Origin of the sequence: Geminisphaera colitermitum TAV2, from assembly GCF_000171235.2 — a bacterium.
Taxonomy (GTDB): Bacteria; Verrucomicrobiota; Verrucomicrobiia; order Opitutales; family Opitutaceae; genus Geminisphaera; species Geminisphaera colitermitum.
In genome coordinates this window covers 1-55,236 of sequence record NZ_ABEA03000174.1, presented here as the reverse complement: position 1 = coordinate 55,236, position 55,236 = coordinate 1, and the positions used below count along the sequence as shown (strand labels likewise).

At 60.3% G+C, this 55,236-nt stretch carries 61 protein-coding genes and 1 tRNA gene (1 of these 62 only partly in view); 44 read left to right on the top strand and 18 right to left on the bottom strand.

Features of this window, described 5'->3' with window-relative positions; genetic code table 11:
- Positions 1-2,795 carry the 3' portion of an autotransporter-associated beta strand repeat-containing protein gene (locus OBACDRAFT_RS30910; protein ID WP_043588586.1) on the top strand. The gene continues 1,825 nt to the left of window position 1, outside the view, so 2,795 of the gene's 4,620 nt are visible here — the last part of the coding sequence; its start codon lies beyond the left edge, outside the window; the stop codon is at positions 2,793-2,795.
- 237 nt (positions 2,796-3,032) lie between these two features.
- On the opposite strand, the gene OBACDRAFT_RS19735 is transcribed toward OBACDRAFT_RS30910, so the two are convergent.
- Positions 3,033-4,322, bottom strand: a complete 1,290-nt coding sequence (locus OBACDRAFT_RS19735; RefSeq protein WP_043588585.1) for a glucose-1-phosphate adenylyltransferase — start codon at positions 4,320-4,322, stop codon at positions 3,033-3,035.
- 138 nt (positions 4,323-4,460) lie between these two features.
- On the opposite strand from OBACDRAFT_RS19735, the gene glmS reads away from it, so the two are divergent.
- Positions 4,461-6,353: a glutamine--fructose-6-phosphate transaminase (isomerizing) gene (gene glmS / locus OBACDRAFT_RS19730; RefSeq protein ID WP_043588583.1), complete on the top strand. Its 1,893-nt coding sequence runs from the start codon at positions 4,461-4,463 to the stop codon at positions 6,351-6,353.
- Between the two features lie 16 nt (positions 6,354-6,369).
- Positions 6,370-6,855: a tetratricopeptide repeat protein gene (locus tag OBACDRAFT_RS19725; protein ID WP_043588582.1), complete on the top strand. Its 486-nt coding sequence runs from the start codon at positions 6,370-6,372 to the stop codon at positions 6,853-6,855.
- 90 nt (positions 6,856-6,945) lie between these two features.
- Here OBACDRAFT_RS19725 and OBACDRAFT_RS19720 read toward each other — a convergent pair whose 3' ends face one another.
- A complete protein-coding gene (locus tag OBACDRAFT_RS19720; RefSeq protein ID WP_052362293.1) occupies positions 6,946-7,701 on the bottom strand; it encodes a sulfite exporter TauE/SafE family protein in 756 nt (251 codons plus the stop codon).
- Between the two features lie 371 nt (positions 7,702-8,072).
- On the opposite strand from OBACDRAFT_RS19720, the gene cimA reads away from it, so the two are divergent.
- On the top strand, positions 8,073-9,815 hold the full coding sequence (cimA, locus tag OBACDRAFT_RS19715; RefSeq protein ID WP_425601742.1) for a citramalate synthase: 1,743 nt from the start codon (positions 8,073-8,075) through the stop codon (positions 9,813-9,815).
- 176 nt (positions 9,816-9,991) lie between these two features.
- Here cimA and OBACDRAFT_RS19710 read toward each other — a convergent pair whose 3' ends face one another.
- The gene (locus tag OBACDRAFT_RS19710) at positions 9,992-11,305 is read right to left on the bottom strand and encodes a DUF1343 domain-containing protein (RefSeq protein ID WP_043588655.1); all 1,314 of its coding nucleotides are present in this window, start codon (positions 11,303-11,305) and stop codon (positions 9,992-9,994) included.
- 167 nt (positions 11,306-11,472) lie between these two features.
- On the opposite strand from OBACDRAFT_RS19710, the gene OBACDRAFT_RS19705 reads away from it, so the two are divergent.
- The 11 genes from OBACDRAFT_RS19705 (at position 11,473) to OBACDRAFT_RS19655 (ending at position 19,860) form a co-directional block, all read left to right on the top strand.
- Complete coding sequence (locus OBACDRAFT_RS19705) at positions 11,473-12,300, top strand: MBL fold metallo-hydrolase (protein ID WP_043588578.1); 828 nt, start codon at positions 11,473-11,475, stop codon at positions 12,298-12,300.
- Positions 12,301-12,356: 56 nt separating this feature from the next.
- Positions 12,357-13,120, top strand: a protein-coding gene (locus OBACDRAFT_RS26985; RefSeq protein ID WP_088179265.1) for an IS5 family transposase whose coding sequence is annotated in 2 segments (ribosomal slippage) — positions 12,357-12,729 and positions 12,729-13,120 — 765 coding nt in all. Because the reading frame shifts where the segments join, the coding sequence is not laid out codon by codon here.
- A gap of 139 nt (positions 13,121-13,259) precedes the next feature.
- Positions 13,260-13,333, top strand: a tRNA-Cys gene (locus tag OBACDRAFT_RS19690).
- A gap of 127 nt (positions 13,334-13,460) precedes the next feature.
- Positions 13,461-13,745 carry a hypothetical protein gene (locus OBACDRAFT_RS28615; protein WP_157837214.1) on the top strand — a complete coding sequence of 95 codons (285 nt, stop codon included), beginning with the start codon at positions 13,461-13,463 and terminating at the stop codon, positions 13,743-13,745.
- 235 nt (positions 13,746-13,980) lie between these two features.
- A complete protein-coding gene (locus OBACDRAFT_RS19680; RefSeq protein ID WP_157837213.1) occupies positions 13,981-16,428 on the top strand; it encodes a hypothetical protein in 2,448 nt (815 codons plus the stop codon).
- Positions 16,425-16,841: a hypothetical protein gene (locus OBACDRAFT_RS28610; RefSeq protein ID WP_157837212.1), complete on the top strand. Its 417-nt coding sequence runs from the start codon at positions 16,425-16,427 to the stop codon at positions 16,839-16,841. Before OBACDRAFT_RS19680 ends, OBACDRAFT_RS28610 begins: the two co-directional genes overlap by 4 nt.
- Positions 16,842-16,849: 8 nt before the next feature.
- Positions 16,850-17,545: a hypothetical protein gene (locus OBACDRAFT_RS25840; RefSeq protein WP_157837211.1), complete on the top strand. Its 696-nt coding sequence runs from the start codon at positions 16,850-16,852 to the stop codon at positions 17,543-17,545.
- Positions 17,535-18,347 carry a deazapurine DNA modification protein DpdA family protein gene (locus OBACDRAFT_RS19665; RefSeq protein WP_052362281.1) on the top strand — a complete coding sequence of 271 codons (813 nt, stop codon included), beginning with the start codon at positions 17,535-17,537 and terminating at the stop codon, positions 18,345-18,347. Before OBACDRAFT_RS25840 ends, OBACDRAFT_RS19665 begins: the two co-directional genes overlap by 11 nt.
- Positions 18,348-18,785: 438 nt before the next feature.
- A complete protein-coding gene (locus OBACDRAFT_RS28605; protein ID WP_064499813.1) occupies positions 18,786-19,088 on the top strand; it encodes a hypothetical protein in 303 nt (100 codons plus the stop codon).
- The gene (locus OBACDRAFT_RS29050) at positions 19,042-19,569 is read left to right on the top strand and encodes a hypothetical protein (protein ID WP_198529954.1); all 528 of its coding nucleotides are present in this window, start codon (positions 19,042-19,044) and stop codon (positions 19,567-19,569) included. The genes OBACDRAFT_RS28605 and OBACDRAFT_RS29050 overlap by 47 nt, the downstream gene beginning before the upstream one ends.
- Positions 19,570-19,596: 27 nt before the next feature.
- Entirely contained in the window at positions 19,597-19,860 is a 264-nt protein-coding gene (locus tag OBACDRAFT_RS19655; protein ID WP_125069562.1) for a hypothetical protein, read from the top strand.
- Here OBACDRAFT_RS19655 and OBACDRAFT_RS28595 read toward each other — a convergent pair.
- A complete protein-coding gene (locus tag OBACDRAFT_RS28595; RefSeq protein WP_157837210.1) occupies positions 19,797-20,351 on the bottom strand; it encodes a hypothetical protein in 555 nt (184 codons plus the stop codon). The two genes, OBACDRAFT_RS19655 and OBACDRAFT_RS28595, sit on opposite strands and share 64 nt — an antisense overlap.
- A gap of 227 nt (positions 20,352-20,578) precedes the next feature.
- Between OBACDRAFT_RS28595 and OBACDRAFT_RS26975 the strand changes: the two genes are divergently transcribed.
- The 21 genes from OBACDRAFT_RS26975 (at position 20,579) to OBACDRAFT_RS19555 (ending at position 32,013) form a co-directional block, all read left to right on the top strand.
- Complete coding sequence (locus OBACDRAFT_RS26975; RefSeq protein WP_081722214.1) at positions 20,579-21,346, top strand: DNA cytosine methyltransferase; 768 nt, start codon at positions 20,579-20,581, stop codon at positions 21,344-21,346.
- 208 nt (positions 21,347-21,554) lie between these two features.
- Entirely contained in the window at positions 21,555-21,680 is a 126-nt protein-coding gene (locus OBACDRAFT_RS30905) for a hypothetical protein (RefSeq protein ID WP_269799086.1), read from the top strand.
- A gap of 48 nt (positions 21,681-21,728) precedes the next feature.
- Entirely contained in the window at positions 21,729-22,685 is a 957-nt protein-coding gene (locus OBACDRAFT_RS19640; protein ID WP_157837209.1) for a hypothetical protein, read from the top strand.
- A 107-nt stretch (positions 22,686-22,792) separates the two neighbouring features.
- The gene (locus OBACDRAFT_RS19635) at positions 22,793-23,086 is read left to right on the top strand and encodes a hypothetical protein (protein WP_043588563.1); all 294 of its coding nucleotides are present in this window, start codon (positions 22,793-22,795) and stop codon (positions 23,084-23,086) included.
- 21 nt (positions 23,087-23,107) lie between these two features.
- Positions 23,108-23,440 (top strand): hypothetical protein, encoded by a 333-nt coding sequence (locus OBACDRAFT_RS19630; protein WP_157837208.1) that lies wholly within the window; start codon positions 23,108-23,110, stop codon positions 23,438-23,440.
- Positions 23,437-24,531 carry a hypothetical protein gene (locus tag OBACDRAFT_RS19625; protein WP_157837207.1) on the top strand — a complete coding sequence of 365 codons (1,095 nt, stop codon included), beginning with the start codon at positions 23,437-23,439 and terminating at the stop codon, positions 24,529-24,531. Before OBACDRAFT_RS19630 ends, OBACDRAFT_RS19625 begins: the two co-directional genes overlap by 4 nt.
- A gap of 15 nt (positions 24,532-24,546) precedes the next feature.
- Positions 24,547-25,116 carry a hypothetical protein gene (locus tag OBACDRAFT_RS19620; RefSeq protein ID WP_043588557.1) on the top strand — a complete coding sequence of 190 codons (570 nt, stop codon included), beginning with the start codon at positions 24,547-24,549 and terminating at the stop codon, positions 25,114-25,116.
- Positions 25,117-25,130: 14 nt separating this feature from the next.
- Positions 25,131-25,502: a hypothetical protein gene (locus OBACDRAFT_RS19615; protein ID WP_043588556.1), complete on the top strand. Its 372-nt coding sequence runs from the start codon at positions 25,131-25,133 to the stop codon at positions 25,500-25,502.
- On the top strand, positions 25,499-26,314 hold the full coding sequence (locus tag OBACDRAFT_RS25835) for a hypothetical protein (protein WP_052362280.1): 816 nt from the start codon (positions 25,499-25,501) through the stop codon (positions 26,312-26,314). Before OBACDRAFT_RS19615 ends, OBACDRAFT_RS25835 begins: the two co-directional genes overlap by 4 nt.
- A gap of 48 nt (positions 26,315-26,362) precedes the next feature.
- Entirely contained in the window at positions 26,363-27,055 is a 693-nt protein-coding gene (locus tag OBACDRAFT_RS19605) for a hypothetical protein (RefSeq protein WP_043588554.1), read from the top strand.
- 40 nt (positions 27,056-27,095) lie between these two features.
- On the top strand, positions 27,096-27,566 hold the full coding sequence (locus tag OBACDRAFT_RS19600; RefSeq protein ID WP_043588553.1) for a hypothetical protein: 471 nt from the start codon (positions 27,096-27,098) through the stop codon (positions 27,564-27,566).
- A complete protein-coding gene (locus tag OBACDRAFT_RS19595; RefSeq protein WP_052362279.1) occupies positions 27,563-28,051 on the top strand; it encodes a DUF1353 domain-containing protein in 489 nt (162 codons plus the stop codon). Before OBACDRAFT_RS19600 ends, OBACDRAFT_RS19595 begins: the two co-directional genes overlap by 4 nt.
- Before the next feature lie 7 nt (positions 28,052-28,058).
- The gene (locus tag OBACDRAFT_RS19590; protein WP_043588552.1) at positions 28,059-28,418 is read left to right on the top strand and encodes a hypothetical protein; all 360 of its coding nucleotides are present in this window, start codon (positions 28,059-28,061) and stop codon (positions 28,416-28,418) included.
- 4 nt (positions 28,419-28,422) lie between these two features.
- Positions 28,423-29,076: a hypothetical protein gene (locus tag OBACDRAFT_RS19585; RefSeq protein ID WP_043588551.1), complete on the top strand. Its 654-nt coding sequence runs from the start codon at positions 28,423-28,425 to the stop codon at positions 29,074-29,076.
- Positions 29,063-30,184 (top strand): uL14 family ribosomal protein, encoded by a 1,122-nt coding sequence (locus OBACDRAFT_RS19580; RefSeq protein ID WP_043588549.1) that lies wholly within the window; start codon positions 29,063-29,065, stop codon positions 30,182-30,184. The genes OBACDRAFT_RS19585 and OBACDRAFT_RS19580 overlap by 14 nt, the downstream gene beginning before the upstream one ends.
- Before the next feature lie 25 nt (positions 30,185-30,209).
- The gene (locus tag OBACDRAFT_RS19575; protein ID WP_157837206.1) at positions 30,210-30,629 is read left to right on the top strand and encodes a hypothetical protein; all 420 of its coding nucleotides are present in this window, start codon (positions 30,210-30,212) and stop codon (positions 30,627-30,629) included.
- 2 nt (positions 30,630-30,631) lie between these two features.
- Positions 30,632-30,877 carry a hypothetical protein gene (locus OBACDRAFT_RS19570; RefSeq protein ID WP_043588546.1) on the top strand — a complete coding sequence of 82 codons (246 nt, stop codon included), beginning with the start codon at positions 30,632-30,634 and terminating at the stop codon, positions 30,875-30,877.
- On the top strand, positions 30,825-31,013 hold the full coding sequence (locus tag OBACDRAFT_RS19565; RefSeq protein ID WP_043588544.1) for a hypothetical protein: 189 nt from the start codon (positions 30,825-30,827) through the stop codon (positions 31,011-31,013). Before OBACDRAFT_RS19570 ends, OBACDRAFT_RS19565 begins: the two co-directional genes overlap by 53 nt.
- A gap of 31 nt (positions 31,014-31,044) precedes the next feature.
- Positions 31,045-31,353, top strand: a complete 309-nt coding sequence (locus OBACDRAFT_RS19560; RefSeq protein ID WP_043588542.1) for a hypothetical protein — start codon at positions 31,045-31,047, stop codon at positions 31,351-31,353.
- Positions 31,350-31,607, top strand: coding sequence for a hypothetical protein (locus OBACDRAFT_RS29045; RefSeq protein WP_198529953.1), 258 nt, complete (start codon positions 31,350-31,352; stop codon positions 31,605-31,607). The genes OBACDRAFT_RS19560 and OBACDRAFT_RS29045 overlap by 4 nt, the downstream gene beginning before the upstream one ends.
- Positions 31,588-32,013, top strand: a complete 426-nt coding sequence (locus tag OBACDRAFT_RS19555) for a type II toxin-antitoxin system VapC family toxin (RefSeq protein ID WP_081722213.1) — start codon at positions 31,588-31,590, stop codon at positions 32,011-32,013. Before OBACDRAFT_RS29045 ends, OBACDRAFT_RS19555 begins: the two co-directional genes overlap by 20 nt.
- A gap of 325 nt (positions 32,014-32,338) precedes the next feature.
- Here the strand turns inward: OBACDRAFT_RS19555 and OBACDRAFT_RS19550 are convergent, their stop codons facing one another.
- From OBACDRAFT_RS19550 to OBACDRAFT_RS29040, 3 genes are all read right to left on the bottom strand, one after another.
- A complete protein-coding gene (locus tag OBACDRAFT_RS19550) occupies positions 32,339-32,701 on the bottom strand; it encodes a hypothetical protein (protein ID WP_043588539.1) in 363 nt (120 codons plus the stop codon).
- Positions 32,698-33,018 (bottom strand): hypothetical protein, encoded by a 321-nt coding sequence (locus OBACDRAFT_RS28590; protein ID WP_157837205.1) that lies wholly within the window; start codon positions 33,016-33,018, stop codon positions 32,698-32,700. Before OBACDRAFT_RS28590 ends, OBACDRAFT_RS19550 begins: the two co-directional genes overlap by 4 nt.
- 182 nt (positions 33,019-33,200) lie before the next feature.
- Entirely contained in the window at positions 33,201-33,497 is a 297-nt protein-coding gene (locus OBACDRAFT_RS29040; RefSeq protein WP_198529952.1) for a hypothetical protein, read from the bottom strand.
- A gap of 492 nt (positions 33,498-33,989) precedes the next feature.
- Between OBACDRAFT_RS29040 and OBACDRAFT_RS19540 the strand changes: the two genes are divergently transcribed.
- Positions 33,990-34,280, top strand: coding sequence for a hypothetical protein (locus OBACDRAFT_RS19540; RefSeq protein WP_043588535.1), 291 nt, complete (start codon positions 33,990-33,992; stop codon positions 34,278-34,280).
- Entirely contained in the window at positions 34,277-34,804 is a 528-nt protein-coding gene (locus OBACDRAFT_RS19535) for a hypothetical protein (protein WP_043588533.1), read from the top strand. Before OBACDRAFT_RS19540 ends, OBACDRAFT_RS19535 begins: the two co-directional genes overlap by 4 nt.
- A 175-nt stretch (positions 34,805-34,979) precedes the next feature.
- Here the strand turns inward: OBACDRAFT_RS19535 and OBACDRAFT_RS19530 are convergent, their stop codons facing one another.
- Together OBACDRAFT_RS19530 and OBACDRAFT_RS25830 are read right to left on the bottom strand one after the other, a co-directional pair.
- Positions 34,980-36,080 (bottom strand): tyrosine-type recombinase/integrase, encoded by a 1,101-nt coding sequence (locus OBACDRAFT_RS19530; RefSeq protein ID WP_043588531.1) that lies wholly within the window; start codon positions 36,078-36,080, stop codon positions 34,980-34,982.
- A 197-nt stretch (positions 36,081-36,277) separates the two neighbouring features.
- Positions 36,278-37,111: a helix-turn-helix transcriptional regulator gene (locus tag OBACDRAFT_RS25830; RefSeq protein WP_052362278.1), complete on the bottom strand. Its 834-nt coding sequence runs from the start codon at positions 37,109-37,111 to the stop codon at positions 36,278-36,280.
- A 60-nt stretch (positions 37,112-37,171) separates the two neighbouring features.
- On the opposite strand from OBACDRAFT_RS25830, the gene OBACDRAFT_RS19520 reads away from it, so the two are divergent.
- Both OBACDRAFT_RS19520 and OBACDRAFT_RS25825 read left to right on the top strand, forming a co-directional pair.
- Complete coding sequence (locus OBACDRAFT_RS19520; RefSeq protein ID WP_198529951.1) at positions 37,172-39,181, top strand: glycoside hydrolase family 2 protein; 2,010 nt, start codon at positions 37,172-37,174, stop codon at positions 39,179-39,181.
- 29 nt (positions 39,182-39,210) lie between these two features.
- Positions 39,211-40,485, top strand: a complete 1,275-nt coding sequence (locus tag OBACDRAFT_RS25825) for an AraC family transcriptional regulator (RefSeq protein WP_052362277.1) — start codon at positions 39,211-39,213, stop codon at positions 40,483-40,485.
- Positions 40,486-40,679: 194 nt separating this feature from the next.
- On the opposite strand, the gene OBACDRAFT_RS19510 is transcribed toward OBACDRAFT_RS25825, so the two are convergent.
- The 9 genes from OBACDRAFT_RS19510 to OBACDRAFT_RS19470 form a co-directional block, all read right to left on the bottom strand.
- A complete protein-coding gene (locus tag OBACDRAFT_RS19510; protein ID WP_043588530.1) occupies positions 40,680-41,399 on the bottom strand; it encodes a hypothetical protein in 720 nt (239 codons plus the stop codon).
- Positions 41,396-42,214, bottom strand: coding sequence for a hypothetical protein (locus tag OBACDRAFT_RS19505; RefSeq protein ID WP_157837203.1), 819 nt, complete (start codon positions 42,212-42,214; stop codon positions 41,396-41,398). The genes OBACDRAFT_RS19510 and OBACDRAFT_RS19505 overlap by 4 nt, the downstream gene beginning before the upstream one ends.
- A 179-nt stretch (positions 42,215-42,393) precedes the next feature.
- On the bottom strand, positions 42,394-46,275 hold the full coding sequence (locus OBACDRAFT_RS19500; RefSeq protein ID WP_043588526.1) for a hypothetical protein: 3,882 nt from the start codon (positions 46,273-46,275) through the stop codon (positions 42,394-42,396).
- Positions 46,276-46,280: 5 nt separating this feature from the next.
- Positions 46,281-47,207 carry a nucleoside hydrolase gene (locus tag OBACDRAFT_RS19495; RefSeq protein ID WP_043588525.1) on the bottom strand — a complete coding sequence of 309 codons (927 nt, stop codon included), beginning with the start codon at positions 47,205-47,207 and terminating at the stop codon, positions 46,281-46,283.
- A gap of 13 nt (positions 47,208-47,220) precedes the next feature.
- Positions 47,221-47,970, bottom strand: a complete 750-nt coding sequence (locus tag OBACDRAFT_RS25820) for a prepilin-type N-terminal cleavage/methylation domain-containing protein (protein ID WP_052362276.1) — start codon at positions 47,968-47,970, stop codon at positions 47,221-47,223.
- A 54-nt stretch (positions 47,971-48,024) separates the two neighbouring features.
- The gene (locus OBACDRAFT_RS19485; RefSeq protein WP_043588523.1) at positions 48,025-48,804 is read right to left on the bottom strand and encodes a hypothetical protein; all 780 of its coding nucleotides are present in this window, start codon (positions 48,802-48,804) and stop codon (positions 48,025-48,027) included.
- A 157-nt stretch (positions 48,805-48,961) separates the two neighbouring features.
- Entirely contained in the window at positions 48,962-50,020 is a 1,059-nt protein-coding gene (locus OBACDRAFT_RS19480) for a hypothetical protein (protein ID WP_052362275.1), read from the bottom strand.
- Positions 50,021-50,254: 234 nt separating this feature from the next.
- The gene (locus tag OBACDRAFT_RS19475) at positions 50,255-50,713 is read right to left on the bottom strand and encodes an META domain-containing protein (protein WP_043588640.1); all 459 of its coding nucleotides are present in this window, start codon (positions 50,711-50,713) and stop codon (positions 50,255-50,257) included.
- 117 nt (positions 50,714-50,830) lie between these two features.
- Positions 50,831-51,274, bottom strand: a complete 444-nt coding sequence (locus tag OBACDRAFT_RS19470; protein ID WP_043588519.1) for a (deoxy)nucleoside triphosphate pyrophosphohydrolase — start codon at positions 51,272-51,274, stop codon at positions 50,831-50,833.
- A 96-nt stretch (positions 51,275-51,370) separates the two neighbouring features.
- On the opposite strand from OBACDRAFT_RS19470, the gene OBACDRAFT_RS19465 reads away from it, so the two are divergent.
- The 4 genes from OBACDRAFT_RS19465 to OBACDRAFT_RS19450 form a co-directional block, all read left to right on the top strand.
- On the top strand, positions 51,371-51,922 hold the full coding sequence (locus OBACDRAFT_RS19465) for a bifunctional nuclease family protein (RefSeq protein WP_043588637.1): 552 nt from the start codon (positions 51,371-51,373) through the stop codon (positions 51,920-51,922).
- Positions 51,923-52,083: 161 nt separating this feature from the next.
- Positions 52,084-53,166, top strand: a complete 1,083-nt coding sequence (locus tag OBACDRAFT_RS19460; RefSeq protein WP_043588517.1) for a tRNA dihydrouridine synthase — start codon at positions 52,084-52,086, stop codon at positions 53,164-53,166.
- Positions 53,167-53,278: 112 nt separating this feature from the next.
- Entirely contained in the window at positions 53,279-53,869 is a 591-nt protein-coding gene (locus OBACDRAFT_RS19455; RefSeq protein ID WP_043588516.1) for a LemA family protein, read from the top strand.
- 402 nt (positions 53,870-54,271) lie between these two features.
- Positions 54,272-55,236: M48 family metallopeptidase (locus OBACDRAFT_RS19450; protein ID WP_043588514.1), on the top strand; the 965-nt coding region annotated here is incomplete at its 3' end.

Here is a 55,236-nt window from a genome sequence, read left to right as displayed (position 1 = left end):
ACAGCACCAGTCTCCAAGGCGACATCGCCAACAACACCGCCGTCACCTTCAACCAGACATCCGACGGCATCTACTCGGGCATCATGACCGGCACCGGTTCCCTCACCAAGGAAGGCGCGAGCGTCCTCGTCGTCTCTGGTGTCAACACCTACACCGGCGCGACCACCATCACCGCCGGCACCCTGCAAATCAGCGGTGCGGGCGGCCTCAACGGCAGCAGCGGCATCACCCTCAACGGCGCCACCGCGAAACTCCTCCAGACCAGCACGCTGGCGGGCACTCCTGCGATCACGCTCACCCAAGGCACCCTCGACGGCACCGGCTCGGTCGGCAACGTCACCGTGGGCAACGGCACCGGCGGCATCGTGACCAACGGCAACGGCACCACCGCCTCGCTCACCGTCGCCTCGCTCACCTTTGACGGCGCGGGCACGATCATCCTCAACAAAGCCAACAACACCGGCGCGGTTGCGCTCGCCATCACCGGCGCGCTCACCACCACGCCCGCCAACGGCCAGGTTTCCCTTGACCTGCTCACTGTCCCCACCTGGACCAGCGGCACCTACAATCTGATCAGCTACGGCAGCTTCAACGGACTCGACACCGACTTCACGCTCGCCCCCCTCACCGGCCTCGGCACCCGCCTGACTGCCACGCTCGGCAACACCGGCGCCAACGCCGGCTTCATCACGCTGGCCATCGTCGGCGACACCCCCGTCTGGACCGGCCTGGCCAGCGGCGACGCAACCACCACAGCCGTCGGCGGCCTGCAAAACTGGGCTCTCATCAACGCCGGCACCGGCACCGAATTCCTCACCGGCGATGTCGCCCTCTTCGATGACACCGCCACCGGCACCACCACCGTCGCCATCAACGACAACACCTTCAGCCCGACGAGCACCACGTTCACCAACTCCACGCTGGACTACACACTCACCGGCTCCAACGGCATCAACACCGGCACCCTCGTCAAGAACGGCACCGGCACCCTTACCATCGAGACCCCCAACACCTACACCGGCGGCACCACGATCAACGGCGGCACCGTCGCCCTCTCCGGAGCCGGCACCCTCGGTGCCTCCACCAGCCCGCTCGCCATCAACGGCGGCACCCTCGCCCTCGGCGGCACCAACCAGACGGTTGGCGCAGTCACCCTGGCCGATGGCACCATCGACAACGGCACCCTCACCGGCGACTCCTACACCTCGACCGGCGGCACCGTGAACGCCATCCTCGCCGGCACCGGCACCTTCACCAACACCTCGGGCACCACCACCCTCACCGGTGCCAACACCTACACCGGCGACACCCTGGTCAACGGCGGCACCCTCGTCCTCGACGACGGCTCCGTCAGCGCCACCACCGTCGCCTCCGGCGCGTTTCTCCGCGGCGAAGGCACCATCAACGGTGACCTGTTCAACAGCGGCACCGTCAGCCCCGGCTTCTCCCCCGGCACCCTTATCGTGACCGGCAACTTCACGCAGACCACCGGCGGCATCCTCGTCATCGAGATCGCCTCGGCCGTCTCGTTTGACCAGATCATCGTCAGCGGCTCGGCCTCCCTCGCCGGCACCCTGCAACTCGACCTGCTCGACGGCTACAACCCCGTCGGCCAGTCATTCGAAATCCTTACCGCCGCCGGCGGAGTCACCGGCACCTTCAGCCCCGTCACCGGCAGCGCCGCCATCGACGCCACCGTGACCTACAACGCCAACGACGTCACCGTTTCCTTCATCCAGCTGCCCTTCGCCAGCTTCGGCGAAACGCCCAACCAGATTGCCGTCGCCAACGCCGCCCAACTCGACCCCGCGCTCACCGCCGCCCTCAACGGCGTCCCGACCGCCGCCGAGTTGCCCGCCGCCCTCAACGCCCTCTCCCCGCAAGGCTACCAGATCTGGTCCGACATCGCCTTCGCCCGCTCCCTTTCGCTCAGCGAACGCCTTGCCCGCGATCCCGGTGTCATCTCCGGCCACGACAACTTCTACTTCCAAGTCGGCCAGAGCCGCAACCGCGCCACGGGCGACAGCGACGTCGGCACCGCCTCATTCAAAAGCGACACCGGCCTCGTCGGCGGCGACTACGCCATCGGTGAAAACCTCGTTCTCGGCGGCTTCTTCGACTACACCGAGACCGACGCCGGCCTCGGCTCCTCCGGCAGCAGCACCAAAGTGAAGAGCAAAATGCCCGGCATCCGCGCCGCCTGGAGAAAAGACGCCTGGTTCGCCAACGCCGCGATTGCCTACAGCTTCGACGACTACGAATCCACCCGCTCCATCGCGTTCACCGGCACCTCCGCCACCGCCAAATCCGACACCAACGGACGCCAGTGGCTCATGGACATCTCCGGCGGACGCCGTTTCATTGCCGGCCCCATGACCCTGTCGCCCTTCGTCGGACTGCTGGCCAACGCATGGAAGGCCGATGGCTTCACCGAAACCGGCGCAGGCGCCTTCAACAACAGGGTTGGCGACCAGTCCGCCCACTCGCTGCGCTCGCAACTCGGACTCGAGGCCTCGTTCGACTTCATCATCGGCACCGTCGTCCTGAGACCGCACGTCCGCGGCGCCTGGATTCACGAGTTCGAAAACGACTCACGCTCCATCAACGCCGCGTTCGGCGCCGTCAACTACACCATCGTCACTCGCAAGCCCGAACGCGACAGTGCCCGCCTCAGCGCCGGCCTCGATGCCAGGCTTAGCGAACGCCTCAGCCTCTACGCCGACTACGGCATTCAGACCGGCGACACCACCCGCGTGACCGGCGAATGGAGCGCCGGCCTCTCCTTCCGCTTCTGATTCGTATCCAAAGTCAGGTGACAAAGCCTCCGGGATTTCCCCGGAGGCTTTTTTGCGCCCGCGCACCGGACGCCTCTCACGCAGGACGACACCCCTATCGCCGACAGCGCCCTCCCTCCCCCCCCCCCCCCCTGCGGTCATGACACGCCCCTGATCGCGTCGCGGATTGATCACAACGCGAGAAACGCCAGTTTTCCGCAGGATGGAGGTGGTTTTTGTTACGACCTGCGCGCCCGCTCAGATCACCGTGCCGCCCGGCACCGTCATGCCCTTGGGCACTACGAGCACTCCGTCGCGGATCACCACGCCGTGGGCGTAAGTGCCGTCGGCCTTGCCCTCGGGATTGAGTGTAACGTTGTCACCAATACGCGCATTCTTGTCGATGATCGCGTGACGAATCTTGCACCCGTAGCCGACACCCAGATTGGGCAGATTCTTGGTCTGGTTGACGCGAATGTCGTCCTCACCCTCGTAGGAATCCGCGCCCATCATGACCACGTCCTCCAGCACGCAACCGCCGCGCACGAAGGAGCGAATGCCGATCACGCAACGCCGCAACGTCGCGTCTTCCACGATCGAGCCGTCGCCAAACACCACGTAGTCGAACGTGCAACGGTTGACCTTGCTCGGCGGCAGATAGCGATCCTGCGTGTAAATCGGCGCGCCCGGATCGAAAAAGTTGAACGGCGGCAACGGCTGCGCGAGCGCCAGATTGGCGTCGAAAAACGCCTTCACCGTGCCGATGTCCTCCCAATACCCCTCGAACACGTGCGCGTAGAGACGCTTCTTGCCGAGCAGTCCGGGAATAATCTCCTTGCCGAAATCGGTCATGTCATTGGCCAACGCCTCGGCGAGCACGCGGCGGTTGAAAACATAAATGCCCATCGAGGCCAGGCAGTGTTTCTCCTTGCTCGTGCGCGCCTGCAAACGGCTCTCCAACGCAGCGCTCATGGTGAGACTGTTGATGACCGCCGGATCCTTCGGCTTCTCGGCAAACTGCTGGATCGCCAGATCGTCGCCCACGCCCATCAGACCCAAACCCTCGACCTTCGACACCGGGAACGGGATCGCCGCAATCGTCACCTCGGCGGCGGTGGCGATGTGCTGCTGGATGATCTTGCGAAAATCCATCCGGTAAAGCTGGTCGCCCGACAAAATCAGCACGAACTCGTGCGAGAACGAGCGGAAGTGTTGCAAATTGCGCCGCACCGCGTCCGCCGTGCCCTGATACCAGTCGTTGGTTTTCTCCGTTTGCTCCGCCGAAAGGATGTCCACAAAACCGCCGCCAAACGGATCGAAGTGATACGTGTTCTGGATGTGCCGGTGCAATGAAGCCGTGTGAAACTGCGTGAGCAGGAACACGCGGTTGATGTCCGAGTTGATGCAGTTGCTGATCGGAATATCGACCAGACGGTATTTGCCGGCAAGCGGAACGGCCGGCTTGCAACGCTCCATGGTGAGCGGATAGAGGCGGGTGCCTCGACCGCCGCCCATTACAACTGCGAGAACATTCTTTTGGGTGGTCATGATGAGAAGATGCGAAAGAAAATTGGTTTTGTTAAATTACCGGGTTTTTGAAGAACGCTGACTGAACAGGGCGGGAAACAGACCTTGCGAAGACTCTTCGCCACTGCGTAATTTGCCAGCCAAAATCCATTAAATTTCATGTGTGGCATCGTCGGTTACGTAGGCAAACAACGCGCAGCATCCATCCTTCTCGAAGGGCTCAAACGGCTCGAATACCGAGGCTATGACTCCGCCGGCCTTGCCGTGCTCCAGTCCGGCGGCCTTGCGCTCGTCAAGAAAACCGGACGCGTTGCCAACCTCACCCGCCACGCCGCGCAACAAAAACTCACCGGCACCACCGGCATCAGCCACACCCGCTGGGCCACGCACGGCGGCGTCACCGACGACAACGCCCACCCCCACGTCAGCAGCGACGGCAAAATCGTCATCGTCCACAACGGCGTCATCGAAAACTACGTCTCCATCAAAAAATTCCTCCTCACCAAAGGCTACACCTTCACCTCCGAGACCGACACCGAAGTCCTCTGCAACCTCATCGCCTACCACTACGCCAAGGAACCCGAACCCACCCCCGCACCCGAAGGCACGCCCGACGGCAGCCGCCTCCTTGAAAGCGTACGCAAAACCCTCCTCCACGTCGAAGGCACCTATGGCATTGCCGTCCTCTGCGTGGACACGCCCGCCGAGATGGTCGCCGCGCGCAAAGGCTCCCCCCTCATCCTCGGCGTGGGCGACGGCGAACTCATCCTCGCCAGCGACGTCTCCGCGCTCGTCAGCCGCACGCAAAACGTCGTTTACCTCAAGGACGGCGAACTCGCCCACATCCGCCCCGACCCCGACAACGCCCACAAACCCGGCTTCACCATCACCACCCTCGAACTCGCCGACGTCTCTCCTGTCATCGACATCGTCACCTGGTCCGTGGACGAAGCCGAACTCGGCGACTACGCGCACTTCATGGAGAAGGAAATCTTCGAGCAACCCCAGGCTCTCGAAAACGCCATGCGCGGACGCTTCTCGGCCGACGGCAGCACGGCCAACTTTGGCGGCCTCAACCTCACCGCCGCCGACTTCCGTGCCATTGACCGCTTCATGTTCTGCGCCTGCGGCACCGCCCTCCATGCCTGCATGGTCACCGAACACCTCATCGAACGCTTCGCCCGCGTCCCCGTCGAATGCGACTACGCCTCCGAATTTCGCTACCGCAACATCCCCCTCACGCCCGACACCCTCTTCTTTGTCATGAGCCAGTCCGGCGAGACGATCGACACCCTTGCCGCCCTCCGCGAAGCCAAGCGCAAAGGCTACAAAGTTCTCGCCATTAACAACGTCGTCGGCTCCACCATCGCCCGCGAAGCCGACGGCGGCATTTACCAACACGCCGGCCCCGAGATCGGCGTTGCCTCCACCAAAGCCTTCACCTCGCAAATCCTCATCGGAGCCATGCTCGCGCTCTACATTGCCCGCCTGCGCGACATGAGCTTCAGCGACGGCGTCACCTACGTGAACGCCCTCAAGTCCGCCCCCGACCTCGTGCGCCGCGCCCTCGAACAAGCCCCGCACATCGAAGCCATCGCCAAACGCCATGCCAACGCCACCGACATGCTCTTCCTCGGACGCCTCGCCCTCTACCCCATCGCCCTCGAAGGCTCCCTCAAACTCAAGGAAATCTCCTACATCCACGCCGAAGGCTACCCCGCCGCCGAGATGAAGCACGGCCCCATTGCCCTCATCAGCGCCAAATGCCCCGCCGTCTTCTTCGCCCCCGGCGGCGAACTATTTAACAAATACGTCTCCTCCATGCAGGAGATCAAAGCCCGCGGCGGCCCCCTCATCGTCATCACGACCGACGACGTCGATTTCCCCGAAAACCTCGCCGACGAACTCATCCGCATCCCCGCCTGCCACGAGGCCGTCCTGCCCATTGTAGCGACAATCCCGGTACAACTCCTCAGCTACTACATCGCCCGCGAACGCGGCTGCGACGTGGACAAACCGCGCAACCTCGCCAAGTCCGTCACCGTCGAGTGACCCCCTCCGCCCGGCCATGTCCGACTGGAAACCCATTCTCGACGCCATCATCGGCTCCCGCCACGGCGGGCAGACCGACACCCTTGTCCCGCGTCTCCGCGACCTGGATACACGCCACCCGCGCGTGGCCGAAATCCAGTATCAACTCGCCTGGACCCTCGACACCCTCGACCGCCCCGCCGACGCCCTCCCCCACTACGAACAAGCCCTCGCCCTCGGCCTCTCCGATCCCGGCGAGCACATCGGCGCCCTCATTGGCCTCGCCAACTGCCAGCGACTCACCGGCGCGCCCGCCCGCGCCGTCTCCACGCTCGAAACCGCGCGCCTCCAGTTCCCCGACAACCCCGAATTGCTCCCCTGGCTCGCCCTCGCCCTGCACGACGCCGCCCGTCCCGCGGACGCCCTCCGCGAACTCCTCGAATTACTCCTCGACACCACCGAGGCCCCCGAACTCATGGCCCAGCAGCGCGCCCTCCGCCACCACGCCGCCCGTTTGAAATAACGGAGGGCGGGTCTCCCGACCCGCCGACGGCACGAAGTGCCGCCCATCCGAAAAGCCGCATGTCGCGCGTAACATCAGCTACGCCAGACCTCACCCCTTGCAACAACTCACCCCTCTGGACGCCGGAGGTTCATGCCCCATTTCATGCCCATGCCCCCCCACCACCCCCGCGCTGCGCAGCAACATGAGCACGCCAAAAACCACCAAAACCACCCCGGCCAGCCGCGTCAGCCAGCGCCGTGAATCCGCGCTCACCCGGTGCCCTGCCAGCGTGACCAACAACAACCCCGGCAACGTTGCGAAACCGAAAACATACGCCCCCGTCACCACGCCCAGCACCGACCCCTGCCCCACCAGATAAAGCAACGCCGCCAGCGACAATCCGCACGGCAAAAACCCGTTGAGCCAGCCAATCAACACGCTCTTCCACACCGACGTTGATTGCCACAACGCCCGCATCACCCCGCAGGCCCCCCCCCCCAGCCGCTCCGCTGCCGCCGTGAACAACGCCGGCCTCCACTCCAGCGCATAACCCAACCCCAGCCCCACCATCACCAGACCGGCGACCCAAGCCACCACGCCCTGCACCGACGCCGGCGACATCGAAGACGTTGCACTTCCCGCCAACTCTCCCGCCGCGAGCAGGAGCAACCCTAAAAACACGTAGGACGTCGCCTTGCCAAACTGATACGCCACATGCCGCGCCACCGCCGCCCGCCGCCGCGCCCCTCCCCTCCCCCCCCCCCCTACGCCAACCGCCAGTGCAAACGGAGCGCACATGCCGATGCAATGCCCGCTGCCCAGCAGCCCCATAATCAACACCGCTCCATAGTCTGCAAAAGTCATGGTCATTGGCAGGCGTCTCCCCCCCCCCGGGCAAGGGGAAAAAAGGGAAAAGGAAGCCCCTCAATCAAGCGCCCAACGGAAGCGCAAAATCCGACGAAAGCAACCCCCTGGCCCCCCAAGAAACAGGATGTTGCGGAGGGCGGGTCTCCCCGACCCGCCAGACGGTGCGAAGCACCGCCCATCCGGAAAAACGCGGCTGCGCCGCGTTCCAGCGGGGATTGCCCCCCCCCCCCCCTCCTTCCAGCGACAAGCCCTCACTATGCGCTCGACAGCCCGCCCTGCATTCCCTTCTCATCCACGCCCTGTTGATATGACCGACCGCCGAATTACCGCCGCCATCATTATTATTACCGCCCACCAGCCCGGGCGGCATGATGCGGCGTAAACGCACTTACTTTTTTCCATCTACGCCGATTTTCATCATCGCCCCGGGCCCGACGCCCGGGGTTTTTTGTTCTTATTTTCCATTCCCGACTCCGATCCCACCCTCTCCACTCACCGATCCTTTTCCAATGACCACGACGACCCAGACACCCACCGCCCAACCCGTAAAAATCTACGACACCACCCTCCGCGACGGCACGCAGGGGGAAGGCATCAGCTTCTCCGTGACCGACAAACTCCTCATCGCGGAAAAACTCGACCAATTTGGCGTGGACTACATCGAAGGCGGCTTCCCCGGCTCCAACCCCCGCGACATCACCTTCTTTGCCGAAGCGCAAAACCTCCGCCTCAAGCACGCCCGCCTCGCCGCCTTCGGCTCCACCCGCCGCGCCGGCATCAAAGCCTCCGAAGACCCCCAACTCCGCACCCTCCTCGACAGCGGCATGCCCGTCATGACCCTTGTCGGCAAAACCTGGAAACTCCACGTCACCGAAATCCTCCGCACCACCCTCGAAGAAAACCTCGCCATGATCGCCGACTCCGTCGCATGGCTTGCTGCCCAAGGGCGCGAAGTCGTGTACGACGCCGAACACTTCTTCGACGGCTACAAGGCCGACCCCGACTACGCCCTGCGCACCCTCTCCGCCGCCCTTCACGGCGGCGCCCGCTGCCTCACCCTCTGCGACACCAATGGCGGCACTCTCGTGGACGACTTCAAAACCATCGTCGCGCGCGTCGCCTCCGAATTTGGCGGCGACAAAGTCGGCGTGCATTGCCACAACGACAGCGGCCTCGGCGTCGCCCTCACCCTCGCCGGCGTCTCTGCCGGCGCCACGCTCGTGCAAGGCACTGTCAACGGCTACGGCGAACGCACCGGCAACGCCAACCTCGTCACCGTGCTCCCCAGCCTCATCCTCAAAATGGGCCGCTCCGCCCACTGCGCCCCCAACCTCAAGAAACTCCGCGAACTCTCCCTCTACTTTGACGAACTCGCCAACCTCAAACCCGACACCAAAGCCCCCTACACCGGTCTCTCCGCCTTTGCCCACAAAGGCGGCCTCCACGCCAACGCCGCGCAAAAAGTAAAATCCTCCTACGAGCACATCGACCCCGCCCTCGTCGGCAACCGCACCCGCGTCCTTGTATCCGACATGGCAGGACGCTCCAGCATCGCCATGAAGGCCCGCGAACTCGGCTTCGACCTCGACGAAAAAGCCCCGCAGATGAAGACCCTCATCGAACAACTCAAGGACCTCGAATTTCGCGGCTACGAATTCGAAGCCGCCGACGCCTCGCTCAAACTCCTCCTTGCCCGCACCCTTGACCGCGCCCGCACCTTTTTTGAAGTCCAGAGCTACCGAGTGATCGTCGAGCGCGAAGGCGACCGTCTTGTGGCCGAGGCCACCGTCAAGCTCACCATCGACGGCCGCTCCTGCCACACCGTGGCCGAGTGCAGCGGCCCCGTCGGCGCGCTCGACAAAGCCCTCCGCCTCGCCTTGGAGGAAGCGTATCCACAGATCAAGGACGTCGTGTTGCGCGACTTCAAGGTCCGCATCCTCGACGGACGCAACGGCGCCAACAGCCGCACCCGCGTCATCGTCGAATCCAGCGACCGCCAGGACACCTGGGGCACCGTCGGCGTGAGCGACAACGTCATCGACGCCTCCTGGGAGGCGCTGATCGACGCCGTCAACTACAAGCTGTTCACCACTGGAGGGCGGGTCTCCTGACCTATACGCGCTAACATCTTTTCAATCGCCACGCATTTCTTGAGATTATTTCAGCAGAAAACAGCGATTTTTAGATTTAAAAGGCTGGTTTGAATCAAAAAATGAAGAAAAAACGAAACATGTTAGCGCGTATAGGTCTCCTGACCTGCCCGCCCCTGCCCTCCCGCCTTCACGCGCTACGGCTGATACAGCCAATACCGCCGCGTATTCTGCTGATACACCGCATTGAGGCGCGCCCACTCGGAACGAAAACCTTCGAGATTCACCTTCGCACCATCGCGCTTCAGCGCGTTCCACCACGCCATCGAACCGACATGGATATTGAAACTGCGCGTCTCTTGCGCGTTGAGCGCCGCGAAGGGATTGGGCGGATTGTAGCGGCACGCGAGCCGCATCAGTTCAAAGCTCAATTGCGTCGGCTCCCACGCGTCCCAATTCGTGATCTCGACGTAAAGCGCGCTCGCCGGTTTGCCATCGAGGGCCGTGCCGTTGATCTTGCGAAACCCGACGCCGTTGATCTTGAGCGCAGTGAGATCGGCGGCCAGTTGCTCAGGTTTCTTGCCCTTGAAGCTCAACCCGCGAAACGGATGTTCCTTGCCCACGCCGTGTTTGAAACCGCTGTATTCGCAGCCGAGCCCGGTCATGGCATAGCCGATCACCGCGCTGAAATCGCGCACCATGGGCGAAGTCGGCACGAAGGTTAATCCCGTCTCCGGCCAGCGCATCGAGCGCCGCCAGCCGCGCATGGGCACGATGGTCAGGCGTCCCTTGACGCGCACGGATTCGGGAACGTCGAGCACGCCGGGCATCATCGCCGCGATGCGCGCCAGTTCCCCGATCGTGAGTCCGTGGACATACGGCACGCGAAACGCACCCACCCCGCTCATCAATTCCTTGTCCAGCGAGGGACCGTCCACCTTGAGTCCGCCGAGAGGATTGGGACGGTCGAGCACGATCACCTCCACGCCCGCCGCAAAGCACGCGTCCATCGTATAACGCATGGCCACGGTAAACGTATAGGAGCGCACGCCGATGTCCTGCAAATCGATGACCACCGCATCGAGTCCCTTCAACTGGGCGGGCGTGGGTTTGCGGTTTTTGCCGTGCAACGAATACACCGGCAAACCCGTCGGCGTGTGGATTTCGTCGCCAAAATTCACCGACGCCTTCACCTGTCCCGACAGGCTGTGTTCGGGTGCGAAGAGAGCCACGAGTTTTGTCTGCGGAGCGCGACGCAACACGTTGATCGTGCTCTCGCCCCGGCGGTTGACGCCCGCCTGATGCGTGAGCAGTCCGATCTTTTTCCCTGCCACGGCCCGAAATCCCGTTTCCTCCAGCACATCAATGCCCAGCATCACCGGATATACGACGGGCGGAGCGGACGGAAAACTCACCGTCGGCGCAGGCGCCACGGGAGCGGCAGCCACCGGGGCGGCTGTCGGTGCGGGAGTAGCGGGAGCAACGGGTTTCTTGCGTGCGCTGCAAGCCATGAGAGCCAGAAGGGGGAACACAACAACGGCGAAAAATCGGAGGAGTGAGGAACGCGGGAAAACAGGCATGCGGAAGAAAAACGATCACTGTGTTTTCCTCCGCCGACACGTCGAGCGCCAATCTTTAGCCTTTCGGCCCCGGCGCATTCCCGCCTCACTTGGCGGTCATGCGGATTCCACTCGAAGACAATTTCACCGACGTCATTGGCAAAGCCCAGCGCGGCCTCCACCTCACCGACGAAAACCTCGCCAGCCGCGCCGGCGTCTCGCTCGAAGACCTGCAAGCCGTCAAAGGCGGCAAAGTCCAGGTGGCCGTCATTCGCCGCATCGCCCGCCATCTCCGCCTCTCGCCTGATGCGCTCGAAGACCTTGCCAACAAAAAATGGTATCCCACGCAGCCCGTTTTCCCGCGCGGCTTCGCCATGTTCAACACCCGCTATGGCGACGGTGACATGACGGTGAACAGTTACCTGATTTGGGACGCCCGCACGCGCGAGGCCGCGGCCTTCGACACCGGGACGGATTGCTCCGCCATGCTCGACATCATCGAGACCGAAAAACTCCGCGTTCGTCACCTGCTGCTCACCCACACGCACGAGGACCACATCGCCGACCTCGCGCGCCTCGCCGCCGCGACCGGCGCCGAAGTCTGGTCGCACGAACGCGAGACGATCTCCCATCCCGGCGCGCGCACCTTCGTTGAAGGCGCCTATTTCCACATCGGCCCCATCTCGATCAAAACGCTGCTCACATCGGGACACTCGCCCGGTCTGACGACGTTTTTTGTCACCGGCGTGAGTTGGCCGCTGGCGGTGTGTGGCGACTCCATTTTTGCCTCCTCGATGGGCGGCAGTGCCACGCACTACGCCGACCAACTGCGTAACAACAAAGAAAAAATCTTCACCCTCCCGCGCGACACCGTGCTCGCCCCCGGCCACGGCCCGCTGACCACGCTGGCGCAGGAGAAAAAGCACAACCCGTTTTTCGTCCGCTAGAGCGTGTAGTCACGAGATAAGATTGACTGTTTTTTTTCGTGATGGAGAATGTCAGCATGGCGAAAGATCAACACCGTCACGATATTTCGGACCGAGTTTGGCGCGTTCTGGAGCCGCTGCTACCTGGAAGGAAAGGAGCGTGGGGAGGGGTGGCGGAGGACAACCGCAAGTTCCTCAACGCGGTTCTGTGGATTTTACGCACTGGTGCGCCTTGGAGGGATCTTCCAGAGGATTACGGAGGGTGGGGCAACACGCACAGGCGTTTTTGTCGCTGGAGAGACAAGGGGCATTGGGAGCGCCTGTTGTCGGAACTGATGAACGAGCCCGATTTCGAGTGGCTCATGATTGATGCCAGTCATGTCAAAATCCATCCGCATGCGGCGGGAGCCAGAGGTGGAAACGAGGCGATCGGTCTGACAAAAGGGGGCGAAACACCAAACTACATTTGGCCGTGGATGCGCATGGTATGCCGGTGCGAGTCATTGTTACAGCGGGTTCCACGGCTGATTGCACACAGGCTGGCAGGTTGATTGAAGGCATTGCCGCAGACCATCTGATCGCCGACAAGGGATATGACACCAACGCCATCATCGAAATGGCGCAGGCCGCAGGCATCTGCCCGCAGATTCCTCCAAAGACCAATCGCATAGAACAACGCGAATATGACCCTTATCTTTATCGGATCAGGCATCTGGTAGAAAATGCATTCCTACGACTCAAACAATGGCGCGGCATCGCAACCCGATACGCAAAACGAGCCTCCTCTTTCCTCGCTGCCGTCCAATTCAGGTGTGCCATCCTCTGGGCTTCAATCTCGTGACTACACGCTCTAGGAGAGTGACGAGGAGGGCGTGGCGGGAGAGAGGGGGGGGGGGGACGGGAGGCGTGGCGATGAAAAAACATTTTCAGGACTTGCGCGCCCGGGTGAATCCCTGCAATTTCGCGGCCCTTTTGATTAAGGCGCGATAGCCAAGTGGTAAGGCCGAGCTCTGCAAAAGCTCTACCGCCGGTTCGATTCCGGCTCGCGCCTCCAATTTTTACACGCTGATTATCAGCAAGTAACAACGGCCAGTGAAAGACTGGCAGCGGTTTGGCAGCAAAATGCTGCCACCGCCACCCTCCCCCCCCGCCCCCCCATTCTCTCGTTAAACGCCCGTGAAATGGCCTGCGCAGGCCGTTTCCGGGTCTTTTTATTGGGCGAACGCGGCGGGAAAACGGCCACGGCCCGGAATAGGCAGCGAAAACGGAAACTGACCGCACACGAAACCCGGCGCGGTTTGCAGCTTTGGGAACTGCGCAAACAGCACGCCGCCGTGCGCCGGGAAATCGGCACGGGAGCCCATACACGCACGCAGGCCGAGCTTCTGACGCTTTTGCATAAAGCACACCGTCTGGAGGCCGAAATCGACGCCTTGGCGGGCGAATTGGAGGGCGAAACGGCATGACTCCCCTGTCAGGCAAAGCCGTTTGCCCGTCACCACGGCGGGTTTATTCCCCGAAAGAAGCTGCATCCGCTCTCGCTGAATGGGGAGTAGCCGTCTCTGAAAAAGGGATCAGGCGCGCATGTAAAAAACGCAAGCTGCGCAGGGTAACGTCCTTTGGTGGACGCTACTACATCCCCGAAACCGAACTATTTCGCTGGGCTGGGATCGTGGATCAGGCCGAACCGGAGGGCGCGGCATGACGGTTGACGAACAACGACGCGATACGCCGAACATGGCGCGATGGGAGCGGGAATTGGAGCGTGTGTGGGATGATCCCGCATGTGCGGAAATGTTCAAATACTACGCGAACCCGGCCCCTGAAGATAAATTGGGGACCGCCATTCGTGAGGTATGCGGCCAAATAGCGCGGAAAAAACGGCGTGCGCACATTGCTCGCATCGTGGCGAAGGGATGGGCGGAGCTTCCTTATTTGGAACGGAATGAGTTGCGGCGTGAGATGCGTATGGCGGCGGGCCGGGCAGCTCGTGTTGCGGAGTTGGAGGAAGAGGCGCGGGAAAAACAGGTCGCCGAAGAACAGGCGTGGCAGGATTTGGACAATCTCATTTTGGCGGCGAAAGCTCCAGACCCGCGAAAATGGGAGGAAACGGCGTTTATGCGGACACTGAAAGTGACCGATCCGCGTGAATATAATCGGATAAAGGCCAAACAACTGGAGGATATCTACAATACGCATCCGGCATATGCGGAACATCGGGAGGAGAATCGAAAATTCCGGCAGAACTATCGGGAGGAAAACGGCCAAAATTGGGAGGATCGCTGGACAAAAGAGGATGAGGAGATTGAGGCCCTGCTAGAACGCGAGACAGCGGCGAAGATTGCGGACGTTGAGAGTGTGGAGGGTTTCCGCGAATCAGATTATCTGAAGGTTGTCCGGCTGCGGACGGGACTGAAAATGGACGATGAAACACGCGGGGAGGCAGCAGAGGCACGGGAAAAGCAATACGAACAGTCGGTCAAGGTGTCCTGTGCGTTGGAGTCATGCGGTTTCCGAGGTTTTGGGGACGGCCCGCAGATGTGGATTGTTGATTTTATTTTGCAGAGGGCGATTGCCTGCCCCGGTTTTGCGAAGTCGGTATTGATTCCGGCATCAGCGGAAAAGGCGCGTGGGAAAATACGAAAACTGCTGAAGTTTTTTTTGAACCTGCCGGGGCATCAATACGACCAGATGGTAACGTTTACTTGGGGGCAGCGCGTGCCGATCCGAACGAAGACAAACGGAGCGGAGTTGCGGGCGGCATCAGGGAATTTGTCTCGGAGGGTTTCCATTTTAAATCGCCTGAAGTTCATGCGCGATTTTTACGCGCAGATACAGTTTCGCGCCAATGAATGCGGCGAACTAAAACGTGATGCGGAAGGCAACCCGACCGCCCATCTACATTCACACACGATTACCCATTTCGGAAAATGGCTCTCCAGAAATTGGGACGGTTATCTGGGCAAGACAGAAAAGGATGTGCGGGATAAATTTGGGCCGCCCTCACGTATTCGTTTCTCAAAGAAGCGCACAGTAAAAATGCTGATTTACCGTCCGTCCCGAAAGCACGGGCGGGATGGCACAAGGACAGGCCGTTTTTTAATCAGCCTGAAAAGGAAAAAGGGCATCGTGATAAAAACGAAAGGCGCGATGGCCGAATGGTGCCATATCGTGGATGAAAAATGGGACGCGGAATGGCAGATCGACGGCGCCATTGAGGGCATCCAAGAGGTGACGAAATACACGATGAAGGGAGACGACTTGGTGAAGTTGTCCTCCCCCGAAATGAAGGCGCTGGCAACGGCGATGGTCAAAATGCGGCGCGTCCAGAAAATGGGTGAATTTCGCACGGAAGCAAAACGCCTTTGGGAGCAGTGCAAACGGATCGAAATGGTCAAAGGACAGCAGATAAAGGCGGAAAAAACGGCGGCGAAAAACGCGAAAAGGGGAAAAAGGGCGCTCAAGGAAGCGGGGGAAAACGGTGCCGTGTTAATGCCGGTGGAGTTTCACGATTGGAATTGCCAATCGAAAACGCGCGGGAAAACGGACCCCGAAAAGGAACAGGAAAAGGACAATCGGAAGCGCCGGGATGAGGTGAAGAAAAAATGGGCCGGGCCGGAGCAGGCGGATGCGCATGTAAAATTAAGGGAAAAAATTGAGAGGGAAAAGGACATCGAACAGATACGCCTTGGTGTCCCGGTGCTTTTGCCATCATTGCCGGACATCCCTCCGTCTGATCCAGACGCTCGCAAGGCTAGACGGAATCGCAGCCAAAGTTGTCCGGCGTTCCGCAACCGCGTTGTCGCGAGGCTAACGCCGGGCTGGTGGCATCGGGATCAGGAGTTTGCGACCCCGGCTTTTGCCGTGTGGAGCGATAGTCCGCCAGATATTGATCAACTAATTAAAGATAAGCGATTTGCAAAAGATGCCGTGGCGATTGGCCGGGAGTGGTATAAGCGCGCAACCGGGCGCGAGGCGGTCCCGGTGCCTTCCGAACTGAGAGTTCACACCAGTCCCATAACTGGACGAAATTTCACGGAGTTTTTGCCGCAGTTTTTACGACGAGAGACGTGGGAGCCGCCCGAAAAAGGGCAGGAACCACCGCCCCCCCTCCCAATCGACACCCTTTTCGATTTATCAAAGTTATGAAAAACGACGAAAAAAACGCCGAAACGCCTCCCCCTGCCCGGAAGGAAAAAGGGGAGCTAAGGATACAGTTCTCAAAGCCCGTCCCCGCGCTTTGGATACGGTATCAACACCCTGTTTTTGGACAGGACGAATTGCGTGTCACCGTATGCGAAGTCGTTAGCATTCGCGGAGACATCGCAACGGTGTGCATGCGCGAATTGGACCAACACAAAGTGGCGTCAGTGAGCGTGCGCGAACTGTGCAGTTCCACGGAAAAAGGCCTCCGCCGTCTTGCCGGACACATTTCGGACCTGTTGGCCCGCCCGCCGTCCGTCACACTGGCAGGGAAGGAGACCAGCGGATCAGAAACACCCTCTTTTCTGACACGCTCATTGAGCGGTAGTGAGCACGTCAACGCGGAGCGAATCGGATGAAACCGGGGATGCACAACACAACGCGAACTCTGTCCGCTGAAATGGACGCGTGGAAAACACGGCAAATGGCGAGGATGGCCGCGTTGATGCCGCCGCCGCGTCCGCCGCGAGTCCCGACTGTGCCGGGCACGTCAGAGCCTTTGCCGTGCGTTTTTTCGGACGCCGAATTGGATGTAATTTGGCCGAAACTACAAAACGTCACCCCACGCATGATGTCCTTTGACGCCCGTTTTCTGCGCACGGATCGGGAACGGTTGACGCCGAAAGGTAAAGCGTTGGTTCACGAAATTGCCCACCGTTACCGGCGTCAGATGTTCGGAAAGGCAAGCCGGACCTGGCACATCGCGGACACCGTCGAAGCGTTTCAGAAATGGGCAAACAGGCGGATAGCGGAAAATATGTCTCCCCTTTTTATTCCATTAAAACGCGAATTTTTTGAGGCGTTTGAACGTGGAAAAAAAACGGCGGAATACCGGCTGTATGGACCGCGTTGGAATGAGCGGACATGCCGCGTCGGGCGTGCCGTTGTCCTTTCATTTGGATACACACACCGCAGATTGTGCGGTGAAATCGTGCATTTTTCGATCTCGGCAACCCCGCAACTGCTGCCCGGATGGAACGCCTGTTATGGCGACACACACCGCACCGCCGCCGTTATCGGCATCACGGTTTTGCGTAACCCGGAGGTGAAACATGACGAGTGATAACGAGACATTGTTTTCACCGGCTGGTTGGGCGGGGTGCCGATTTTTCGTAGGTTTAGATGATATCCACCATGCCGAAAATTTTGACGCGACCTTCATCTCGGTTAACCGGTTGCAACGGCGGAAGTCTGACTTTCCGGTGAATGAGTGGATCATGGATAGTGGGGCGTTTACGGAAATTGCGACGCATGGGCGCTATCGTCACTCTGTCGATGATTACCTCGGGCAAATCGAACGGTGGAGACAATGCGGCAAGATGCTGGCTGCGGTCTCGCAAGACTACATGTGCGAACCGTGGATTCTCGAAAAAACCGGGATGTCCATTGCGGAGCATCAGAATTTAACCATTGAGCGTTACGATGCGCTGCGCGGTCGGACAACCGCTTACATTTTGCCTGTGCTGCAAGGGTATCATCCAGACGACTACGTGAGGCATGTGCGCGCCTATGGTGTGCGCCTCGCAGACGGTCAATGGGTCGGGGTGGGTAGCGTTTGCAAGCGCAACGCCTCGCCGGACGCGATTTTGGACGTTTTGCTGTCGATCAAGCGCGAACGGCCCGACCTGCGGCTCCACGGATTCGGCTTAAAGAAAACGGCACTCGAAGACGGCGGCGTGTTCGGCCTGCTCCACTCTGCCGACAGCATGGCATGGAGCTATGCCGCCCGGCGCGAAGGTCGAAATTGTCACGACTGGCGCGAGGCGGCGCGCTACGTTCACCACGTGCGGTCCGCACCGCGCCAAGGGAGACTATTACTTCAGCCCAACCCAAAAGCCTCCAACCCGCAGGGTTTGGAGGGGTGAATTGTTACGCTTTTTTGAATACAATGAAACGACGCAAATCCATTGCTAACATCCACTCCAACCTCTGGCGCAGGCTATTGCTTGTCCTAGCGGTCCCGTTCGTTGTGATCTTGTCGATACCTCTCTTTCTCTGGAAAGGCGGACTAACGGAATGGTGGTGGGAGATGACCGGTGGTATCCCGAGCGCATTTGCGCGCACTTGGAGAGAACAACCGCCAAAGCGTAACACCTGATTCAGCCAACGGAAGTTAGTATATCATCATGAAAGGGAAAACCCGCACAGAGCATCAATTCCGCCGTCGCGTTGGCCGTTGGCTGTCGTATCGGCGCAGAGGATTTCCCGCGAAGCTGGCGTGGAAACTGTCTCTCGAACCCATCCGCGTTTATTCCGCCGCGCATCCCCATTTTGAAACGCTGCCTTAACCGTTTTCCCCCTTTTTGCCTTTTCACCATGAGCACAGAAAACGAACCTATAGCTGGAGAAACAAAGGACGCAAAAGGCGTCCCTTTCGATTCGGCGCGGCATCTGCCGCGCCCCAACTCAAAAACGGGCTGCTGGATGCCCAAGAGTCCGGGCCGAGGCCGGAAACCGGACGCTGTCGTGTCCCCCGCCTCCATCCCGACACCGCCGCCCTCCTCTGCGCCGATTACGGACGCGCCGCCCTCGCCGCCGCCCTCGGCATCCGTCGAGACCGTGACACCGGATGTCACTCCCCCGCCCCCCCCTCCGCCGTCGTTTGACGACATCGAAGCAGCTGCCGACCGCGCGCCAACGCCCGATCCCGAACCGGGCGCGGATGCTGGCAACGACGCACCACCGAACAAAGGAGCGGGGGACGCCAAAAGCTCGCCGGATGATTTGGCCCGCGTTGTCCAAAAGGGCCTTTATTTGGCAACGGGAAAGGCACTGGGAAACATGAAGGCCGCAGTTCCTCCTGCTGACCAAGACAAGGCGTTACACGATATGCTGAGCGCGTTTCTCCGCTGGCGTAGCATACAGGTGGTGGGATGGCTGGCTCTTGGGGTTGGTCTGATCTCCTATTTCCTGCGCGACGAAATTTTTGACGCGATAAACGCGATGCGGAAAGGCAAAACCGAACCGCGCCCGGTGACACCCATCGCCGCCCCCGTCACGCGCCCCGTGGCGAATCAACCCACACAGCCAACAGGCGGAAGCGCCTTTGATTCGCCGCCATTCGATCCGCTTGGAGGCCATCTGTAAAACGATCCAGAACCTATGATTCCCCCCATGTCACAACCCATGCTCAAACTCACCGGCGTTTTTGTCGGTATCATCGCCGCCGCGTGCGTAGTTGCCGCCCTGATACCCGCGCTCTGCGCCATCATTGCCGCCCTCGGCATCCTGTTGCCGTCCGTCGTGATTCTGATGCTCGCATGGCCCATTATCTGGCTTTCCCGCGCCTGTTTCGGCCTGCCGTGGTCATGGGACTACGTTTGCGCCAAAATCCGCGAAATGCGCGAAAAGGCCAAACCGGAGGATGCCGGGTCGTGATCGAAAAAATCGAAGAGGGAGAGGAACCGCTGGGCGTAATCGTTGGCGGTTCCAAGTGCGGGAAAACGACGCTCGCTCGCGTGCTTGTTGCGCTCATGTGGTGGCGTTACGGGCTTCGTTCCATCGTTTTTGACCCCTTTTATTTTAAACACAATTGGGGGCGGACTGCATGGGTAACGGGCGATCTGGCGCGTTTTAAAGCGGCGGTCACAGGGACACGAAATTGCGCCGTTTTCTGGGATGAATCGACTACCACGTTGCGAAAAACGGCAATGGATGACGTGGCGTTTTTCACGCAAATCCGCCACCTCCACAAAGCGTGTTTTACCATTGGGCACGATTTCACCTGCATCTCTCCAACGATGCGCGGCAACCTTTCTGAAGCGTATGTTTTCCGGCAATCGGGCAAACGCGCACTGGATTGGGTTGACCTTTTTGCGGACGAAGAAATGGCGAAAACGGCCACGCTCCAAAAACGCGAATTTATCCATAAGGTGGCGTTCGAGCCGATTGTGCGCCGCTCCCTCACACGGGCGGAATTGGCCAGCCTTCCCCGCTGATTATGCAATCCGCTGAAATTTTGTGTGACATTGCCGGCGTGACGGGCACTGGGTTTGTCACGGTCTGGTCAGTCACGGATGCCGTGACAATCCGGAGTGTGACTGAGCTGGAGAGCGTCACAGCCTGCGAGTCACGCCGGTGAAACCGTAACGGCGCCATGTCACACCCGGACCTAGTCCTTTCCCTTTTTCCCGGAGCGGATTTGCTTGGACGCGGATTTGAGGCGGAGGGTTTTTGCGTAGTTCGCGGACCAGACCTCGTGTGGGGAGGAGACGTGCGCACGTTCCACGTGCCCCCCGGCGCGTTTGGCGGCATCATTGGCGGGCCGCCGTGTCAGGATTTTTCCCGCGCCCGCCGGACAGCGCCAACGGGCAACGGGCTGGCGATGCTGGCGGAGTTTGCCCGCATCGTTGGCGAGGCGCGGCCCGATTGGTTTTTGATGGAAAACGTCCCCGGCGTCCCGCCGTTCGATGTTTCCGGCTACACCGTCCAGAGATTCAACCTTAACGCTGCCGAATGCGGATGCCGCCAGAACCGGCTGCGCACATTCCATTTTGGTTCGTGTGACTCGACGTCGCTTGTTTGCGATCGAGCGGTCACAACTTTCCCGACATTGGAACCGACGTGCATGGCGACAGAAGCCGCTCGCCCGGATCGACGCAGATTCCCTGACTTTTGCGAGTTGCAGGGACTCCCCCGCGATTTTGACCTGCCCGGCCTGTCCCTCGCCGCGAAATATCGTGCGGTGGGCAACGGCGTACCGGTACCGATGGCTCGTGTGATCGGCCAGGCTGTGCGGAACCGCATCGCGTCACAGTCCATTCGCCTGTGTGCGTGCGGATGCGGCCGCCCGATCTCTACGCGGCAAACCAGCGCCACGCCTGCGTGTCGCAAACGACTGGAACGGGCGCGGCGCGGCGTGTGATGTGGGGAGCTCTGCTCGACTCGGCGTTTGTGGTGGGTGGTTCCCCCTCGCTGGCGAGGGGGGAAGGGGGGAGGCGTGTCCATTGGGTCCGTTTTAATCCGTTTTAATCCGTTTTGGTCCGTTTTGCGTGCTTTCGCATGAACGGTGGCGAGGCGATAACGGAGACCGCATCAAGCACGTATTTGAAAACATACTACACACTACACACATGATTAAAAGCATCATCATTATTGTCGTCTCCGCCGCAGTCGGAGTTACCGGGGCGCTCTTTTTCGCGGCCCGCAATCCCAGCAGCAAGCTCCTGAGCAAATTCGCCAAGAAGGGAGCCGCCTAAGCTCTCCCCACCACGAACCGTAACCGTATCGAAAAAACAATACACATTATGGCTATCATCATTGAACCCATTACCAGCCTTGAGTCTGTCGCCGTAGGAGGTGTCGCGAACGCAGCCATGCAGGTTGACCGTCGGTATCATCATCTGTCTTACCAGTGCTTTATACAGCCTGCCCCGACGCAGGAAGTCCCAGCGCCGGTCATGGTGTCCGCCCCGGCTGAAGACGTGATTGAGTGGATCAAATACGTCGTTGGGACACAGGACATCCGCAACCTCTCCGCGCGGCGCATCCGCCAGATCAACGCGGCCAACGGGCACCCGGACCCAGAGAACATCGTCACCACGCATTTTGCCGAGCCGTGGCAGGAAGGCTACGATTCACAAGTCGCCACCGCTTGGGCCATGTATGGCCAGTCAAATTTCACCGTCCACATAAAGCTGAAGACCCAGCCTGCCGGGACGCTCGTGCAAGTCGTCGGACTGCAAGCCTATGACCGCCTTGTCGCACAACGCTACGTGGGAGTCGGTGAGGCAACCGATCCCTCGCGTCTGACAGGGGGGCTCTTGCAGCGCCAAGTGCCGAGAGCGCTTGCCGCTGCCGGAACGCCCGGCTGGCAGACCATCACGCCCGTTGTTCGTCAGTTGTCCAACACACATCCTCTGACGCAGGGGATGAACACGATCGACGGAAAAGACATCGGCAAAAACGTGTGTCGCCTGTGGTTCTTCGGCGGCAACGATGCCGCCACGGCACCACTTACGCGCATTCGCATCCTTGTCGATGGCGAGCAAGTCTATGACCTCTCGCGAGCGGAGGCCGTTGCGCTTCTTGCGCGCTACAATGTCACGCTGCCAGATGACATCCCGGGGCTCGTGTGCTTTGACCTCAACGGACGCACCGAATGGATCACGGCGAACCGCGCCATGATCTATGAGCTGACCGCGCCCGGTTCCCAGACCGTGGACCGCGTAGCGGAGACGATCTCGATGGGATTCGCGGGCTAAGCCGCGCGTATCCACTCATCCACCACACCACACAACCTGAAAAGACCGTTCCCCCCCCCCCCCGGCATTAATCCGGGGGAGGGGGGAGAGAAGCGGCACACACCATCATGGCAGACACAGCAACATCCGCGTCCTCTGGCTCTGGCGACTGGTTCAGCCAACTGTTCACCGGCATTACCACTCTGGCGACAGGGTATTTGGGCGCAAAGACCGCGAAAGAGCAGGCGAAGGCATCCGCCACGGATGCAAAAGCGGCGGCAGAGGCGGTCAAAACGTCCGGTCAATCCACACCCGCGACTGGCGGCGGCCTCTCAACCGGAGGCATCATCGCACTCGTGTGCGCGGGACTCGCCGCCATCGGCGGACTCTTCCTCATCCTCTTCCTTCGCGGCAGAGACTAACCCACCCATTGGACCAATCGCATGTTTCCCGCAATCATTGGCGCAATTTCCGCTGTGGCTAGCATGGCGGGGAAAAGTGGAGGTGGCGAGGCTGCGGCCCCATCCGTCCCCTCCAATCTCACCAACAACGGCAAGATCACGTTCGGAAACAACGTTTTTGGGGACGGAAACAAAACCACGTCCTCGAACACGGATAACTCCGGTTCCAGCGGACTTGCCGCCGTGGACTGGGGCGCGGTCCTAGGCGAACTCGGCATCATTGCCGCCGCGGTAGTCGCGGGCGGCGTGCTGTTGATCGGCATCATTGTCGCCGCCCGACGTCCCCGAAAACACAAGAAAGGCAAACGCCCATGAGTTTTATCTCATCACTCTTAGGAGGGAATAGTTCGAGTGCGAGCAGTTCTGCTGACACCAATGCGACGGAAGCCCCCAACAACGTCGGGACCGGCGCGTTGGGAAACGTTGCCACAGGCGACCGCTCCAACTCAGCGGGCGCGCAAGATCAGGCCGTTTCCGTCTCTGGCTCGGGCAAAGTGGACCAGAGCCTCAAGGTCAATTATTCGTCCAAGGACACCGTCACCACGGGCAGCGTCACAGGAGGGATCAAAGGTGACGGCAACACCGTAAACATGCAGCAAACGGACCACGGCGCGATAGCCTCCTCCTTCGACTTCGCGAGAGACGTCATGGCCGATCAGGGCGAAACCGCCCGCGCAGCGATCGACGGGAACGTGGCGACCACGCAGGCCGCGCTGGAGAGCAACGCCCTCACCACGGCCATGAGTCTGGACACCGTGGACAAGGCCACCGCACAGGCGATGGGCATTGCCCAAATCGCCATGATGAACCAACGCGCGGATGCGCAGTCAGCCGCACAGTCCGCGAACGCAGCCACACAGGCCGCGAACGTCACCTCGCAGGCCGCGCTGGAGAGCAACACTCTCACCACGGCCATGAGTCTGGACACCGTGGACAAGGCGTTCACCGGTGCTCTCGACGCCATCACGCACAACAACGATTCCGCCTTCGCCTTTGCCTCCGACATGGGAGGCCGCTCCATCGACGCAGTGACCGGCGCGAACCGCGACACCCTCGCTTACATGCATGACAACACCGCCACCGTGTTGGACACCATGCAACAAGTCCTGCAGAACAACCAAGTGGCGACCATGCAGGCCGTGAACGGCTCTTACGACATCGCGCGCGGGGCCACGTCCACCGCTGGCGATCTGGTCAGTTCGACCGTGGAAAAGTTCGCGCAAAACCAATCCCCCGCCCTTACGGAAAACAAGACATGGATTACTGGCGCCGTCGCAGTCGGCGCCGGGCTGGTCATCGCCCTGATCGCACTCCTGTTTCGTAATCAATCGACGCCGCTCCCCGCGCCCGCCCGTCCCCCCTCCCCCCCCTCTGCCAAACAGTCGGCAAAACCGAAGAAAAAATAACCACCTATCCACACCATGTTATCAGGAAGCAGCACCATTCATCTCGTCGTAATCCCCTCCCCCGCCCCCGCTGTGCTGGTGGCACGCGGGCGGTATATCCAGATCGTCAACGCACTCGGTCCCGTGCTCGTCAAGGTGGACGAAGAAAGCGAAACACTTCTCCGCGCCGGGCAAGGCATACGTTACGACGAAGACTTTTCGCGCATCGTGGTGCGCCTGCCCGATGGCGGGGCAGGCAACGTGGACATCTGGACCGGCTATTCCGAATTTATTGACCGACGCGTTGACCAAGTCGAAGCGCGGGCCGTGCCGGTGCCTGTTTGCCCAGGAGGGATAATCCCCGCCAACGAAAAAATCGACCTGTCCGGTGTCGCCACCGGCAACCATTTTCGCCGCAAATGCGTGGTAATTTCCAATCTCGACGGTGCCGTTGCCTTGGAACTCCAAAATGAGGCAGGCGTGTCGTGGGGCATCGTTCGCGCTGGGGAAACGATCAGCCACGTCACCAGCGAATTTATTCGTATCAAGAATCCCGCTACCGCCGCCGTTCAAGTGCGCATCGCTGAATTCTGGTATCTGCTCTAACCGCCCTCGTCGCCATGCCCGATCTTATTTACGAAACCATTCTCGACCTCCCGGAAAAAGAAACTGCCGCACCCGGCGACTACGTCGAAATGAACGGACCGGATGGCCCGTGTCGCATCGCTGCGCAAGCTCTCGGCGGCGGATTCGCCCCTGTGCTGGTGTCCACGCCCATTGCCGCTGGTGCATCCGCCGTGATTGTCGAGTTTCCTGTTCCTTTTGCCGCGCCTCCATCGCGTATTTTTTGTTCCATTACCAAGCCCGAAAACGGCGATAACCTTTGGGCAAACCCGGTTGCCGAGTCGATCACGATGTATGGCTTCACCGTCGAACTCTCCGGCCCGCCATCCATCGCCGGGCACATCCTCGTCTGCCTCATTTTGCCATGACACGCATTCTCTCCATTTTCCTTTTTGTGGCAGGCGCGGCGTATGCCGCCACACCGATCAAAGACGCGAAACTGACCGGGCAGACTGAAATCTCTGGCACGCTGACCGTGCCAGCGGGAACCACGATCAATGGACTCGCCACCGTCGAACAAGGCGCGAAGGCAGACACCGCCGTGCAGGCTTGGTATAACCTGTTGGGGGTGACTACGGGGGCGACCGGGCGCCCGCAGGCCATCCGGTTCACACCGGGGGCGTCCAGCTACTACATTACCCTCCATGCCCCTTCGTCCATCCCCGCTGGCGGCTACAGTGTCAGCCTGCCCGCCGCAGGAGGCATGATCGCCTTGCAGCCGACTTATTGCGTTCTCACGATCCCGCTTGGGCGGTATTATGATTTTGAGCAGAGCGTGTGGAAGCTGGCCTCGGACTTTGAAGCGAAGGCTACGGAATCCAATTTCGGCGAACACACGCCATTCACCGATCTTTACGCATACTATCATTCACCCGATCCGGCGCGCGCCAGCGTGAGCGGACAAACCGGGCCTAAGCCCGTTGCTGTCTATTACACCGATAGCAAAAACCCGGACAAACGCCGCTGGCTGCGTCAGCCAGCGGATCAGAGCATCTACGCGGCACGCAAATCGCCGGATTCGATCATTTCCGCCGCCATCGTGGTTTTCGCTGTCGATGCCAAAATCCGCCCCGACAACCCGAACCTCGTTTGGAGTTATCAGAGGATCAGCGGCGGTTCCTACGAAAACATTTGGACACCAATCATGCCGACTTGGTCACTCGTGAAACCCACCCCCTGACAATTTCCGGCCAGAATCAGGCCGGTATCCTAACCACAACTACACATCATGAAAAAAATCATGCTCCACATCATCCCGGCTTTCGCCCTTGGCGCGAGCCTCGCATTCGCGGCGGCCCCGGTCCCCGCTCTCACGCCCGCGCAACAGGCCATCGCGTTGCAAAAACAGGGCGAAGCTGTTTACAAAACAACGCAAGGCAAGGGCTATGGTGAATGGCGTCTCGCCAACGATGCCGCTGTCTTTGCCCTCGCCCTGCCCAACATCGCCGAGGTTGCGGAAGCCGCTCCGGGCGTTGCGTCGATTATCGTGCGCAACTACGCTGGCAGGCTCGCGCCGAATGCAAAGCATCCCATCACGCCGCTCCCCGGCGTGCCGGACGTGAAGGAACTCGCCCGCGAGTATTCGCCCACGACATTCATCCGGTCGTTTGCGACGGCGGACGAACTCGCCGCAATCCCTGTGACGCCGAATAACCAGTCGCATTTCGCCGTCGCCGCCAAACGACTTGGCGCGCCGGAAATCGCCACCAACGCCCGCAAAGCCGTCCTCGGAAAGGCCGTGATGGAACGCGGATACCAACGATGGTTTTCCAACTACGTTGCGAGCCTCCCCGTTGACCGCGCCATCGCGCTTGTAAAAGCCGAATCCCGCGCCGCCAACTCCCTGCCCAAGACCGCCGCTCGTGACGCATGGCTTGAAGAGCTGATGACGATCCTGTCCGTCTCGGAACGGGTGAAATAAAAATCGTAGTAAGAAACCAACTACACACGAAACACACGCCATGCGAACGCTCCTCATTGTATCCTTGCTCATGCTCTCCGGCCTGCTTGCGCTGGCCGATCTGCCGCCGCAACCGACGATGTTGGAGCGCTTCGCCCGCGTTGAGCGGCTGCGCACGCCCCCGGCTGCGCAACCCGCCGTTGACGCCCGCCCCGCCTGCACACAGGCGGAAGCGCCCCCTCCCGCCGTGGAGACGGCCCCCGCCCTTGTCGATGCCACCCCTCCCCCCCCCTCCGTGGTTCCGCCCGTGTTGCCAGAAGCGCCGGTCAACCCGCTTTTCCGGCGCAGTGACCGAATCTCCGGCCTCATGGCGAAGGCCGGGCTTGCCCGCCCCGCCATCACGCCCCCCCACGGCACGCCGCTTGGCATCATGGCCCGCCAGATCGACTCGTTTGAGCGCCGTCGCGGTCCCGACCGTGCCGCCCCCGACCGCCTCAATTATTTCCGCGCCCTCGCCGCCGAACAAAAATGACCGCCGCACTCGTCAAGTTCCCGCTCCCGCTCCGAACGGAAACCATCCTTGGGGAAGATCGCTCATTGCTCCTGTTGGAGCCGTTCGTGTTTGAGTCTTCAACCCTCGGAACGATCACTGTTGAGGCTGGGTTCGACACTGACCTTGCCAGCATCCCTCGCGTTTTCTGGCGCGTGTTTCCGCCTGCTGGAAAATACACGGCCGCCGCCGTCATCCACGATTTACTTTACTGGTATCAGGCGACGGAAAAACACAACACGCCAGAAATCCATATCATGCGCAAACAGGCCGATGCCGTGTTTTTGGAGGCAATGGACGATTTGGGTGTGAATTGGCTTACCCGTCACACGATCCATCGTTCTGTCCGCATCGGGGGTTTCTCGTCATGGAAAAACAACTACGAAAAACGCACCGGCCTGCCCTATCCGTCAAAGCCATCCGCCCGTCTCCCCGACTTTTACCGTCAACGCCACATCAAACGCTAATACACACATGAAAACAGTATTCACCATCGCACTACTCGCCGCGCTCGCCGTCCTTTCCGGCTGCGCGGCCTTTCAAAAAACCAACGCCGGGGACGCCGCAACGCGCCTCCAGTTTTCCACGGCTGACGGGCGACACGTTGAGCTTATCCTTCCGAAAAACATGGCCGCTGAAAAGCTGGAACTTGTCGCTGGAGATTACCTTCTCCGCGCCGCCAGCCTCAAAACCGACGCCTCAACCGTGATGGACAGCGCCGGGGCCGCCAACGCCGCCCAAGCGCAGACCATTTCCAAGATGACGGAAACCATCGGCGGCCTTGTTCCCCTCGCCGTCAAAGCCGCTGCCGAAAGCGCCATTTCGATGCCGTAACCGCATGGTCTTTTCGCAGACACAGATTCAGCGCATCCCGACTCCCCTCCTATGGGTGGGGGGCAAACGTTACACGCCGTATCTGCGCCCCCTCGCCACGCAACGCGCCGGGATCACTGGCGTGCTGTACGTCCCCGTCACGCGGATTGACGCCGCCGAGGCTGCCACGCAACACGCGGGCCTGTTGCCCGTGGTTCGTGCCACGCAAGCGGGCCGCATCCGCATCACACAGGCCGGACGCATCCGTGCCACGCATTACGGCGCTTACCTCCGCCCTCCCTCCCTTGCCGCTGCCGAGACTGCCACGCAACACGCGGGCCTGTTGCCCGTGGTTCGCGCCACACAAGCGGGCCGCATTCGCATCACGCAGACCGGACGCATCCGCGCGACGCATTACGGTTCTTACCAGCCCTCCCCCTCCATCGCCGCGCACGAGAACGCCACGCAACGCGTAGCCTTCACCGCATTTGTTTACGAGGGGGGAACCGAAACCGCCGCCATCGAATCCGCCGCGCAACGCGCCTCATTCACGGGCGCGACAAGCCAGCCCGCCGGGCATTATGTATCCAGTCACACGCTACAACAACGCGCCGCCTTCACCGCATTTTTCTACCAGACCGAAACCCAAGCCGTCCCCTCACCCGATGAAAACGATTGAAACAAAACTCGGAGCCTCCATCCGCTATCGGATCGAAGTAATCAACCCGGACGGCACGCTTGCCGACTCCCGCCCGTGGAAAAAAAACCTCATTCTGGACTGGGGACTAAATGCCATCGCTAATTACCGATGGAACGAAGTCACACGCTATGCCGTTGCCGGAACCGGTGCGAAACCCACCCGACGCGACAGCGCCGCTGTCACCTTCACCCAAACGGCTAAGACAGTTACCGCCTCCGCTGGCTTTTTCGAAGCTGAGGACGCCGGGCGTCTCCTGAAATTAAATACAGGGGAGGAACTGCGCATCGAAGCCGTCCCCGATGCCGTTACTGCCACCGTCAAAACCTCCCGCGAATCCGCCGAGCCGACTCCCGGCACCGTCTGGTATGTCAACCAAACCGGCCATGAAACCGAAGTCATGCGCACGGACACCTATGGGAATGCCGCTGACGACAACACCGTGGTCCTCATCAACGGCAGCGTCGTCATGAAACGCACCTACATCTTTGCCCCCGTCACCCAGCAACGCACCATCCGGGAAATCGGCTGGGCCTTGTACTCTGATTCCGCCCTGTTTGGCCGCGACGTTCTTGCCGGAGCCGGGGTTACGCTCGTAACCGGCCAGCAACTCAAGGTTATGCTGGAACTCGACATCGCCGTTTCACCGCTCGCCCCCGAGCCTGCCGGGCCGTTCTGGCAGGCGGGAATCAGCGGACAGGCGCAGTTTGAAAACCTCAACTGGGGCCATCGCTTCCACCCAAGCGGCACATACAATTATTACATCCCGGTGTTTTTGAGCGATTCTCAGGACGCCTTCAAACAGCCCGGTCTTGAAGCGCAGGCCGGGGCTCTGACCGGCACGACCAAAACCGTTGAGCCCGTCCGCGCCGCCTACGTGCCGGGGAGTTTCCAATACACTTACCGCGCAAGTTTCCAACTCAATGACGGCAACCTGCCCGCCGTCCGCTGCTTTGGGTTTGGCTGGTGGGATTACCAGACCTTTTACCCGATTCTTCGCATCATCCCCGATGCCCCGCTGGAAAAAGACAGCGACCACTCGCTCACACTGGACTTCATCCTCTCATGGGGACGCGTATTGATTAACTAACCACGAAATAAAGGAGACTAACATAATGACATTGTGGACAAAGATAGTCGGCTGGGCCACAGGGACCACAGATGCGCTCCAAGCGCAGGAAAATAACGCAGCGCGAATGGCGGGAATCGTGGAGCGTCAACAAGCGGACGGCCTGCTCACCGATACAGAGGCTGCCGCCCAAACAGAGGCCATCTTCGACAACGTTGTGACCGGCACGGACCTGACGGTCACGATGGCAGAACGCGTCCCCTCCGCAATTGCTGAGTCCATTGAGGAACTCCCCGGCCGCATCAACACGGCAATCGACACCGTTGGGAAGGGCATTCTCGGCAGCATCCCCGTCTGGCTTCGCTGGGTGATCGGCGGAGCCATCGTTGCTTACGTGTTCGTGCTGATTCGCCCTTACCTCCCGACACCGGCACCGGCACCAACACCGAAAAAGAAAGCCAAGTAACCATGCTCGCGCTCCTCCGCATCAAACTTGCCGACTACATCGCCGCTGCCGTGCCCGTGCTGGCAAGCATCACGCTCGACCACCTCAACGGCGTCATTGCCGCCATCGGTGGGCTGCTAGGCATCGCCTATCTCCTGTGGAAATGGAGACGCGAGGCCATGCACTCCCCACTCCCTCACTTCCCAATTTCCCGCCATGAAAAAACGCACCAAAGCCAAGAAAACGAAACGCCGCATTCCCCTCGCTAAACCGGCCACACGCAAACGCGCCGCCGCCATTGTTGGACGCGCTGGTGGCTACGCCACCGCGAAGAAACGCGCCCGTCGCAAGCGCGGCAACGTTTACACCCTCGCAGGCCGCAAGGTCTCCCGCGCCCGTCGATAATTCACCGTCACCACCACCACCGCAAAACATCATGTTCGGACCATCATTTTTCATTGCTTGGGGAGGGGTAATTCTGGCGGCAATCACTGTGCCAGCCGTCGCGTTGCGAAAAATCAGCGGGGGAGCCATGTCATGGCTGGCCGCTTTCGTTTTCAGCATCCTGAGTTGTGGCGTGCTCTACCTGATCAGAGCACAGGGGATAAAGTATGACGGGAAGGGACAACCTGTGAACCCTAAGCTAAACCAGCTAATCCGCCCCGCAGGGCGATACTTTGCGGTCGGAGGCGGCGCGCTGTTTGCCATTGGAGCCGTCTATGCTCTGATAAAACGCAAAAAATGAAGCCCGCTCATATCTTCGCCGCCCTCGCCGGATTTGCCGGGGTGGTCGCAGTCGCAGGCTGGACAACCCGCCGTCCCCGCACACAGTCTGCGAATATGAGCACTGCCACTGTCAAAAAGAATGTGCGTCGAGTGATAAAACATCACTCGGTCACAAAAAAAACGAAACGAGGAACTTTTGGTGAATTAGCGCAAAAGTATTCCGTAAACCTGCCTGAAACGAATCTTTCCTCACGTGAAGGCTTTGGAAATTAGATACTTGCTGGATGCCGGACCTTTGGTGGCCCGCCTGAACAACAGGGATGCTAAAAACGCTTGGGCCAACGGAGTCCTAAATGCATTGACGGACGATTTTGGCATAACCGAAACAGTATTGGCCGAAGCCGCATACCACCTCCGGCACGGAAGGCCCGCCCTCCAAGGCTTGATGCATATGGTTGAATGCGGATTTCTGAAAGTGTTTCCTGTGGTGGCGGAAGCCCCTGCCCGCATCGCTGAATTGCTCGCCAAATACTCCCAGATGGACCTTGGGGATGCCACTCTGGTTGTCCTCTCGGAACGCTATCCCCGAGCCAAACTCATTACCATAGACTCGGATTTCATCGTTTATCGGCGCAAAGACGGCAAAGCCGTGCCGTCAATCATGCCGCCAGTAAGCTGACGCGCTCCCCTCCCCTGCCCTCTCCCGGCCCGCCTGACATGGCGGGCTTTTTTTTGTGCATGAAAAAGCCACCGGTCAGGCGCGTAATTGCTGATTCATGCTATTGAACCCCGATCCGCTTACGTCCGGAACGTTACCTGATCCCTCCGGTGGCGAACACGAGGGGGAACCCATTCCGCTCGGATTGTCAATCCGCTCCCGGCCCCGACATCGAGGCGCGCCGGGCGGCTGCAGCCGCCCGGCGTGACTTGCCGCGGGAGCCGCGTGCCTGGTCAGTCACGGCAACGGCATCGTGACCGCTTGATCGTGACCGGGCACCGGCTGGTCACGGGCGTTCATATTCAGCTAATAGCTCGTTTTGCACGGTGCCTTGATCTTTGTTACCGAATGATGCTTTCCATTGAGTAGAACCAACCTTTGGCATCTCTAGCCATGTAACAAGTCTTTGGAATACCATGTCCCTTTTGAGCTTTTCGATGGTGTCTCTATACCGTTCCAGTTTAGCAATTTCCTGAGCCAAACGTTCTCGTTCTTTTTCCATATCCTTACGCGCTGCATTCATCCGTCCTATCTGGGCTAAAACCCAACCAGATAATGCAAGCCCCCATGTGATGAGGGACACAAAGCCGAGAGTGACATCGAAAGTTGCGGTGCGGGGACCAAAAAGCGAAAGCAGGGGGAGTATCATTTGTTTTTAATGTTCAGTTGCTTTCCGGCCGTTGAGGCCAGAAGAGGCGTTCCCACAGAGGCAGGGGAAGTTGCGTTGGCTGCGGGATTTTTTTTTGGTTCGACTGGTAGGGTAACAGCGGATTCTTTTGCCAGTTGCATCAAACGATCTGGCTCACTGATCGCAGGGCATCCTTCAGCAATCCAGCGAGCGATGATTCCAGCCCCAAATTTGCTTTTGGTCATTCCCAACGCGGCAGCGCGATCGGCGATAATCTGGGTATGTGCATCTGGCAGGTGGATTCCTAATGTGTCAGCATTGCGTGTTTTACGGCCCATAATTGGCATTTGACGCAACAGGTTTCAGTTGTCCTCACAAAACGCGCACTTGACGCAGATGCTTAAGCAACTAAAGAATCTAATGCATGGGCCAAAAAAACAAGACCTCCCCCCGCACCGGAACACGCGCACAAGCGTCCGACCGCGCCCGCCTTCGACGTTATGGTGTTAGGCCGAGCATGTTAGCCGAATTCACCCTTCATCCGCACGCGCACTGCCTGTTGGAGCAGATCAGCAAATTGCGCGGGATAGTCGCGATGGGTACAGGCGAAGAATACGATTTGCGCATAACCGTCACGGCGGGAGAGCGCATCCCCCTCAAGTATTTGCGTGCCGGAATCCTCGGCATTCATCGCCGGTTGAGAAAGGCCGGATTCCGCCCCGTCGAGACCGAACTTTACCCAATTTCCCCGGTGGCCCCGTCGCGCTCCTGTGACGGGCAAACGGCCCAACCAGCCACCGGGGCCTGATTTTTTCATCTGTAACCAACAACCGAATACAAAATCATGTGCATTAACGATTGTGATCTGTCCGATAATATGAGGGCGGTCGCGTTGGGAGCGACAGAGGGGCTGGCCCTAAAACAGATAGCAGATGCCGAATATTCACTGCTTTTGCACTTCGCCTGTTTGCATGGCGAAGAAAAAGGACGTCTCACACAGGAAGTGGCGCGTCTTGAGGGTGCATTAGAGGACACCCGAAAACAGCTAGAAATATCCGATATGGGGATGCGCTTTTTCGCTAGGTTAGCTGACGCGGCGGAAACACGCAGAAACCAATTGGCCAAGCCCCCGTCTGTCCCCTCCCAAAGCGAAACAACCCACGACGAGCCCCCCGCGCCCGTCACGGCATGAACCCTTTCCGCCCCGCGCCCGCGACCAGTCCTTTTGTCGGGGCTGGCCGGGCGCGAGGGCGGTTTCCCGATAGTATCCAAACTTACAATACCGACAAAACCAACCCGACAAAAGACAATGAACACACCGATAATCCCCCCCCTCCCCTCCCGTCCGACATTGGACGAAATAGACCCGGCGAAAAACGGCCTGCGTCGCAGTACCGTTCTACGCGAGTTGGCCCTATATCTTGAGGGATTCGAATCCCGAATCCTCTGCGAAAAAAACGACATCGAAAAAATCGCGGCAGCAGACCGCGCTGCTTACATCGGCCTGATCGACGTAGCGGCCCGCTCACTCAAGAGCATGCGCCATATCGTGGAAACCAACCTCCTCGAAATCTCGCTGAAGACGGGAGGTGTGAAATGAGCAAAATTGAATATAAGGCAGTCCATCCCGACATTGGTCCCAAGGGGGAACGCTGGTATTCGAGATTCGCCGTCACTGGCGGTGTTTTGGAGTATTTCCCAACGCTCTTTGAAGCTGTCCGTTATAGCGATCATCTGGCAGGCGGCCCCATCCCCACTGCGCAGGCCTATCCGAAACTTGGCGTCCTCGCAGACCCCTACGCCGTTGGCGGTCGGAACCACTGGAGCGTTGGAGTCCATTGCAAGGCCGCCGATGATTTTACTTTCTATGGCATCGGAGAGTTCAATAGTCCACGTGACGCCTTCATGTTTGCCTCCGCGAAACAGAAAGCGGATACGATCAAAACGCATAAGTGGTTTGTGCAGTGGACGTGGGAAACCGTAGCAACCGAGGGAAAACACTCCCGCTACGTGATACTTGAGCGCCTGCCTGCAACATGGCTGGCCGAACAATGGAAGGCATGGGAGCGGGCCGAAAAACGCCGCGCCCGCCTCGCCGCCAAACGGGAACCCATCACCGCCTAAATCATGCAAGAAAAAATACTCTCAACAGCCGCCGCAATGGCAGACGCCATCGGCGTATCACGTTTTACGATACAAGCGATTCGCAAGGCGGCACGGGGCAAGGCGGACACGCCGTTTTGTGGACGTTTTTCCACCGCCCGCCGTTTGATGGAATGGATGTTCGCCCACCCCGACTTTATTCCTTCGCGCCAGTATCGGAAACCGAAGCCGAAAGAGAACCAAGAGCCGCAACCGCCGCCGTCAGGTCAGGAGCCTGCAAACGCTGATAAATCCGGTGTACGATTTCGGAAGCGTGCCCCACAAACCGCATCGCCTGCTGAATCGGCACACCCGCCCGCGCCAGTCGCGTGACAACCGTAACACGAGTGCAATGGAAACACAGATGGGGCATCTTCAACTCACGAAAAAACAGCCACCACTCTTTGCTCGCCAGTTTCGGCAACTGGCAAAGCTGTTTCGCCCCCGCCTCCTGCAACTCACCAATCAGCGGTTTCAGTCCGGGATGGAGCATCGTGGTAAACACCTTGCGCTCGCCATCCCCTCGGCCCTTGGCGGAAAAGCGAATGGTGCCGTTGACCAGATCGACGGCATCCATAGGGACAGCGGTTTCTGTGAGCCTGCATCCTTGGTGAATCGCCACCTCAAAGCAGACCGTCATCCACCGATCCGAGACCGGCAAATGTCCTTCGCGCTCCGCCAACGTTGCGCGAATCTTGGCGATTTCTGCATCCGTCATTTCCGGCTTTTGCTTCGCCGGGGCGCGCTTCAGTCCGGTGCGGTGGCAGGGGTTGCCTTGAGCGTAACCACGGCGCACGGCTTCACGCATCACGATACCCAACACCTTCACGTCAAAGAGCGCGGTGTTGCGGTGGATCGGAGCGCCGGAGTGCCGCGCCTGAGCCGTGCGCCACGGCACGTAATCGCAAACGTTCTGATAGGAGAGGGAAGCCGGGATGCGGATGTTTTTTTCGTGGAGGTAGCGAAAGACAGGTCTCCAACCATTGAGGAGGCGGGCATGGGTTTTTCTGTGGAGGTAGTGAGTTGTGATGAATTGCTCCGCCCAATTTTCCCAAGCCTCTTCGCGGACGAACGCCCTCTGATGTTTTGCCGCGACGGATTTTTCGACGGCCAAATCAAAAGCCTTTCGGTGTCCGGTAGGATCTTCGATGAGGAAGGGGGTCGCACGATGTCTGCGTTTGCCCGTTATCGGATCGATAAAGGAGATATACCAATGGGGGCGGGCCTTTCGTTTATAAATGGAGGTGTCAGCAGGCATGGCAGCAAACGGCAGCAGGCGGAAAAAGAGAAGGCGACAAATTACCTCTCAAATATGCATATTCAGCGAACATTTTCCCCTCAAATGTCGCCCCGCCGGTTCGATTCCGGCTCGCGCCTCCAATTTAACCTCCTGCTAGACAGGAGGTTTTCTTTTAAGGAGGGGGGGGGGGGGGAGAGATGTGACACGACATTCACTCACTCGCCGCGAAACGCCGACGGCGGCGCACCCAAATGACGCCGGAACGCCGTGGAGAACGCGAATGCGTTTTCGTAACCCACCGCCTGCGCCACTGCCTCGACCTTGTAACCCGCGCTGATGAGCGACACCGCCTGCTGCATCCGCAACCGCGTCACCTGCTGCATCGGGCTTACCCCTGTTTCGCGCACGCACACCCGGCGCAACTGCTCCGCCCCCAGTCCTGACAACGCCGCCAGTTCGCCGAGCGACCACGCGTGCCCAAGATCAGCCTGCACCTTGCGCCACAAACGCCACAGCCGCGACGTCCGCCACGGCTCAAGAATACGGTTGCCCAGACTCACCACGATCTCTCCCCAATGATCCAACATCGCCGGTTCCCGGTGCGTGGAAATCTCCTGGTGCAATCCCCATAACGCATGTTCCAACGGACGCGGATCAAGTTCCACCAGCACCGGCTCCTGCACCTGCGACGTCCCCTGTCCCATGTGTCCCTCGTTGTAAAGAATCCACCCCACCTCCCACCCCTCCTCCGCCTGATACGCGTGCAGCACACCCGGCGGAGTCACATAGGCGTGCCCCGCCTCGCACGCCACCCATGCCCCGTCCACGAGCACATGTCCGCGCCCACGAAAACAAACCAGAATCTGACCGCGCGGCATCCCCGGCCTCACCGTCCGGACAAACCTGAATTCCGCCGATGCGTGCGAAATCCCCGCCAACGCCACCTCATGCTGTCGCAACACCGGACAATGCTCCGGATGGATCAAAAATTCCCGGGTGCCAGTGCCTATGCGGCGAATTTCACGAAGGTCTTGGTGGATTTCGCCCATTCTGCATCTAGGGAAACAAGGATATGATCTGTTGAAAACACAAATATCGTCCTAACTCCCGTGATCTCCGCACCCAACACCCGCCAAGCCGACACCGGCATTCCCTCGTATCCTCGCCCCGAATACCCGCGTCCCCAATTCACGCGCCCCCGCTGGCTTTGCCTCAACGGCGAATGGGAATTCGAAATCGACTCCGGCGATAGCGGCCTCGAACGCGGCCTGCTCGACCGTCCGCTCGCTCAAAAAATCACCGTCCCCTTCTGCCCCGAATCCACGCTCTCCGGCGTCGGCAACACCGATTTCATGAATGCCGTCTGGTATCGCCGCCGTGTCACGATCCCTGCCGACTGGGCCGCCGTCGCTCCCGCCGGCAACGACGCTCTCACGCATCCTCGCATCCTGCTTCATTTTCAGGCCGTCGATTACGACGCCACCGTGTGGGTCAATGGAGTCGAAGTCGGACGTCACCGCGGCGGTTTCACCCCCTTCACCTGCGACCTCACGCGCTCCACCGCCCCCGCTGACAACACCACCTTCATCCCGCAGCCCGCTCCCGATGCGCGGCCCGGACGCGAAATCGAAATCGTCGTCCGCGCCCGCGACCCGCACCGCGGCGTGCAGCCCCGCGGAAAGCAAAGCGAAGCCTACGCCAACCGCCGCTGTCATTACACGCGCACTACAGGCATCTGGCAAACCGTGTGGCTCGAACCCGTCCCCACCACCGCGCTCCAGCGCCCCCGCCTCACCCCCGACCTCGCCCGCGGCTCAATCATCCTCGAACAAAATCTCAGCGGTCCCTGGCATCCCGGCCTGCAACTCCGCGTCCGGCTCTCCGACGCCGACCACGGAGTCATCAGTAACATCACCGCACCCGTTGAAAACAGTTTTGGCTCTCGTATCGAAATTCCGATACCGCCCGCCCGACGCCGCCTCTGGTCTCCCGACGATCCGCATCTCTACAACATCGATATCGAACTCCTCGACACCGCCGTAGAAGGATTCCTCCCCTCCCCCCCCCCCCCCCCGTTCCTTCGCATCCTCGACCACGCGCAAACCTACGCCGGCCTGCGCAGCATCTCCATCGAAGGCCACGCCGTGCTCCTCAATGGACGCCGCGTTTTCCAGCGCCTCGTGCTCGACCAGGGATTTTATCCCGACGGACTCCTCACCGCGCCTGATGACGCCGCGCTCGTCCGCGACATCGAACTCTCCCTCGCTGCCGGCTTCAACGGCGCGCGTCTCCACCAAAAAGTTTTCGAGGAACGCTTTCTCTACCACGCCGACCGCCTCGGCTATCTTGTCTGGGGCGAGTTTCCCGACTGGGGTTGCAATCGCAACGGACCCAGCGGCCAGAACCAGCAACCCGACGCCACCTACATCACCCAATGGCTCGAAGCCATCGAACGCGATTACTCGCACCCCAGCATCATCGGCTGGTGTCCGCTCAACGAAACCTGGCAGGCTGTCACCGACCGTATCCAAAATCTGGATGACGTTACGCGCGGCATGTTCCTCGCCACCAAACTCGCCGACCGCACCCGTCCCGTGATCGACGCCTCCGGCTACTCGCACCGCGTCCTTGAGACCGACATCTACGACAGTCACGACTACGAACAGGACCCGCAAAAATTCGCCGCCAACCACGTTGGCCTTGCCAACGGCGCGCCCTTCCTCAACCGCGAACCCGGTCCCCAGCCCGGACGCCCCATTTCCACGCCTTACGTCGGGCAGCCGTTTTTTATCAGCGAATTTGGCGGCATCTGGTGGAACCCCGCCGCCTCTCACAGCGACACCTCCTGGGGCTACGGCAAATGCCCCGCCAGCGAAGAAGAATTCTACGAACGCTTTGCTGAACTCTGCCGCGTGCTCCTCGAAAACCCCCGCATGTTTGGCTACTGCTACACACAACTCACCGATGTCTTTCAAGAGCAGAACGGCATCTATCGTTTTGACCGCACCCCCAAGTTCGACCTCGTCCGCCTCCGCTCCGCGCAACTCCACCCCGCCGCCATCGAACAATCCGCACCCGCGCCAACGCCTGCTTCCAGCCGCGAACCCGCACTCGTTTAACCTCCGCCCTCCCCTCTCTTACATCCGTCATGAAACTCCTCCTCCACCCCACCGTTCCATCGGAGTCCACCGAAGCCTTCCGCGCCGCCGGGCATGACGTTCTCGTGCCTCGACTAGCCGCGCCCGACCTTGCCCGTCACGCCGCGCTCGCCACCAACCAGCAACGTCTCCTCATCGCCCCTGCGACACGTTTTGCCGAACTCCCGACGCTGCCTGCCTCCACCCGCGACAACGGCGGGCTGCTTTTTCTCGAAGACGCCGCCAGCACACCACGTGCTCTCCAGCGCACCGTACTTCCCCTGATGGCCGCCGAGCACGGACGCCGTTTCGAAAACACCATTACACTCATTTCTGACTCCGCCCGCCAACGCGCCACCTACTACGAATATCGCAACGGCATTGAAATCGCCCGCATCGTCGTCCCCGACGCCTGCGAAGAAACACTCCTTTACTCTCAAACCCAGTCCGGCCCTGCGTCCGCTGCGCCTCGTCCCACCGATCTCAGCGCCACCGGCATTCAACAAGCCGGGCTCAGCAACGTCATCACCCCCTACGAAGTTCGCCGCCGCGACACTCCCAGTCCGGTGCTTGCTCTTGTCCTCCACGGCTCACTTTACGTGAGCACCGACACCGCCGAACAAACCGTGCATGCCGGCCATGCCGTCCTCCTTCCGGCCAAATCCCCTTTCCATTATCACCCAGTATCCGAGGATAAAATACACACACGGCTGCTTTGGTTTCACTTGTCGCCTGCGCAATTCCCCGAACTCGCCAGCCTTCCCCGCGCCCTTGATGGCCGCGCCCCCGCGCCCGACATGCTGCACGCATACATGAGCCAGTATAGCCGTGAAGCCGACGGTGCCTTTGCCGATTCCGCCATTGCGCTGACCCCGCTCGCCAGCCTGCTTGGCCAGATGATCCGCCGTCACCTCGCCGCACTTGGCGCGACCCCGCAAGCCACGACCGACGAACACCGCCGTGTACATCAGGCGATCAAGAAACTGCATGAAAACGCCTCCCGCCCCTGGACCGTGGATGAACTCGCAGATCAGGCAGGATGCTCCATCGCGCACCTGCACCGCCTTACGCAACGTCTCTTCAAAAAATCTCCCGGAACGTTAATTCGCGACGCTCACATGCAACACGCCAGCGACCTGCTGGCCCGCACCGACTACAAGCTCGAGCAAATCTCCACTCTCGTCGGTTACGCCGACGCCTTCACCTTTGCCCGCGCCTTCAAGCGCCACACTGGCGAATCCCCCGGCCAGCACCGGACCCGCCTGCATGACGGCCAGAATGCCTGACCCATTTTGTCCCTTACAGTGCCGTTCTATTCGGAAGTCCAAGACGACTAATTTTTTACAAAACTGGCAGTCTGGCGCTGCTAATCTCATGAAGTAAACTCCCCGGAGCAAGCTCCGGGGCATCTGGAATCAGCGGGGGAGATTCATCCTCGGAGCAAGCCCCGAGGTATTCTCTCCTCCAATGGATAAAAGCATCATTCTTGGCTGGCTTTTCCCACACTCAACTTCACCGCATCGATACCAATCCAAGGCTGGTCGCTCACGGGAGACAATGGGGCTGTTTTCACGAGACTGAGAACGTTGCCGCCTTTCCGAAACTCGAGTCCGGTTCCCGACCTGAGCACAAGCTTCACCGGAGTCGGTTGCGTAACGTTCTCCAACGTTCCAAAGCGCACTCCATTCAAGTAAAATTCAATGTTGTGCATGCTGCCACGCCCAAGGGCAATGAAGGCGGTTTCGAAAATCAACTCCATGGTGTCAGACTGCGCGGGCGTAAGCTGGAAAAAGATATCCACTGCTCGCCGCCTGGCGACATCGGCTCCGTTGAGTGAGCGCGGAAAACCTTCCGTTGCCGATTCATTGTTCACGAGTGGCTCGGGATTTTTGGCAACGGCCCCATAACCGGGACCAAATCCGGCATTGTATCCTGATTTCCCCTGAAGTTTGGTGTAGTCGCCGGCATGGACATAAAATTGAGGAGTGTTGCGGGCGCCGCCTTCCTGCTCGAACTCGGCACCGCTGTTGTCGAAACGGCCGATCTCGAAGATCGCGGTGGATGACGACGATTCGGGAGCATCCGCCGCAAATAATGCGGATGGTGGTGGAATGACGGGAATTGCAGTCGCAGCGACTACCAGGGCCGCGGCGGCGCGAAATGCGTGGGAATGACGGGATGTGTCAGATTTTTTGTTCATGGCAAAAGTGGATTGGACGGAGCGAATGGGGCCTCGGGAAATGCATCAAGCAACGCCTCGATTTTGCGGACGACGCCCGGCCAGTCGTCCGCTTCACCGCGGGCGAGAGGGATGAGCATCCAGTGAACGATGTTGGCAACGTGTTCCCCGACGCGCGGCGCGCCAAGCGGTGATGCGATCTCCACCTCCGCGTAGACGGGATTGTAGTAAACCTGAAGATTTGCCCCTTCGCTGTAGGTTTCGTTTCCGGAAGGAGCCGGGCTTGTCCATTGGAGAAATGCCACGTCGTCGTGAACGGCGGCGATGTAGCGACCGATTGAATACACCTTGTCGAAGTCCGTTTTCCCGGGTCCGAGCCTGATGGCAGAGGGTGACTCGTCGATGGAGGAAACGGACTCCGTGCCACGATAACGGTAGTAGCGGCGGATGCCGGGAAACAGGTCGGCCCGGCTTTCCATTACAAAATACCGGGGGAGCCGCACCTGGGTGACACTCCACGCGTGCACGGGAAACGGTGATGGTGAAACGCGGGTGATGATGTTGCGCAGGGTGAGCAGGGGACGGTTCTCGTCCAGCGTGACGCGGCGGGATATTTCCACGCCGGGAATTTTTGAACGGGGACTGGTGAGGATGCCTTCGCGTTTCGACACACGCTCAAGCGTCCAGGCCGGGCCGTCGATTTCCGGCTCGGGAATGAAACTGTCGTGGGCGAAAGGGCGCAGTTTCTCGGGCAGAGGCCAGAGCTTGTCGCCCCCCCGGTTGTCGTATCCGGACCAGACGGGAGGCGGGGGCGTTTGCGGATTTTCGTCCCGCATCCAGATCAGATTGGGGGCGTTTTTCCCTACCGCGCGCCATGCGGTGATGCGGCCCTGCCTGGGCGAGAGGCGAACGGATGCAGCTTCGGTGGAGAAGATCGCCTCCTTTGCCCCTGTTTCGTGAGCAGTCCACAACGCGCAGACAGCTCCTGCAAACAACAGACTCAGGCCCGCCGCCTTCATCGCATTTCCTCCACATCCCATATTTGGCTGTAAAACAGCGGTTCGGGCTGCGGCCAGACAGCAGTGGCGAGGTGCTCGAGAACGCCGGTCACGGCGAGGCGGGAAACCCTTTCGGATGTATTCACCCCGGTAAGACGCCACAACCAGCCCCATCCGTCGGTGCGCACGGCCTCGAGGATGCCGTCTGTCCCGGTCGGGCCGCCGGTCAGCAGGCGGATGACGTTGGGCACGCCCTTCATGTTGCGCTGGGAACCTGCTTCGAGGCTGGACAGTTCGGCGGCGACCTCTGGCGAAAACCACCGGCGGCCCTCTTCCGTCACCCGGACGCGGTTGGGTGGTTCCTCGTAAAGATCGTTGGCGCAATTGAAGCCAAACACGGCGGGTCCGGCTCCTGCGATCACCCGCCTACTCCATTGTCCGCTGGCATCGGGCGCGGCGCAAAATTCGAACGGATATCCGCCCGCCTCCCACCAGATGCCGCCGCCAGCCACATAGTCTTTGATCAGGCGGAGCATGTCGTGCGCTTTTTCCGTGGAAGGCGCATAATAATACGCGCCACCGGGATTGACGATGGCGAAAGGACGCCTGTCCGGGGGCGAGGACAGGAGCGCCTCAAGTTCCCTCGGCTCTGAGATTGTTTCGATGGTGAATCCGTTTTCCCGTAGTGTCGCGCTGGCGCGCAGGGCGTTGACCCAGCGGGCGGCAGGCATGGTGGCAACATGTTCCGTTGGCGCGCCGTCAAAAAGAGGAACGATGATGGAACGCGAGCGGCCTCGCCAATCCACGGGTGCGAGCGCGGCCAGTTCCGGTGGAATCGGCGTCACCGGATGCGGCACGATTTCTGGAAGTGTGATGACGCCGTTTTCCACGCGTGGCGAGACCACCGCCTCTCCCGTCATCGCCTCGTGCCAGACAAACGAGGGGTGCCCGGTGATCGCAAACGCCGACAGGTCCACGCGGGTGCCCGGCTCGCTATACACGCGACCGCTCCAGCGGTTTTCGCGTTTGCTCAATGCGACGCCAACCGGAGCTTCCCTGCCGCCGCTTCCGGCGGTTTGCACGACGCCGGCCCGTATGGTTTCTCCCACGGCAAGGAAGCCGTGACCGGCGATGGTGGCGGCGGCAAAGGGTTTCAACTCGGGAAACGCTCCCTTCGACAGACTTGCAACCGGCACCGGACGCGGACCGGTGTTGGCGACCACCAGCAGATCCGGGTAACGCGCGGCGATGACTTCGTTGCCCTCGCCGGTAGTCGGAGAAAGCGGATAGCCAAAATCAAGAAGTTTCGCCCCGCCGTATCCGACGGCCACGGTCTTTTGCACGGCGTCAATCCAGTAAAGCCAGGCGCGTTTCGACGGCGTTTTGAGAAACGCCTCGTCAGCTCCGGCATTCATGCCGATGCCAAAGGCGATGGCGACGGATTGCTTCCCGAAGTCGTCGGTGAAGTGGCCAAGATTGTGCGGGGTGACGAGTGCCTGATCGTGGGCGACGTATCCATAAAGCGGATAATATTCCCAGTCGCCTTCGTGGAAATGATAACGGTTATGTTTTTTCCCGCGTTCGCCGTCGGAGGGAATCATGCCCCATGACAGGCCGCAGTGCATGGTCTCGAAGGCGGCGGTGCGGTCGTTGCCATCTTCCGTCGCGATGGGCACGTGGCGCGAGTCTTCCAGCCCGAGCGAATGCAGGCCCGTGTAATAGGCGGTGGGCGTGGGCGAGGCAGGATTCATGTCCCAGAGCCAGCCACGCGCGCCGATCTGGTCCTGAAAGAGAAGATCGACGGGAAAATCCTTCACGAAGGCGTCGCGGACTCGGCGGTTGGCCTTGATGGCTTCGGGATGCCAGGGGGTGACGGTGTAGCCCTTGAGTCCCGAGTAGGCTTCGAGGTTGTACGCGCCTGAGGGGAGTTTCAAAAGGGGCGCATTGCCGACCTTCCGGTATGTCTCGCCATGAGGCTCCACCGTCCAAAAGGTGGTGTTTACGTAGGGAGAAAACAGATACCCCGTCGCGTGAGCGCGATCAATGAGGGCGCGAAATTCAGCATTGGTCCCCCAACTTTTCCTGACGGGGAAATGATCGGGCAGTTCGCGGTCTCGTCCGGCGCGCATGTATTCATGGATATGGACAATGGAACCTCTGGGAAGCAGGGCCATGAGGCGTTCGTGGTCGCGGGCGGTGGGCGCCCAGAGGCGGACCAGCACGGCTTCCTTGAGCGACTGGAGTTTCCCGGATGGAACCTTATCGGTGAGAGCAAGCGGATAATCGAGCGTCTTCCGATAGCGATCAATGGCCGCGCGGTCATTTTCACCGGGCACAATGCGGAGCGGTGGAAAAGAAGCGCGTCCGCCGGCGGTGATCCACTGGAACCATGCGTGTTGGAAGTAGCCGCCTTCCGGCGAGCCGCCGGTCTTAAAGAAGGCGGGGATCAGGATCGAATCGGTCTTCCAAGGTTCGCGCGGCACTGGTTGCACACCGAAGACGGCCAGCGCGCCATTACGACTGTCGAGGTGAAAAAAGTCGGAAACCGCCGCTGGGTAATCGAACTGATACGACGTGTAATATTCCGGTTCCAACACCCAATGCCAAGGGTAGCCGCCGGTTTCCCACCAGATGCCTCCGGAGCGGACGTAATTCTTGATGGAGCGCACGGCGTCGCGCCATCCCTCGGAGTCGCCAAAGGGAAGCCATGATCCATAGGGATTGAGCACGAGGGCGAACCGGCCCGCCGTATCATGCGAAGGGGTTCCGGTGGCAAGCGCGCTGCGGATTTCGTCCTCGGTGCGAAGCTCCACGGTCTGTATTTTATTTTCAGCCACACCCGGAATCCCGGCAAGGATACGCCGCCAGTCCGCGATGGGGATGGCGCTCCAGTGTCCGAGGCGTGGAGCGCGGTCGGGATGGATGACGGCGATTTTGCGGGCTGTGAAAGTATCGGGACTGTTGCGGATCATGGCCTCGATCGTCCAACTCACGATCTGGCGCAGGCGCGGAGCGTCGGGCTCCTCCGTGCGTCCGGAGAATCTCATGAGGTAGCCGGAGCCACCGAAGCGGGCGCCGGAAAGCGCGGAGCCGGAGGGCGAGTCAATCAGCGAAAAATCAATTTGGTTCCTTTTTGATGGCCGGTTGATGCGCAGTGACATCCGGGCTATCTCCGCCTGCTGCTCCGGCGTGAACCAAGCCGTTCCGGCAGCCGACACGGTCAGGGGGGCAGGATCAGCAAGGTTGGGCAGTATGTGCGGGGCCGAGCCAAAAACCTCCTCGTAAGGAGCACCGCCAATTTGAATCGGTTTTTTGGATACTTTTTGAGCATCGTGACGACCGTAGAATTTTTTCGAGAAGGCGAGTCCGTAAGAGCGCAATCCACTTTGGGGGAATATCACCCGGTTGACGTCGTCGGACGGAAAGCCAAGGCGCGCGGGCAGGAAGAGGCGGACCACGGTGTGGGAGACATGGAGGATTTCGGATGTGAGTTCGAAACAATCGGGCTCGAACCGCACGCGAATAATCAGGTCGAGTTCCGGCGACTGATAGCGAAGGGTCAGCAAGGGTTTTGGGCTGACATTTTCCACAGAGCGGGAAAAGACACCGCCGTCCGCCAAAAAACGACTGGCGGAAAGTCGGGTGTGGTCGGCAAATTCTATCTCCCACAGATCGCCACCTGTCACCACCGGCGTTGTGGACGAATGCCCGGAAACATCCCCTCCCGCCACCATGAGAAGATGTCCGTCTTCAGTGGAAAACGCGGCAGTATATTGCGCGCCCGCGATCTCAATACGGTCGCCCAACTCACGAATCGTGAGGGGCGAGGCATGGGTCTGAATAAGCAGGGTAAAAGTAACGGCGAGAGAAACAACGAACGGGAGACTGTGTTTCGGCATAGAAATCAGGTTACAGCAGGTTGCGGGTCGAAGGCGGCGAAGTAGTCGTCGAAAAACACGTCGGGGGCCACGCCGAGCGCGATTTGATGCGAACCGGGTTGGATAGCGTCGGGCGCATCGGGTTGCCAGTGCAGGTAGCCCTTGAGGCGTTCGGCGCCGAGTTCGATTTCCAGCGTGCAGGGCGAGAAGGCGCAGACGTTTTCGTTGAACAAGGTGACGGCGGTGAGCGGGTCGTGGAACGTGAGCTCCTCGCGATGCGCGAACCAGCTTTTGGAAAAATCGGCGACGACGCGCAGGAGCGGATGCGTGAAACGCGAGCGCACTTCGGTGGCCTTCATCACAAGCTTTGTCGTCACGTCAAGCGGCACGACCCGCAGGTGCGGCGCACCCGATTGCAGCACGATCTGTGCGGCGTGCGGATCGCAATAAAAATTATATTCCATCGGGCTTCCCCAGTAGAGGCCGGAGACGACGCCTCCCATGAGGGTGATGCTTTTGAGAAGCGCGGCCGTTTCGGGATGACAGGCAAAAAGGGCAGCGATGTTGGTCAGCGGACCGATGGCAAGCAGGTCGATCTCGTGTGGGTGACGGTAAATGGTGTCGCGCAAAAAGCCGACGGCGTTTCCGGGAATGAAGTCCGTCCGGTGATCCCAACGGGCAAGCGCCTCGGCCTGATTGGCCCTCCCGTGGAGCGGCGAAATGAGAAGCGGACGTTCAACCCCAGCGTGAATCGTGATGTCGTCCCGCCCGGCGGCCCAGCAGAGGGCGCTGGCCAGGCGGGCTCGGGCGACCACATCGCTGCAAACGGTGGTGATGCCGAGCAGGTCGCAGCGTCCGGCCCCGGCCTGCGCGAGCAGCCATGCGAGGCAGGCCGCATCGTCAATGTCGGTGCCAATGTCGGTATCGAGAATTACCTTTCGCCGTGATGACATGCAGATATGGCGCTCAGTTTCCAATTTGATACCAACGGGTGCGTCCCGATCCCTCTAAGGGAAGCGGAGCCCAGGTATCCGCCCACTTCATCTTTTCCACGTGACCGTCGAAGAACAGGTAATTGGCCGCCCCCTTGTGGCGGTCATGAGCGACAGGACCGGGTGTGTCATCCTTGATGAAACCGACGCTGGTGTCGTTTCCCATACCGACGTGGTGATTACCGCCCGTCGCCTCAACGATGGCAATGGCCCTGGAGGGCAGTGGCAGTTCACTGACGCGAATGGCGCGCCCGGCCCAGACCGCGCCGTTGACGCGGTTGTGCGTCTGGTTGAAGCGATATGAGGCGGCAATGGGGAGCGTGATGCTGCCTTCGCTGACAGAACGCATGATGCCGGTCTTGTCTGATGGGCAGAGAAACACCGGGGAAGAGCGCGACATGTAATCGCGAAGCAGGATGCTGTCCCAGCCGCTGCCGGGATCGCGATAGCCCCAGTCGCCACCGGCAATGGCTTCCGAGACGGTTTTCCCTGGACCAGGACCATAATTGTAATATGCTCTCGGATACATGTCCCGGTGATCGGCGGCGAAAAGCTGGAGGGCTGTCCCGATCTGGCGCAGGTTGGCCGTGCATTTGGCCGAGTTAGCGGTATCGCGCACGGCGGCCACGGTGGGGATGAGGATGGCAGCCAGAATGCCGATGATGGCGATGACTGTGAGTAGTTCGACGAGGGTGAAAGCTGTTGTGCGTTTGGGGGAGCTCATCGGGTTCTCGGCTTCTTTGGTTTTGATCAGGGAGAAATGAATACCCTTATAAGATCACCCTTGTCTTTGGCGGCGAGACATGCGCTTGGCGATCATAGCCAGTGTGACAAAAGCGCCAAAGGTAAATGTAACAGAGGAATTTTCTGGAATTGCAGTCAGACGAATCGCATCGATACCAACCCAAGGTTCACCTGTGGCAGTAAATGCGTCGGTTTTCACCAAGCTGAGCACATTGCTTCCGGCATTAAGTGCAGTAGCTGCAAAGGTAATGCTATAGGATTGAGCAGAGGTCATGTTCGAAATAGAGCCAAACAGGTCTCCGTTCAGATAAAATTCAATATTGTGTGAACTTCCTGTTCCCAGACTGATAAAGGCGGTTTCAAAAAGTAGCGAACCTTCGGCTACTTCCGCGGTTGTCGCCTGGAAGAAAATGTCGATGACATTGCGGTTGTTCGTGTTGCCACCGCTGAGAGACGTCAGGCTACGGGGAAATCCAAGTGTGTTGGTGGGATCGCTGCCTACAGGTGCAGAATCACCGGCCCAGCGACTGCCGGCCTGCAGCGGTTCAGCTTCTGCTATCATTGCACCATAACCTGCGCCATTACCGGCATTCCAAACCGATTTCCCGAGAACAGTGGAATAGTTGCCGGCATCAACGTAAAATTGAGCATTGTTGCGATTGGCTCCCTCCTGCTCGAATTCACCAAAATTGCCATTAAATGTGCCGATTTCAAACATGACGATTGATGCCGGGAGGCTGACGGCAGTAGCGAAGGCGAACAGGGCGATGAGGAGGCGGCGAACCGGGAGGGAAGTAAAGCTGATGGAGTTCATAGATAGAGAAATGAGTGTTTTTTGAATGATTGGATGATGTGAATTGTGAGAATCGGTGTGGATTCCCGCGCACGAGTTTCGCATAAGCTACCACTTGGCTGAATGGCTCCTTCTCTCAGATGGATGGCCGTTTCTCTCCGACGGATGCCGATCGCGCCTAGATAAACGGCCGCCGGTCGAGAACTAGGTGCAAAGGTCTCTCTGTCCGAATCGCGCCGGGCAGCGCCGTCTGCAGTTCCGCCAGTGCACAAAGCGAGCCGAAAAGCAGATGCACGTCCTCGAAGGGCGGCCTGCCCTGCGCCTGCGCGGTTCGCACGCGCTCAAGCAGAAAATCGCAAAATTCACCGGCAAACTCCCGCAGCGCCGCCTGCACTTCCTCAAAGCGGTGGCCGCACTGGCGCACGGTCCGCGTCAGGCAATACACCCAGTCGATGTCCGAAAAACTCACGACGGTCGCCAGTGCGGGCCACAGGTTTTCGGCGCGGATGCGCAGACACGTGTCGATCATCGCCTCGGGGAACCGCAGCGGGCGGCGCGCGTGTTCGTGATTGAACAGGTAGTGGAACGATCCCGCCAGATGATGAAACAGCGGTTTTGTTCTTGATCCCGCTCCCGACGCATCGACCGCCCCGCGTCGCCAGAATCCGGATACCTCGTCCGCCTCGCGCCACAGCCAGGCAAAATACCGGTCCTCCCATTCCGCCGACGCCTCGCCGGCGATCACCCGCGCAGCATACACTCCGGCACCTTGGTGCGAGGCTTCCCACGGAGCCTCCACCCAAGCCAGTCCGTCCAGAAAACGTTCCAGTTCTCCGGGGCCGTCCAGCCGTTCCAATTCGCGCAACGGATGCCGCGGCCGGGCGTCAAACAGCTCCAGGGCTGCCGCGCAGTGCGCCGTTACGTGATATGCGTGGTGCGTCTCCTCATGAAAAAGTCCCGAGGTCGGGTCCTGCATTTCCTGCAACGCCTGTATCCACTCGCTCCTATCCCGGAGATCGCGTGGAAAGTGACCCAGCGTGTAGAGAATGTTGGCCGCGTCCGCGCATCCGTAGGGGTTAAGCGCGAAGCCTTCGGCTCCCCGGCACTCACGTTCACTCCCCAGCCAGCGCGCGTAGCGTCCGCACCCAAGGCGCGCCGCATCAAGCGTGGCCAGCGCCGCGGCCACCACCGGTTGCATGTCACGACACAAATTCTGCAAATCATGCGATATCGCCATATTGCCAGCAATCGTGCCAGTTGGTCCTGCCGCATGACATGGCTGTTCTTACCCAAAACATGCCCAAACATCGCATAGCGTCACGCCATCGCACGCGGGCACCGGCGAGTTCCTTTTCAATGACGAATGGCAGGCACTCCCGCCCGGAACGTTCCTGCACCTGCCTCCCAACCCGACGGACGCCGACCATCGCATCTGTATCCTAAACCGGATACAAACACACGTTGGCTACGGTTACAATTGCACGCGGGCGGGCTGCAATTCGAACACCAACGCCGGTTGCTCCCCGATCAGGAGCACCAACTGGCGACGCTCGATTTTCCAACCGGACACATTCGTCAGCGCCGAAGTGTAGCGGCTCTCAATCTGCATCAACTCTTCCGGCCCCGCGCGCCGGGTCGTGGCGAGCGGACCAAATTTCAGGTTTTTTCCGTTAAAATCCGAACGCCCCGAAAAGCCATTCACTCCCGTGTAACCCGAAACGCTCAACCCATCGGGAGAAAAATGCAGATCGGGAGCCCTCCCCCCCTCGGGCAACACCACGGACTCGCCCCCAATCGCGGCGAGCGTCCAGACATGACCCGCCGGAGAAGACGGCGCCGGATCGTGCTTGGTCGTGTTATTGGAGGCGCAGCCGCCGAGGAGCAAAACGGAGGCAAAGGCAATGGAAAGGAACGAAAGGAACGTTTTCATGGTGAGGGCGAAATAACATGCATCTCCTCCGATTTTTTTCCAGCCTGCGTACGCCTCTCTCACCACCCTTCTTAAAAATCCCTTCCTCATTTCCTTCCGATCCATCAGCGCACTCCATCATATTGCATTTTGTCGCCCATCTTTTGCACTTAAAACATCTTCAAGATAAGCACGGATGATCGGTTCATCAGCCGCCGGCATGTCGAGGGAGGCAAACTCCTCCGGCTGAATCCATCGAGTCGCTGCATGTTCGTGCGCCACCGGCTCGCCCGACCCAGCCGCCAGCCGCGCGACAAACGGGATCAAGCGGATCGAAACCGTCTCGTAATCATGCGTCACCGGCGTCAATGCCCGCCCCACCACGATTTCGCAGCCCAGTTCCTCACGGCATTCCCGGATCAGGGCCTGCTCCGACGTTTCGCCCGGTTCGATTTTGCCGCCGGGAAACTCCCACTTGCCGCCCAAGTGTTTGCCCGCCGGTCGCTGCGCCACAAACACACGGCCCTCGCGCTCAATCAAGGCGCACACCACGGAAATCGGAGAACGTAAACTGGAACCCATCGCGGTAAAATGCCCCCCTTCCCCCCCGACGCAAGCAACACAGCGACCCGAAGCTTGGCTTGCGCCCGACGTGACGGCTGCGCAGCTTACCCGCCCATGCAAAAAGACGTCCTTCCCATCGTCATCAAAGGCGTGATGCCCACCGCCAACGGCTGTGCCATCTTTCTCGGCAACGACGACAAGACCTTCGTCATCTACGTCGATCACTTCGTCGGCAACGCCCTCCAAGTCACCCTCGAAGGCGTCAAGCGCGACCGCCCCCTCACCCACGATCTCATCGGCCACATCCTTACCGGCCTCGGTGCCAAGCTCGCACGAGTCATCATCAACGACGTCAGCGAAGGCACCTTCTTTGCCCGCCTCCTCCTCGTGATGGAAAACGAACTCGGCAAGAAAATCGTCGAAATCGATGCTCGTCCCAGCGACGCCACCGTCCTTGCCATCCAGCAACAACTCCCCCTGCTCGTTACCCGCAAAGTCTTTGACAGCGTCGAAGACATGACCGAAGTCCTCGAACGCGTCCGCGCCCAACAGGCTGCCGCCGCCGCCGCCAGCGAGGACAGCGATGATGACGCCGACAGCACCGATACGGACGACGACGACGAAGGCGATGATGCGGACGACAACGACGAGCCCGGCAAAAGCTAACCTCCCCCCTCCCCCCCCCCCCTTATTCACCAGGTAGGGAGGCATCACCGAGGCCTCCGGAACAACGCACGAAGCACCAGTCTATTTCGCTACACCCAACCACGCCCGGCGGAGGCCTCGGAGAGGCCTCCCTACCTTCTCAGCCCATCGCCATTCCGCACATGCTACCCGCCTCCATCATCGCCGGCCAGCCCCTCACCGCGCTCGCCCCGATGCAGGACGTGACCGACCACGCCTTCATGCACGTCATCGCGCGCACCGGCGCGCCCGACTACTTTTACACCGAATTCTTCCGCGTCCACTCGCAGTCCCGCCCTGAAAAACACATCCTCCACGCCATCGACCACAACGCCACCGGACGCCCCATCTTCGCCCAACTCATCGGCGAAGACCTGCAACACCTCGCCCGCACCGCCACCGAAATTCTAAAAAACCACCCCGCCGCCGCCCTCGATCTCAACCTCGGCTGCCCCGCCCCCAAAGTTTACAAAAAAAACGTCGGCGGCGGCCTCCTCCGCGACCCCGCCCGCATCGACGAAATCCTCGCCACCCTTCGCGCCGCCCTCCCCCCCCCCCGCCTGCTCACCGTCAAGATGCGTATCGGATTCGAGGATACCAGCAACTACGACGCCATCCTCGACCTCATCAACGCCCACCGCGTCGATCTCCTCACCGTCCACGGCCGCACCGTCCGCGAACTCTACCGCAGCGAAGTCCACTACGACGCCATCGCGCACGCCGTGCGCCGCGTCCGCTGCCCCGTCCTCGCCAACGGCAACATCACCAGCGCCGCCACCGCCACCCGCGTCCTTGCCGAAACCGGCGCCGCCGGTGTCATGATTGGCCGCCACGCCATCCGCAACCCCTGGATATTTGCCCAATGCCGCCAAGCCTTCGCCGGCCAGCCCGTCACGCCCGTGACCCTCGGTGAAGTCCGCCGCTACATCACCGACCTCCACGCCGCCACGCGCACGCCCGGCATCCCCGAACTCGCGCACATCAGCAAAATGAAAAAATACCTCAACTTCGTCGGCCAGAGCGTGGACCCCGCCGGAGACTTCCTGCGCGACATGCGCCGCGCCCGCACCGAAGCCGAACTCTTTGCCATCTGCGATCATCATCTCCTCGCCGACCCCGCCCGCCCCTTTTCCGACGAACCCTACCCCGGCGTCATCGCCCGCCCCAATTGCGAAACCCCTGCCTCCCTCCCCGATGGCTGCTCGCTCGCCAGCATCACCGCCTGACGCACGCGCCCTTGACTTTCGCCTCCCGGAACCTTCGACCTTCCATCCTTTCAAAGCACCGCATCCACACTGACCAACTCCAGCAACCACAACACAAACACAACAAACCACCATGATCCCACTCATCGTCACCGCCGCCATCCTCTTGATACTCATCCTCTGGATTGTCGGCATCTACAATTCACTCGTTGCCCTGCGCAACCGCTTCAAAAACGCCTTTGCCCAGATCGACGTGCAACTCAAACGCCGCTACGACCTCATCCCCAACCTCGTTGAAACCGCCAAAGGCTACCTCAAGCACGAGCGCGAGACACTCGAAGCCGTCATCAAAGCCCGCAACATCGCCTCTGCCGCCGCTCAAGGCGCAGCCGCCAACCCCGCCGACCCCGCCGCCATGCGCGGCCTGCTCAACGCCGAAGCCGGCCTCGGCGGCGCGCTCTCCCGCCTCATGGTCGTCGCCGAGCGATACCCCGACCTCAAGGCCAACCAAAACATGATGCAACTCACCGAGGAACTCACCTCAACCGAGAACAAAGTCTCCTTCGCCCGCCAGTCCTACAACGACTCCGTCATGACCTATAACACCAAACGCGAGACCTTCCCCAACGTCATTTTCGCCGGTGCCTTCGGCTTCCAGCCCGCAGAACTCTTTAAGATTGAAGACCCCACCGAACGCAACGCCCCCAAAGTCAGCTTCACCTAGAGCAGTTTCATTTAGGCTGTAGCCATTTGATACCTGGTAGGGAGGCCTCTCCGAGGCCTCCGAAACCACGCTCCAATTACCTATGAGTTTCGCATCCTCTCACCACGCACAATGGAGGCCTCGGACGGAGCGCAGCAGCGCGGAGATGGCATCGCCGAAGGCGATGGCCCGAAGGGCTGCCCTCGGCAGAGGGCACAAAGGCCTCCCTACCGCCAAGACAACGGACACAATTCAACTGAAAATGCTCTAAAACAAATCAGAATTCACCACAGAGACACAAAGGTGCTCAAACCCGAAGTCAGAAATCAGAAGTCAGACGCCAACCCTCTCCCCTTGATCTCGGATGCCCTCAAGTTTGCTCTCCGTGCCTCCGTATCTCTGTGGTGAACTTCTTTCAATAACATGGATTTTTTTGAAGCCCAGGCCCGCGCCCGCCGCCGCACCGCGCGACTCGTCGTTCTCTTCATTTGCGCCATCGCCGGCCTCATTGCCGTCGGTTATTTTTCGACCATCGCCATCCTGCGTGAATTTGTCCCGCAGGACACCCCCTACGCCACCGCCCCGACCTCCTACGTCGAAACCGCGCCTGACGCCGCTCCCGTCCGTTCATGGTGGGACCCACGCCTGCTCACCGGCATAGCCCTCGGCACCTGCGCCGTGGTCGGCCTCGCCTCGCTCTTCAAATGGGCGCAACTGCGCTCCGGCGGACGCGCCGTGGCCGAGATGGTCGGCGGACGCCGTATCAACTCCAACACTACAGACCCCAAGGAACGCCAGTTCCTCAACGTCGTGGAAGAGATGTCACTCGCCTCCGGCACTCCCATGCCTGGCGTGTACGTGCTCGACAAGGAACCCGCGATCAACGCCTTCGCCGCCGGCCACACGACCGACGACGCCGTCGTTGCCGTCACCCGCGGCACGCTCGACCAACTCACACGCGACGAACTCCAAGGCGTCGTCGCCCACGAATTCAGTCACATCCTCAACGGCGACATGCGCTTCAATCTCCGCCTCACCACGGTGATCTTTGGCATCCTCGTCATCGGCCTCATCGGACGCACCGTGCTCCTCAGCCTCCGCCACACCCGGGTCCGCACCTCGCGCGATTCCAAAGGAGGCGGGGCCGGGCTCCTTGCCGCCATCGTCGTGATCGGCCTCCTCCTCATGCTGCTCGGCTACATCGGCTACTTTTTCGGACGCCTCATCCAAGCCGCGATCTCCCGCCAGCGCGAATTTCTGGCCGACGCCTCCGCCGTGCAATTCACGCGCAACCCCAGCGGCATCGTCAACGCCCTCCGACGCATTGGCGGTTACGCCGGAGGCTCGCGGCTGCAATCCGCCGGCAGCGCGCAGATCGAACACTTTTT

Excerpts from the sequence above, each read along its gene's own strand:
- OBACDRAFT_RS19565 (WP_043588544.1), top strand. The coding sequence starts at position 30,825 with ATGAAAAAACGCACCAAAGCCAAGAAAACGAAACGCCGCATTCCCCTC.
- OBACDRAFT_RS19605 (WP_043588554.1), top strand. The coding sequence starts at position 26,363 with ATGAAAAAAATCATGCTCCACATCATCCCGGCTTTCGCCCTTGGCGCG.
- OBACDRAFT_RS19710 (WP_043588655.1), bottom strand. The coding sequence starts at position 11,305 with ATGGCTTGCAGCGCACGCAAGAAACCCGTTGCTCCCGCTACTCCCGCA.
- OBACDRAFT_RS19625 (WP_157837207.1), top strand. The coding sequence starts at position 23,437 with ATGAGTTTTATCTCATCACTCTTAGGAGGGAATAGTTCGAGTGCGAGC.
- OBACDRAFT_RS19505 (WP_157837203.1), bottom strand. The coding sequence starts at position 42,214 with ATGCGGGACGAAAATCCGCAAACGCCCCCGCCTCCCGTCTGGTCCGGA.
- OBACDRAFT_RS19560 (WP_043588542.1), top strand. The coding sequence starts at position 31,045 with ATGTTCGGACCATCATTTTTCATTGCTTGGGGAGGGGTAATTCTGGCG.
- OBACDRAFT_RS19725 (WP_043588582.1), top strand. The coding sequence starts at position 6,370 with ATGTCCGACTGGAAACCCATTCTCGACGCCATCATCGGCTCCCGCCAC.
- OBACDRAFT_RS19590 (WP_043588552.1), top strand. The coding sequence starts at position 28,059 with ATGAAAACAGTATTCACCATCGCACTACTCGCCGCGCTCGCCGTCCTT.
- OBACDRAFT_RS19550 (WP_043588539.1), bottom strand. The coding sequence starts at position 32,701 with ATGATACTCCCCCTGCTTTCGCTTTTTGGTCCCCGCACCGCAACTTTC.
- OBACDRAFT_RS19570 (WP_043588546.1), top strand. The coding sequence starts at position 30,632 with ATGCTCGCGCTCCTCCGCATCAAACTTGCCGACTACATCGCCGCTGCC.
- OBACDRAFT_RS19600 (WP_043588553.1), top strand. The coding sequence starts at position 27,096 with ATGCGAACGCTCCTCATTGTATCCTTGCTCATGCTCTCCGGCCTGCTT.
- OBACDRAFT_RS28595 (WP_157837210.1), bottom strand. The coding sequence starts at position 20,351 with ATGGATAAATTCGCGTTTTTGGAGCGTGGCCGTTTTCGCCATTTCTTC.
- OBACDRAFT_RS19640 (WP_157837209.1), top strand. The coding sequence starts at position 21,729 with ATGGCTATCATCATTGAACCCATTACCAGCCTTGAGTCTGTCGCCGTA.
- OBACDRAFT_RS19705 (WP_043588578.1), top strand. The coding sequence starts at position 11,473 with ATGCGGATTCCACTCGAAGACAATTTCACCGACGTCATTGGCAAAGCC.
- OBACDRAFT_RS19530 (WP_043588531.1), bottom strand. The coding sequence starts at position 36,080 with ATGCCTGCTGACACCTCCATTTATAAACGAAAGGCCCGCCCCCATTGG.
- OBACDRAFT_RS19465 (WP_043588637.1), top strand. The coding sequence starts at position 51,371 with ATGCAAAAAGACGTCCTTCCCATCGTCATCAAAGGCGTGATGCCCACC.
- OBACDRAFT_RS19720 (WP_052362293.1), bottom strand. The coding sequence starts at position 7,701 with ATGACTTTTGCAGACTATGGAGCGGTGTTGATTATGGGGCTGCTGGGC.
- OBACDRAFT_RS28610 (WP_157837212.1), top strand. The coding sequence starts at position 16,425 with ATGAAAAACGACGAAAAAAACGCCGAAACGCCTCCCCCTGCCCGGAAG.
- OBACDRAFT_RS19535 (WP_043588533.1), top strand. The coding sequence starts at position 34,277 with ATGAGCAAAATTGAATATAAGGCAGTCCATCCCGACATTGGTCCCAAG.
- OBACDRAFT_RS19500 (WP_043588526.1), bottom strand. The coding sequence starts at position 46,275 with ATGCCGAAACACAGTCTCCCGTTCGTTGTTTCTCTCGCCGTTACTTTT.
- OBACDRAFT_RS30905 (WP_269799086.1), top strand. The coding sequence starts at position 21,555 with ATGATTAAAAGCATCATCATTATTGTCGTCTCCGCCGCAGTCGGAGTT.
- OBACDRAFT_RS19495 (WP_043588525.1), bottom strand. The coding sequence starts at position 47,207 with ATGTCATCACGGCGAAAGGTAATTCTCGATACCGACATTGGCACCGAC.
- OBACDRAFT_RS19460 (WP_043588517.1), top strand. The coding sequence starts at position 52,084 with ATGCTACCCGCCTCCATCATCGCCGGCCAGCCCCTCACCGCGCTCGCC.
- OBACDRAFT_RS19615 (WP_043588556.1), top strand. The coding sequence starts at position 25,131 with ATGCCCGATCTTATTTACGAAACCATTCTCGACCTCCCGGAAAAAGAA.
- OBACDRAFT_RS19475 (WP_043588640.1), bottom strand. The coding sequence starts at position 50,713 with ATGAAAACGTTCCTTTCGTTCCTTTCCATTGCCTTTGCCTCCGTTTTG.
- OBACDRAFT_RS19735 (WP_043588585.1), bottom strand. The coding sequence starts at position 4,322 with ATGACCACCCAAAAGAATGTTCTCGCAGTTGTAATGGGCGGCGGTCGA.
- OBACDRAFT_RS28590 (WP_157837205.1), bottom strand. The coding sequence starts at position 33,018 with ATGGGCCGTAAAACACGCAATGCTGACACATTAGGAATCCACCTGCCA.
- OBACDRAFT_RS25840 (WP_157837211.1), top strand. The coding sequence starts at position 16,850 with ATGCACAACACAACGCGAACTCTGTCCGCTGAAATGGACGCGTGGAAA.
- OBACDRAFT_RS19575 (WP_157837206.1), top strand. The coding sequence starts at position 30,210 with ATGACATTGTGGACAAAGATAGTCGGCTGGGCCACAGGGACCACAGAT.
- OBACDRAFT_RS19510 (WP_043588530.1), bottom strand. The coding sequence starts at position 41,399 with ATGAACAAAAAATCTGACACATCCCGTCATTCCCACGCATTTCGCGCC.
- OBACDRAFT_RS25825 (WP_052362277.1), top strand. The coding sequence starts at position 39,211 with ATGAAACTCCTCCTCCACCCCACCGTTCCATCGGAGTCCACCGAAGCC.
- OBACDRAFT_RS19585 (WP_043588551.1), top strand. The coding sequence starts at position 28,423 with ATGGTCTTTTCGCAGACACAGATTCAGCGCATCCCGACTCCCCTCCTA.
- OBACDRAFT_RS19620 (WP_043588557.1), top strand. The coding sequence starts at position 24,547 with ATGTTATCAGGAAGCAGCACCATTCATCTCGTCGTAATCCCCTCCCCC.
- OBACDRAFT_RS25820 (WP_052362276.1), bottom strand. The coding sequence starts at position 47,970 with ATGAGCTCCCCCAAACGCACAACAGCTTTCACCCTCGTCGAACTACTC.
- OBACDRAFT_RS19580 (WP_043588549.1), top strand. The coding sequence starts at position 29,063 with ATGAAAACGATTGAAACAAAACTCGGAGCCTCCATCCGCTATCGGATC.
- OBACDRAFT_RS19470 (WP_043588519.1), bottom strand. The coding sequence starts at position 51,274 with ATGGGTTCCAGTTTACGTTCTCCGATTTCCGTGGTGTGCGCCTTGATT.
- OBACDRAFT_RS29040 (WP_198529952.1), bottom strand. The coding sequence starts at position 33,497 with ATGAAAAAATCAGGCCCCGGTGGCTGGTTGGGCCGTTTGCCCGTCACA.
- OBACDRAFT_RS19480 (WP_052362275.1), bottom strand. The coding sequence starts at position 50,020 with ATGGCGATATCGCATGATTTGCAGAATTTGTGTCGTGACATGCAACCG.
- OBACDRAFT_RS26975 (WP_081722214.1), top strand. The coding sequence starts at position 20,579 with ATGTCACACCCGGACCTAGTCCTTTCCCTTTTTCCCGGAGCGGATTTG.
- OBACDRAFT_RS28615 (WP_157837214.1), top strand. The coding sequence starts at position 13,461 with ATGGCCTGCGCAGGCCGTTTCCGGGTCTTTTTATTGGGCGAACGCGGC.
- glmS (WP_043588583.1), top strand. The coding sequence starts at position 4,461 with ATGTGTGGCATCGTCGGTTACGTAGGCAAACAACGCGCAGCATCCATC.
- OBACDRAFT_RS19540 (WP_043588535.1), top strand. The coding sequence starts at position 33,990 with ATGAACACACCGATAATCCCCCCCCTCCCCTCCCGTCCGACATTGGAC.
- OBACDRAFT_RS19455 (WP_043588516.1), top strand. The coding sequence starts at position 53,279 with ATGATCCCACTCATCGTCACCGCCGCCATCCTCTTGATACTCATCCTC.
- cimA (WP_425601742.1), top strand. The coding sequence starts at position 8,073 with ATGATGCGGCGTAAACGCACTTACTTTTTTCCATCTACGCCGATTTTC.
- OBACDRAFT_RS19630 (WP_157837208.1), top strand. The coding sequence starts at position 23,108 with ATGTTTCCCGCAATCATTGGCGCAATTTCCGCTGTGGCTAGCATGGCG.
- OBACDRAFT_RS19680 (WP_157837213.1), top strand. The coding sequence starts at position 13,981 with ATGACGGTTGACGAACAACGACGCGATACGCCGAACATGGCGCGATGG.
- OBACDRAFT_RS25830 (WP_052362278.1), bottom strand. The coding sequence starts at position 37,111 with ATGGGCGAAATCCACCAAGACCTTCGTGAAATTCGCCGCATAGGCACT.
- OBACDRAFT_RS29045 (WP_198529953.1), top strand. The coding sequence starts at position 31,350 with ATGAAGCCCGCTCATATCTTCGCCGCCCTCGCCGGATTTGCCGGGGTG.
- OBACDRAFT_RS25835 (WP_052362280.1), top strand. The coding sequence starts at position 25,499 with ATGACACGCATTCTCTCCATTTTCCTTTTTGTGGCAGGCGCGGCGTAT.
- OBACDRAFT_RS19635 (WP_043588563.1), top strand. The coding sequence starts at position 22,793 with ATGGCAGACACAGCAACATCCGCGTCCTCTGGCTCTGGCGACTGGTTC.
- OBACDRAFT_RS19595 (WP_052362279.1), top strand. The coding sequence starts at position 27,563 with ATGACCGCCGCACTCGTCAAGTTCCCGCTCCCGCTCCGAACGGAAACC.
- OBACDRAFT_RS19655 (WP_125069562.1), top strand. The coding sequence starts at position 19,597 with ATGTCACAACCCATGCTCAAACTCACCGGCGTTTTTGTCGGTATCATC.
- OBACDRAFT_RS19665 (WP_052362281.1), top strand. The coding sequence starts at position 17,535 with ATGACGAGTGATAACGAGACATTGTTTTCACCGGCTGGTTGGGCGGGG.
- OBACDRAFT_RS19485 (WP_043588523.1), bottom strand. The coding sequence starts at position 48,804 with ATGAACTCCATCAGCTTTACTTCCCTCCCGGTTCGCCGCCTCCTCATC.